Here is a 57,253-nt window from a genome sequence, read left to right on the forward strand (position 1 = left end):
AAGCAATTTAACAGTTTCAACAATTTTATCTACATCGTTTGTGCTTAAAGCAATAGGGAACGCGTCTACGCCTGCAAAGCTTTTGAAAAGGACAGCTTTTCCTTCCATAACAGGAAGCGCAGCTTCAGGGCCGATATTTCCAAGGCCGAGCACAGCTGTACCGTCAGTTACAACTGCTACCATGTTCCCCTTCATTGTATAATCATATACTTTGTTAATGTCTTCATGAATATCCTTGCACGGTTCTGCAACACCTGGGGAATACGCAAGACTTAAATCTTTCGCGTTTCTGACTTCTACTTTCGATTTAGACTCCAGTTTCCCCTGATTGACTTTATGCAGGTGTAATGCTTCTTCTCTTAATGACATTCTCCTAAACACTCCTTATGGATATTTTTGATTCGTATACTGCTGCTTTGATTGCTGCATTCTGCGGAGTTATCTATCTGAATATTTAAACAGGATCACATAATTGCTCCAATTGTATAACAAAAAGTGAATCGTTACCACTGTTTTAAAACGACGTTTTGGTGACCTAACAGCTCTTTTAAGCGATATAACACCTGGTGATCCGCATCGATATGAAACGACTCAGGAAGCTTAATCGTCTGTTTTTGCCTTTCATAATAGAGATAAACACCTGTTTCCCCTTTATGCTCCAGCAAAATGCGCTTAATTTTTGCCAGGATTTCCTGACTGTGTTGACTGCTTTCTATCTTTATATAAACCGATGGCGCTTTTTCGGCATCCATGTTTTCTAACAATTCTGCCCGGGACATAATGAACTGGACCTTGTCCTGTCTTATTTCACATTTACCCGCTGTGAACAAAAGAGCGCCTTCTCTTAAAACGGGAGAAAGCTGTCTGAATTGTTCTGGGAAGACAACAGCTTCCATTTCGCCGGTTTCATCACTTAGCGTTAAAAACGCCATGTTTTGACCTGTTTTCGTCCGAATCGTTTTGATCTTCGACAGCAGGACTCCGAGAGAAAGCTGCCTTTTGACTGCCTGCTGTGCCTCTAGAATGGATGCTGCTCCGTGCGCAGCCAGCTGTTTTCGGAAGGCAGAGAGCGGATGATTTGAAAAATAAATGCCAAGCGTTTCTTTTTCGAACGCAAGCAAATCTACAAGCGGTAGCTCCTCCGTCTCCACATACTTCGGCTTAATCGAAAATGATTCATCTAAAAACAATCCCATTTGGTCATCGTCCGCGGCAAATAGCTCAACATGTTCCAAAGCAACGTCAATGGATGCGAGCAGCGTGGCCCGGTTTTGGCCGAATTCGTCCATCGCACCAGAAAAGATAAGTGCTTCAAGCGTTTTGCGATTTACGCTTTTTGACGGCACGCGAAAGCAGAAATCGAAAAGATCTTCAAATGGTTTCTCTTTTCTTGCTTTATATATATCTTTGACTGCTGAGACGCCTACACTTTTTATCGCGCGGAGGCTGTATCTGACAGATCCGTCTTCAACTGTAAACGGAAAACTGCTTTTGTTCACTGACGGAGGAAGGATACGAATCCCGCTCCCCTTTGCTTCGTAAAGATATTGAGATATTTTATCCTCATTGCCAATGACGCTTGTCAGCAATCCGCACATAAAATATAACGGATAATGAGCTTTCAAATACGCAAGCTGGCACCCGATCATGCTGTATGCCACCGCATGGCTTCGGTTAAAGCCGTAGTTTGCGAATTTGACGATTAAATCGTAGACTTCATTTGCAGTGTCTACAGAATACTCCTTTTTTAAGCACCCTTCAACAAAATGGCTTCGCTCTTTGTCCAGGATTTCTTTTTTCTTTTTGCTGACCGCCCGTCTCAGCAGGTCTGCTTCTCCTAAAGAAAACCCTGCCATCCGGGAAGCAATCATCATAATTTGTTCCTGATACACAATGACGCCATATGTATCTTCCAAGATGCTCCTTACATCTTCATGGGGATATTGAACAGGCGCCCGGCCGTGTTTACGGTCGATAAATAACGGAATATTTTCCATCGGACCAGGCCGGTACAGCGCATTGACCGCCACAATATCCTCGAGGCCTGAAGGTTTAAGCCGCTTCAGGACGCTTCTCATCCCCGACGATTCAAGCTGGAAAATCCCTGTCGTATCCCCTTTTGACAGCAAGGAGAACGTTTTGCCATCCTGGTAGGAAATATTTGAAAGATCTATTTTGATGTTTTCTTCTTTTTCGATCATTGAAGTAATGGACTCGATAAGCGTCAGGTTGCGTAAGCCTAAGAAATCCATTTTTAAAAGACCCAAGTCTTCAAGATGGTCCATCGCGTATTGCGTCAAATATATCCCTTCATGCCCTTCCTGAAGTGGAACAACATCCGTTAACGGTTCTTCACTCAGGACAACACCTGCTGCGTGGGTTGAGGTATGCCTTGGCAGCCCTTCTATTTTTCGGGCAATTGTATAGACTTGCTGAAGCAGGCTTGACTCCCGAAGCCTCTTATCCAGCTGCGGCGATTGCTGTCTCGCTTCCTCCAGCGTCATGCCCGGCCTTGAAGGGATGAGTTTTGCAAGCTGATCTGCTTCCTTAGGGCTGACGCCGAATACTCTGCCGACGTCCCGGAGTGCCGCTTTTGCCGCAAGTGTTCCAAAGGTAATAATCTGTGCGACGTGCATTGCACCGTATTTCTGCTGAACATATTGGATGACTTCATCTCTTCTTGTATCCGGAAAGTCAATATCAATATCCGGCATGCTGATCCGTTCGGGGTTTAAAAATCGTTCAAACAGCAGGTGATGTTTAATCGGGTCAACATCTGTAATATACAGCACATAAGCCACAAGAGAGCCTGCCGCAGATCCCCTTCCCGGTCCTGTAACGATTCCTTTTTCATGGGCGTGTTTCATAAAATCCCATACGATCAGAAAGTAATCGCTGAACTTCATCCGCTTGATGACGTCAAGCTCATATTGAAGACGGCGAAGATATCGTTCATCAGGCGTGCCAAAACGGCTGCGGAGTCCTGCCATACAGATGTCCGTTAAATAAGCATCAGCGGACGTTCCGTCTGGAGTCGGGAAAGATGGGAGACGGGTCTGTCCGAGGCTGACGTCAACCCGGCATTGTTCTGCGATCTCAACAGAAGCTTGCAGTGCTTCGGGATGCTCTCGATAAATGTTTTGCATTTCTTCGAGTGGCTTCAAATCGAGATCAGGCTGATCTCCGGCTGGTTCATCCGTCAGTTTCTCCCCTGCTTTAATCGCTTTCAGACAGCGGTAGGCAGCCTTATCTTCTTTCCTTATGTAATGCACATCGCCAGACGCTGTAACAGGGATACCCGTTTCTTCAGACAGCCGCAGTATCTGGTCAGACAAGGCTTTATTCCCTTTAAAAGGCTGATAGGAGAAATAGAAAGCTCCCTTTCCGAATATGGATTGAAATTCAAGCGCGGCTTGAGCGGCCTGTTCAAACAGCCCTCCTTCAAGAAGCATTTCAATATATCCTTTTTCGCCGGGCGTCATCGCGATAATGCCTTCTCGATAACTGTTAAGCCATTTCGGCTTTAGCCCGCCTTTTGATTTCGATTGCAGGACGCTGCTGATTTTCAGCAGGTTTTGATAGCCTGTATTTGATTTGGCCAGCAGGACGAGCGGATAGGCTTCAAGCTCGTTATCATCAGTAAAAACAGAGGCCGTCAAACCGATTATCGGGTTGATTCCCCTCGCCTTGCATGCTTTATAAAATTGAATAGCTCCGTACATGACATGATCATCTGTCAGCGCCAAAGACGCATATCCGAGCCTGTCAGCTTCTTTGACGAGCTCTTCCACGGACGCGGCGCTGTTTAGCAGGCTGTACCCGCTATGCACTTGCAGGTGAACAAAAGACATGCTATCACCTCTTTCTCCATACGATCCTTTTCTTTCTTCATTATAAGGCGGGTTTTCAAAAGAAACAAATGTTCTTTTTTGACTCATCATCATACTTGTCCTGAAAACTCAATATGATATAAAAGGTGAGGTGATAAAGATGGATCAAGAAGCAGGATTTATGGTGAATTTTATCAATAGCTACTTCATTGCTTTAGGGGTGCTGATCGGGGGCGCACTCATCGGAGGACTCGGAGCATATTTGGCAGGCGAAGCCCCGCTTACGGCCATTACAAAGCTTGCAAACCGGTTAAAAATATGGGCGCTTGTCGCAGCTATCGGGGGCACCTTTGATGCGGTATACAGCTTTGAACGGGGCATTCTTGAAGGCAATACGAGAGATATCTTTAAACAGCTTCTTTTGATTATCTCGGCCATGGGCGGCGCGCAAAGCGGCTGGCTCATTATTTCATGGCTGACCCAGGAGCATCTTTCTTCATGAGGGTCCCACAGCATTACAAAAAACCGGGGTGGCAGCGTTTTTTCGCGGGCATGATGTGCGGAGCCGTAATCAGCTGGTTCTTTTTCCTGTTTACTTACGGAACATTCCAAGAGGAGCAGGTCAGCCTCATCGAAAAACAAAAAGAGCACGTAAAAGATTTAAACAATCAAATTTCGATCTATCAGGAAGACCTCCATAAACTGAATGAAGACAATAAAAGAAAACTGCTGATCCAAAGCGTCAGCGTCAAATTAGTGAATGGGGAAAAATATAAAATATCGCAGCCGGAAGAAACAAAATTCGAGGAGCATGTAAAGGATAATATTTCAGAGGTAATTACAAAAGACATAGAGAGCGTCTATCAAACAAAGGATCTTTTGAAACGGACAATCGAAAATAAAGTCTATATGATTAATGAAAAAAAATACGAGGCAACCGTCAAGGAATTAATTATTTATACGAGACTGACAGTAGAACTTGAAATATCATTCGCCGCGTAATTATGGATTTTTTTCAAATTCTCCAAACTTCTGTCGCTTTTTCCCATTCTTTTTTATAAACTATATGTGAGAGGCTTAATGGCGAAAGGAAGGAGGAAGGGAAATGGAGGTTTACAGTGACCGTCAGTTAGCAAAAGATCAAGCAGCCCGGCTCAGACAAGGTTTTTCTGCATATGCCGAAACACACTCACTCGCTTCCCTCATCAAAAAAGAACTTCAATCTCACAATCTCCAAGTCTACGAGGACCTTACTGATTTCGGCTGCTGGTTCATCCCCGTCACAGATGAACACTAAGAGAGAGGGTCTCCCCTCTACTTGTGTTCTTTACATAATGTTTCCAGATCAGCCAAAATCCGATCAGCTTCATCCCAGCTGTAAATAGAGGCGCCTGAAGCAAACGGATGCCCTCCGCCGTTATATTTCCGGGCAAGTCCGTTAATGACAGGGCCCTTAGAACGGAATCTCACTCTGATTTGATCATCTTCTTCTACGAAAAACACCCAAGCGCGAATACCTGAGATATTTCCAAGCGTACCGACAAGCTGCGACGCTTCAGAAGCCGTTGTGCCGAACTTTTCAAGCGTATCCTTTTTGATGAAAACAGAAGCGGCGCCGTTTTCGGACAATGACACATTTTGAAAGATAAAGCCGTTAAGCTTCACCACATTCAGTTTTGTTTCATACAATTGATTAAACAACTCTGAGGAAGAGAATGGATACTGAATGAGCTCGCCTGCATATTTTAATGTTTTTTCCGTTGTATTCGGAAATAAAAAGCGGCCGGTATCTCCGACAATGCCGGCATAGATCAGCTCTGCCGCTTTCGTATTCAGCTTCCAGCCGTGCTCTTTTCCTTCTAAATACAGCTCGTAAATCATTTCACTTACTGAGCTTGCGCTTGTATCGACCCAGAGAAGGTCACCGTATGGATCTTCGTTCGGATGATGGTCGATTTTCATCAGTTTGGCGCCTGAAGGATAACGCTGATCATCGATTCTTTCCTGATTTGCCGTATCGCAGACAATGACAAGTGCGCCTTCATATGTTTCATTGTCCACCTCATCAAGGGAATATAAGAAAGAGAGGGACGGCTCAGGCGTGCCGACAGCAAAAATATTTTTTTCAGGATATGTTTCCCGCAGGATTTCCGTAAGTCCGCACTGTGATCCGTAGGCATCCGGATCAGGACGCACATGTCTATGTAAGATAATCGTGTCATATAATGATATGGTTCTGATCAGTTCTGTTTTCATTTGATACTCCTTTATTGTTTTTATTCATTAAATCACATTCTCTGCCGACGGAAAAGAAAAATAACGTCAAAACCAAGCCCGTTTTTGTATAGAATGGGTTTGTAAACTTTTACGATGGAGGATTTCATTTATGCTGGTTCTTGTTTTTTTGATTGGGCTTTCAGCCTGCTTTTATGTGTTCTATAAAGTAAAAGGCGTACGGTCAAAGCAATCTTTGGAAAAAGAAATCTGTTCAGCAAAATCAAGCATGGCCTTAGGGTCACTGGTCCTGTTCTACGGGCTTAACCAAATGATATTATTCCATTCAGTATTAACGTTAGTAATCGGCGGTATCTTTATCGTCATAGGAGCAGGAAGCGCTTGGGCAGGTTATAAAGCCTACAGGCATTACTATCCCCTTCACGCCAAAGAAGCTGAAAGAGATCACGCGTAAGGGGCGCCTGAACGTCCCTTAGCTTCTTTCCATCAGCTGAACCATCAGCATCGCTTTCGACACGATATGGCCTTGGCTGTGCACTTCAACTTCCATTTTTCCGAACTTTCTGCCGGCCTCCAAAATGCGCGGTTTGACTTCGATAACCGATTCCATCTGCACAGGCTTCAAAAAGAAAATGGTGATGCTTTCTATTACAAGTTCGCCGCGTTTTTTCGAGCGCAAAAACCGGTTTGCCGCTTGCGTCAAAATGGTTGTAAACACACCATAAGAAATGGTTCCGAGCTGATTTGTCATCTGCGGCGTGACTTCATACTCGTAAACCGTTTGATCCTCTTTATCATTATCCTCATCTTTAAATCCCCTTGAAACGATATCATCAAGCTTCTCCCCGACCTGGGGCTGCTTTTGAATCATTTGAAGGGCTTTTAACACGTCTTGGCGGCTGATCATGCCGATCAGTTTTTGGTGGCCGTCAGTGACGGGAAGCACTTCGATCCCTTCCCATACCATCGTTTGCGCCGCTGAGGCGACAGATGTTTTTCCAATAACCGTAACGGGATTTTTGGTCATGACCTTTTCGATGGGTGCGTTTCGGTCATGGCCGGCAATATCTTTTGATGTCAGGATGCCGTGGATTTTCATCTGATCGTCGACAACAGGGAACCGGCCGTGTCCCGTTTCAAAATTTTTCTCATACCACTTTTCAAGTTTATCCTTAGGCGAAAGATATACCGTACGGTCAGCAGGCGTTAGGATGTCCTCCACCAGGACAATTTCTTTTTTGATCAGCTGGTCATAAATCGCCCGGTTAATCATTGCGGCGACTGTAAACGTGTCATAGCTCGTGGATAAAATCGGCAGCTCAAGCTCATCTGCCAGCTGCACAATGCTGTCATCCGTGTTGAAGCCCCCGGTCACCAATACAGCAGCGCCCGCTTCAAGCGCCTGTCTGTGTGCGTTGATTCTGTTTCCGACAATCAAAAGATTCCCCGCTGCGGTGTAACGCATCATTGCGTCCAGCTCCATCGCGCCGATGACGAATTTATTCAATGTCTTATGGAGTCCGGCCCGGCCTCCGAGCACTTGTCCGTCTATGACATTTACAACCTCTGCATAGGTAAGCTTTTCAATATTCTCTTTTTTCTTTTGCTCAATCCTGATTGTGCCCACACGTTCAATTGTGCTGACAAACCCTTTATTCTCTGCTTCCTTGATCGCTCTGTACGCGGTCCCTTCACTTACTTTCATTTCCTTTGCAATTCTTCGCACAGAAATTTTTTCACCGACAGGCAGTGAATCAATATACGTTAATATTTGTTCATGCTTCGTTGCCAAGCCTTTCACCTCTAAGGACAGTCTTCTGCTTTTATTATAAGGGCTCGGAGGATTTGTACGCAATGAGGCTGGAAAATAAAAAAAGAAGCCTGCCCGGCTTCTTACAGCGTTGGTTTCGTTCCAGTCAAGCGCAAGGACCTCGTGATTCCTTTTACATTATAAGCCGGAAAATCTTTATTTTTCTTTTAAATAGACATCAACCGCTGTCTTAACCCTATTTCGATTCCCTATTTTAGATAAAACGAATAAAACAGCAAACAGCCATATTGCTCCTATCACCGTATAGATCAATGGATAAACAGCTGTGTTTTCGATCCATTCATTTATCAATGTTCTGGCGTTTACTAGAATAATAAATCCTCCTACAAGCACACCCATCAATTGCGGATGAAATTTTTGCACCAGCCATGCTGCGATAGGAGCAGCGATGATTCCGCCCGCCATTAACGAGCCGACCCATAACCAATTGACATCCTCCCATCCTAATGAAATAAGAAAACCGGCAGTTGCAGATACTGCGATGGCAAATTCACTTGTATCTACAGTCCCTACGACTTTCCTCGGGCTTAAGCCTTTACGGGATAATAGAATCGGAGTGGTGACGGGGCCCCAGCCGCCCCCGCCTGTGGCATCTGCAAAACCGGCGATCACTCCTAATGGGATGGATTGTTTTCGGCTTAACGGCACGTGTTTTTTCTCAAGAGCAGGCTTGTATTGAAATAAAAATCTGATCAATACATATCCGCCCAGCAGGAGCAGAAACAAAGAAATATAGGGTTTCGCCACATCTCCAGGTAAACGGCTGAGAAATGCCGCGCCTAAAAAAGCGCCTATTGAACCAGGGATGACAAGCTGATAAACAGTTTGTTTGTCAACATTGCCAAATCTAATATGCGACACTCCCGATGCGGCAGTCGTTACGACTTCCGCTAAATGGACAGAAGCCGAAGCCACAGCAGGTGTGATGCTGAAAGCCAATAGCAAGGAAGTTGAGGTAACCCCATAAGCCATACCTAACGAACCGTCTATTAATTGCGATAACAAGCCTATAAATGCAAAAACGATTAATTTCTTCATCAGAACACCCCATCTATATCAATCAGATATTTTTGACTCTTCATTCCTGCATGGATGAATCTAATAATCTCCTAGCGCTTTCATATAAAAAATAAGAGGCTTTTATAATGGCAGTTTCATCAATTGTAAATGCCGGGTGATGCCAATCATGATCGCCGCCTGTTCCAAAAAACGCAAATGATCCGAGAATATGCTCCAGATAGTAAGCAAAATCTTCTCCGGCAGTTGACGGGTCGGGATCAATGACCTGAAGTCTTGCTTTATGTGCAGCGTCTCGCAACAGCTCAGTTATTGCCTCATCATTACAAAGCGGCGGCGGTCCGGAATGCCACTTCACATTTGCCTTTAACGAGAAAGCAGAAGAAATCTGCTCTGCGACAGCCAAAAAACGCTGCTTTACTTGAGAACGAACCTCCGGATCAAATGTACGAACAGTGCCCTCGATTGCAACAGTATCCGGGATGACATTCCATGTACTGCCGCCGTTGATTTTCCCCACGGTGACAATCGCGCTTTTTAGCGGGTTTATATTTCTGCTTACAATCGTTTGCAGGGCGACGATAAGCTGAGAGGCGCCGACAATGGGATCAAAACCATTATGCGGCAATGCTGCATGAGCACCTTTTCCTTGTATCTCTACTTTAAATCGGTCAACAGCAGCCATAAGCGGCCCTGTTTTTAGCCCTATCGTCCCCACTGGTATATCCGGTTTATTGTGAAGGCCAATCACTGCATCAATACCATCCAACTGGCCGTCCTCTATCACTTTTGCAGCGCCGGCGCCTGATTCCTCTGCCGGCTGAAATAATAAACGAATCTTTCCTTTCAGGCTGTCTTGATTTTCCTTTAATAAAAAGGCCGCACCAAGAAGCGCTGCCGTATGAAAATCATGACCGCACGCATGCATGATTCCTTTATGTTTAGACGCATAAGGCAATCCTGTTTTTTCTTCGATTGGCAAGGCGTCAATATCAGCCCTCAAAGCAATTGACGGGCCTTCTGATTCCCCTGCTATGTCTGCGAATACACCTGTTTTCAGTGAAGTTGGACGAATCTGTATCCCCTTTTCTGCAAGGCATTTTTTTATAAAATCAGTTGTTTTAAACTCTTCTTTCGACAGTTCAGGATATTGGTGCAGGTGCCGGTGAATGCCGATGAGCTGTTTTTCCAGCGTTGAGAGATTCACGGGATTATGCCCCTCTTTCAACTTGAGCATGTCATTTTCATTTTCTGCCTGAAATGGATATGTGCCTTCTATATTTCTCCAATAATCCAAAGACATCTTTCCCGCTCCTTTCCCTATCCCAATATATTTTCTTCAGTTTCTTCAATATAAGCAGCAACAAAGCGGCTCAACTTGTCAGCAAGACCGCCCGCACCAAATTTTATATACTTACTGGAAACTTTTTGATCGCCTTCTTTCAAATAGCTTAAAAAAGATAAAATATAGATACGCCTGTAAGCAATTTGTGTAATTCCGTACTCAAAAAACCAATTGTCTATGACATTGTATACGCCTCGGTTGATGCCATATAGATTGTTACATTTCTTGTAAAAGCAGAGATCCGGAAGATTCAATTCCTGATGGGAAAGCAGGTTTTCTTTTTTGTTTAGTGTTGTAATCCCAATCAGTTCAAAGCGTTTTGCTGCGCATGAAATATCTTTTTTGATTTGCTTTTTTAAAGACTCCAAAGAATCAAACCTTCTTTCTTCTCTAATTTTAAAGAGAATACTGCATTCAACCATTTCTCCGTAGATGTCTTTATGAAAGTCAAACAAAAAAATCTCCAATGTCTTTTTAAGGTGAGAGCCGACCGTTGGTTTCACGCCGATATTCATAACCCCTAAATGAAATTGATGATTGACTGCCGCCAGAACCCCATAAACCCCATCATGCAGCCCATTCAGTTTCGCATCTACATTTGCCGTGGGGAATCCCAGCTTTCTGCCTAATTGTTTTCCTTTCACAACCGTACCCGCAATGATTGTCAAAAAAGTCATCCTCCCCTCTCAGCTTCCGCTTCTGATCAAACGGCATCTAATTTGATGAATGTAACACGGACTGATGCAGGGGAATGCCGAGACCGAGATTTTCCCGCAATGTCCCGCCGCGATAATCTTGACGATAAAGCCCTCTTTCTTGAAGAATCGGAATGACTTTTTCTACAAAAGCATCAAGTGTTCCCGGTATATCCGACCCGATGATAAACCCATCAGCCGCCTCAGCGTTGAACCAGGCCTCAATTAAGGATGCGACATGCTTTGGTGTGCCGATGAATAGAGGCCGCGGAAAAGCCATTTCCTGTGCTACCTCCCGCAATGTCAGATTTCTGGCTTTTGCTTCTCTCTTAATCCGGTCTGTTGTGCTTTGAAACGCATTCTTTCCGACATCGCCAATATCGGGGAACGGTTCATCCAGCGGGTAAACACTCAGATCATAATCATCAAAAAAACGGGCCAAATAGGTAACAGCATTTTCAATCGGAATCAACTCTGCAAATTCACGATACTTCTTTTCTGCCTCTTCTTCCGTATCTGCCACAATCGGACTGATCCCCGGAAAAATCCGCACACTGGAAGGATCACGCCCTTCTGCAGCAGCGCGCCTTTTCACATCCGCATAAAACGCTTTTGTCTCCTCTAATGAATTGGAATGGGTAAAAATCGCATCTGCATTTTTGGCGGCAAACTGCCGTCCTGTTTCTGATGAACCCGCTTGAAACACTACTGGCTCCCCCTGTTTAGAACGCCCGATATTCAAAGGCCCCTCTACTTGAAAATACTTTCCTTTGTGATTCAGGCGATGAAGCTTCGCCGGATCAAAAAATCGCCCTGTTTTTTTATTGTGTGTAAATGCATCATGCTCCCAGGAATTCCACAGCCCGCGCACAACATCCAAATGCTCCTGTGCAATCTCGTAACGCTCGGTGTGTTCTGGCAGGCTGGTCTTACTATGGTTGCGTGCCGCTCCTTCCTGCGGAGAAGTAACCAGATTCCATCCGGCCCTGCCCCCGCTGATATGGTCCAGCGACATCAATTGTCTGGAGATGGTGAATGGCTCAGTAAAAGATGTAGAGAACGTTCCTACTAAACCAATATTTTTCGTGACCGATGCAAGCGCCGATAATATGGTGATGGGCTCAAATCGGTTTAAAAAATGAGGAATTGATTTTTCAGAAATAAATAAGCCATCTGCAATGAAAATAAAACTGAACAAGCCTTTTTCGGCTGTTTGCGCCTTTTGCCTGTAGAATTCAATATTCGTACTCGCCGAGGGATCGATATCGGGATGACGCCAGCCGTCGGTTGTTCCCCCGACACCGTGAATCATGGCTCCAAACTGAATAAAATCTGATCGTGTCATCTTCTTGCCTCCTTTATCTGTGCATAATTGGCAAGTGCAAGCTCAAGGTGTTCAATGCCGATTTCAGTTACCCCTTGATAATGATTGCCGTTACCGATTTCGACCACAGGCACATGGCGTATCCCATATTTCGCCTGTAAAATATCCCGCAGCTCTTCTTTCTCCGAAACATCGATATTTTGGAACGATAATCCTTTTTCATTCAAATAATTCTTGACTTCCTCGCAATATGAGCAGCCTTTTTTACTCCAAACCACAATGTTCACAACATCACTCATGCTTCCGTCCCCCTTAACGTTTTGCAGCTAAAACCGCATCGCTCAGCAGCTGATAAGACAGCTGTTTTTCGCCAGCATTTTTGATCGGTGTAAAAATAACAAAATCATTGATGTCGTATGTGTCTGATAAACGGTTTAATTCTTCTGCCGCTTCTTCCTTCGTTCCGGCAATCACCCCGGTTTTTTGCACGAGGATCTCATACGGCTGGCTGACGTTTTCTAGATAGGCTTCAGCCTGTTCACGGGTGCCGACGTTGACCCTCCGCCCGTCTTGTAAAACCACTTTTATCGATTCACGCGACACAATATGTTTTTCAGCTTCTTCTTTTGTATGTGCTGCAAAAACAGCGGGAGCAAGATGAAATTCGGCCTCAGAGCCTGGCGGCAGATGCGCGTCAAAGGCTCGGCGCGCTTCTTTCAGCACTTCCTCTTCACCGTTAATAAAGTAAGCAAAGACGAAAGAGATTCCCAGTTTTGCAGCTGAAATGGCACTCTCTGCGCTTCCTCCCAGCAGATAAATTCCCGGCTTCTGTTCAACCCGCGGAGCAGGACGCAATGCCGCATAGCGGTGGCTATCAGGAAAATCATCCCGAATGAAATGAGTAAGCTCCTCCAGCTTTTCATCAAACTGGCGCGCCGGTTTTTCATATTCAGCCTGCAGCGCGTCTGTGGACAGCTGAAACCCGCCGGGCGCTTTGCCCACTCCGAGATCTATACGGCCGGGAGCTAACGCCGACAGAAGATGGAACTGCTCCGCCACTTTGTAAGGGCTGTAATGCTGCAGCATCACCCCGCCTGATGCTAACCGAATTTCCTTTGTGCTTGCGGCAAGATAGCCTAAAAGAACCTCAGGCGCAGAGCCTGCGATTTCATCATTGTTGTGATGTTCAGCCACCCAAAAACGATGATACCCACACTCTTCAGCCATCTTTGCCAAGTTCACCGTGTGCTGTAATGTATCGGCTGCTGTCTCCCCTTCACCAATCAAGCTTTGATCTAAAATACTTAAGCGGATCATATCACCGGCTCCTTTATGTGTTCTTTTGGTTCAAATAAATATTCCGGCGAAACGCGGCGGAGAAACTGTCTCGTTCTTTCTTTTTTGGTATGGCGGAAGACTTCTTCCGGAGTTCCTTGTTCAACAATGGCTCCATTATCCATAAAAACAACTTGATCAGAGACCCTTCTTGCAAACTCCATTTCATGTGTAACAACAATCATGGTGGCTCCGGTTTTCACGATATCCAGCATCACTTCAAGGACTTCACCGACCAGCTCCGGGTCAAGCGCAGCCGTCGGCTCATCGAACAGCAGCACATCCGGGTGAATGGCAAGTGCCCTCGCTATCCCGACCCTCTGTTTTTGTCCACCCGATAATTGACTCGGATAAGCGTTCAATTTGTCTTGAAGCCCGACCTTTCTCAGTTCATTTTCAGCTATGGCATACGCGTCTTGTTTTCTCATTTTCCGGGCGATCGTCAAGCCCTCCATGACATTTTCAATCACCGTTTTGTGAGCAAACAGATGATATTGCTGAAATACCATTGCCGTCTGTTTTCTCAGCCAGTGAATGTCTTTTTTGGACGGATAGCTGCAATTAATCACTTTGTCGTGTAAAGAAATGACCCCTTCGTCCGGCCGTTCTAATAAATTCAGGCAGCGTAAAAAGGTGGTTTTCCCTGAACCGCTAGGACCTATAATGGTTACAACTTCTCCCTTGCGTACAGTGAGATTTATCCCTTTTAATACATGGTGAATGCCAAACTGTTTATGGATATTTTTAATCTCAATCATAATGCGCCTCCTTGAAATCTGGCTGCCTTTCTCTCTAATACTCCATTTGCGGTTTCCAAGATTAGAGTCAGCGCCCAATAGATAATCGCCGCTCCGATAAAAGCTTCTAAAAATGCATAATTATCAGAAGCAACGATAGTTGCCGTCCCTGTTATCTCAGGAACAGCCACTATAGCCGCGATAGAGGTTGTATGCAAAAAGCCGATGCCCAAATTTGTGAAGTTCGGGATTGAAACCATCAGCGCCTGCGGCAATATCACACGGCGAAAGGTTTGGCTATTTGTCAGGCCGATTGAATAAGCTGCTTCGACCTGTCCGGTATCCATCGCCAGAATGCCCGACCGGATGATTTCTGTCAGATAAGCTCCGGCAGTTAAAGACAAAGCCATGATGACAAACACAGCGACCGGTATCTGATTGGCGGACCAGCCAAGATGAAAAAAACTGCTGACTTGATCTGCAATCGGCGGTATCCCTAAATAAATCAGCATAATGTGAAGGATTGCAGGTGTACTTCGAAAAAATGACACATAAAACCTTGAGCAAGCCATCAAACCTTTAATACTGAAAATTCTAACAATTATATTTCCAAGAGCCACGAGAAATCCAAACACGATCGGCAAGCCAGCCATTATCAATGTCAGCGGAATGGTCTTTATCATTTCTTTCATGGCGGAAGCGATAAATGGAAAGTCAAATTGCAATCTTCTCCCTCCTCATCCCAAGAAATATGTCAATGTATGTTCATGTCAAAAACGGTAACAAGCCTTGTTTGATTCTTCTTGATTCGGTTTTCGGCCAATCTAAAGAACCATTCGAATAAAACCGCAACGGCATAATAAACAATCGATAGCGCAATGTAAACTTCAAGAGAATGATTGCTTGAGGTGATCAGGGTTTGGCCTCTTCCGGACATATCCATGACACCTATTGAAAAAGCAAGAGACGTATCTTTTAAAGAACTGATCACCATGTTTCCCATATTCGGAAAAGCCTGCACAAGTGCCTGGGGCAGAACGATGCGCCTGAAGGCCTGCCTTCCGCTCAGGCCAATGCTGTACGCCGCTTCCGTTTGGCCTTTATCTACACTCCCCACGCCCGCTCGAATGATTTCAGCGGCTGCCGCTGCATTGCTTAACGCATAAGTTGCGACAGCAGCATAAAACGGGTCCATTTTTGATGTATCAATCCCGATTAGCCCCGTCAGCGCCGGGATTCCATAAAACACGATGAAAAGCTGCACCATAATGGGCGTTCCCCTGAAAAATGAGATATACACTTTTGCCAATTGATTTACAATAGGAGTGTTGTAAATGCGGGGCAGCGCCAGAAAAAGCCCCAATACAAATCCGAAAAGCAATGACAGTGTTAAAATGTATAATGTAACCGGCAAATAACCGGTTAACGTCGGCACAAAATCTGCAATCATGTTGATATCAAAGGCTTTTTCCATCACTGCTCCCTCTCTTTTTACTTAATACTGCTCCTTGGAATAATCGTCTCCAAGCCATTTCAAACTGAGTTTTTTCAGCGTTCCGTCATCAATGAGTTCCTGTAAGGCTTTATCAATATCGTCACTTAACGTTTGTTCATTTTTGTTAAACATAAAATACACTTTGGCATTCGAAAGCACATCACCGACGGTTTTTTCTTTAATAGCGCTCGTTTTGTTTTGAAAGTCTACTGCAAAAGGCGTTGAAATGGTCGCGTCCGCACGCCCTGATTTCAACTGATTCGCGGTCTCATTCGCGCCTTGCCCCTCATAGGCAATCTTAAATGGGCGTCCATTTTCCTCATTCCATTTTTTCAGCACAAGCGCTCCGTTGGAGGTTGCGCTCGTAATCACCCGTTTTCCTTTTAAATCTTCAATCCCTTGAATCGTATTGTTCTCTTGCAGCACGGTAATTTTTAAAGGAAAGTGATTGTAGGCTACCTTGTTAAACAGAAATTTTTTCTCACGCTCTTTGCTTTTCTCCATTTGGTGCGCCACGATATCGACTTTATGCTGTCCGAGGCTGACAAGCAGGTTGGAAAATTCCATCGTTTTAAATGTGAATTTATAATTCGGCAGGCGTTTATCAAGCTCTTTGATCAGTTCGACATCATAACCGGTTAAATCGCCTTTTTCATCGATAAAGCAAATATTCGGAAATTGAGTTCCGGTTCCGACCGTGATCGTTTGCACCTTCTTTTGCTCAGCTCCCGTCGTTTGATTGTCTGCGCCACAAGCCGACAGAACCGTAATAAGTGAAAATAATATTGTTATAAATGCTGCTTTTGTTCTCATCTCATCGCCCCATTTATTTTTCAAAACTTGATTTTGAATAATCTGCACCGAGCCATTTCCGGCTTAGTTTTTTTAACGTTCCGTTTTTCTCCAGCTTTTTAATCGCTTGATCCGTGGCATCCGCCAAGGTTTGGCTGCCTTTATTGAACATAAAGTACACCTCGGTATCTAATAACACGTCACCGACTGTCTTTTGGCGGAAGGCGTGCGTTTTATTCTGAAAATCAACTGCAAACGGTGTTGATATCGTTGCGTCTGCGCGCCCGGTTTCAATTTGATTGGCGGTGTCATTGCTTCCCTGTCCTGCGTATTTCAAATGAATCGGGCTGCCGTGCGTTTTGTTGTAATTCGTTATATAATCGGCCGCATTTGACGTGGCACCGACAATGACTGTTTTTCCGTGTAAGTCTTTTAATGTATGAATCTTGTTATTATCCTCTCTCACCGTGATGTACATCGGCGAGTAGTTATACGGCACTTTATGATATAAAAAACGCTTTTCTCGTTCTTTATTTTTGGCCATGTTGTGCGCGATCACATCAATTTTTTTATTTCCGAGGCTCGTCAGCAGATTTGAGAAATCCATCGTTTTAAATTCAAATGTATATTGCGGTAATTCCTTATCGATGGCTTTCATCACTTCAATGTCATACCCGGTCAAATCGCCTTTTTCATTTAAAAACGCAATATTCGGAAAATCTGTTCCAGTACCGACTATGACTGTTTGAACCTGACGATCTGTTTTATTATTTGTTTCCGAGCCGCACCCGCCAAGTAACGCAACCACCGACAGCAGCAAAACCATTCCCATACGCTTATTCATAGGCTGCCTCACATTATGCCCAGCTTGGCGCACCTAAAAGCGCCGGGTTAAATCGTTCCGGAATCAGAACCTTATGCATCATCACACCTATGTCCCCGTCTTTTTCCTGCTCAAAGTACACTTCATACCCTCTCCTTCTGTACATGTCGGCAAGCCAAGGATGCTTGCGCGCCGAAGTGCCTAGCGTCAGCGCAGGCGCCTTCAGCATATCTCGAAGCACTTTTTCTTCTACGTACGTCAGCAGCTTGCTTCCGGCGCCCTGCCCTTTATATTCCGGAAGCGTCGCAAACCACCAAACAAACGGATATTTTGAAGGAGGGGTCTCACTCTCCCATGGAAACCTGATGGTAATTGTTGAAATTAGCTTCCCATCCCGCTCCAGCACGACCGCTGAATGATTTTCGATATTCTCTGACACCATATGGATGTCAGCTCTCGTGGAAGGCCAATCAATATCAAGCTGCCGAATTGGCTGAAAAGCGCTGTTAACCAATTTCAACAACTCCGGTGCATCTTCAACAGTTGCCAATCGAAAAATATCCTTACTCATTTCTGGCACTCCCCCTCATAAAATATACAATTCCTATTTGTTTACTAAGCTTTTATTGTTTATACTATAAAGCATACTTTTATCTTTGACTAATCAAAAAAAGTAAACCTTCACTTCAGTAATTTTGATGATGAAAAACAGGAGGGAGCACATTGGAGTTTCGCTCAATTAAAACGTTTCATACGATTGTAAAATTCGGAAGCTTCTATAAAGCTGCGGAAATACTAAACTACTCGCAGCCGACGATATCGATGCGTATGAAGCAATTAGAGCAGGATTTAGGCGTACAGTTGTTTGAAAGAGGAAAAAACCTGCAGCTGACAAAAGCGGGGAAACTTTTTTATGAACGAACAGGAGATCTTTTGACTCAATACGAGGCGCTTAAACACAACCTCTCCGACTTAAAGGAAGAAGAGGCAGGCATCATTAACATAGGAGTTTCAGAGCCGACTGCCAGTCTGATATTCCCTGACATTTTAAAGGATTTCTTAAAGGATTACCCAAAGATAACGGTTAATATCAACGTTGATGACGCCAATACCTGCAGTCAAAAGCTCTTAGACGGGACGATTGATTTTGCAGTGTGCGGCGAGCCGGAATTGATTCTCGAAAACTACTATCACCCATTTTTTTATGACACATTAAATGTGCTTGTATCTGATCGCCATCCGCTCGCTGAGAAGAAGGCTGTTCATTTATCTGATTTAGAAGGAGAGTGCTTTATATTTACGCCTGCCAATTGCCCTATTCGCATACAAATTGAACAACACTTACATAGAGAACTCGGCAATCGTTACAGAAAAATGGAGCTCACAAGCAGCATGGCGCATAAATATTACGTGCGGGAAAACATTGGGATTTCAATCTTCACCAGCACTGCACATTCTAAAACGCTTAACGGCACTAAAGTCATCCCCATTCTGAATATGGATATTGCACCTCCTATAGGGCTGTTAACAAATCGAAAAGAAAATCATTTTGACTGCGCCACGAAGGACTTGATTGCCCGGCTGACCAAACGTTTTCATCAGCGCAGCAAAGAATTGGAAGGAAACTCTGATAAAGCCATTACAGGATAACAAGCTGCCACCTGTTTCTCAAAAAATAAAAAACATCTCCTGAACAATCAGGAGATGTTATCACCGTTTAAAGCTCGATCGTCTCACCGACCGCCATGACTTTACCGACTCCGCCCGGCAGGCTGTCAGCGAATGCCTCAGGGTCTTGTTCGATAACCGGGAATGTATTGTAATGAACCGGCACGACCTGTTTTGCCCGCAGCCATTCAGCGGCAAGCTTGGCATCTTCAGGCCCCATCGTAAAGTTATCGCCAATCGGCAAGAAGGCAAGGTCAATATGATTCAATTCGCCAATCAGCTTCATATCAGAGAAAAGAGCCGTATCGCCCGCGTGGAAAATCGTTTTATCTTCTACTGTCAGTAAAATACCGGCTGGCATGCCTGTATAAGTAATCGTCTTGTTTTCCTCATCTGTGATGGCTGATCCGTGAAAGGCCTGTGTGAGCTTCACTTTTCCAAAATCGAACTGGCGGGAGCCGCCGATGTGCATTGGATGAACATTCAAGCCTTTCCAGCCTAGGTACACGGCGAGCTCGTTCGGAGCTACAACCAGCGCGTTGTTTTGCTTGGCGATTTGCTCAGTGTCGCCGACATGATCATTGTGGCCGTGCGTCAATAAGATGACGTCTGCTTTTACATCCTCCGGCTTTACATCTGTTAACGAATTCCCTGTCAAAAACGGATCAAATATAATATGATGGTCCTTCGTTTCCACTGTGATTACAGAATGTCCGTGATATGTCACTTTCATTTCTTTCACCTCGTCACGTTATTTTAATTTTTTAATTTCCCTTTTCAAAAAGCTGAAAAACTTATGTTGTTTGATTCTTATTAATGACATTGAGGCCTCCGGTGGCTTCAATGACAGTCCCTGTCACAAGGTCTGAATTCTCTTCACACAAGAAGGCAATAATCCGGGCGATATCCTCGCCTGTACCGGATCTCCCTATCGGCGTTTTTTCTTTGCCGATCCGCTTTCTGGCTTCCTCTATTGACGCTTCCTTCATGTCCCCGACAATGTCCCCCGGGCAAACCATGTTGGCGGTTATGCCGAATTCGGCTTCTTCAATGGCAATGGTCTTCGTCAAAGAAGCCAAACCCACTTTCGCAGCGCCAAATGCCGATCGGTGAAGCCAGCCGGGTGCGTGCGCCGCTCCTTGAAATCCGTACGTGATGATGCGGCCGAATTGCTGTTTTCTCATAATAGGAATAACCGCTTTGAATAAATGAAAGACGGCGCTTAAATTTCCTTCCAGCATACCGTACCATTCATCATCAGTATAATCGGCTAATTTTTTACGTTCAAATATGTATGGTCCCGCGTTGTTAATCAAAAAGTCGATCCTTCCGAAGCGGTTTAAAGCAGTCTCTGCAATACGCAGCAGATCTTCTTTTTTGGTGACATCTCCTTTTACAAATTGCAGCCGGTCAAGACAATCAGGACAGGCTTCCTTCAGGCGGCTCACAGCCTCCTCATCCTGCCTGTAATTGACTGTTACTGAATACCCCTTTGCAAGCAACGTCTCAGTCACTTTGCGGCCTAAACCCTTCGAACCGGCAGTAATTAAAGCATGTCGCACATGAATACCTCCCAAAGCAACGTCGCCGCTTTCATAAAGTGTTTCTTTTTCTACTTTACTATAAAAGCCCATCAATATCACTTTTTACACTTTGACATACAAAAAAAGCTGCCTGTACAGACAGCTTATTCTGCAGAAGATGAAGACTCCTGATCAGGCATATCGACATAACCGCTTTGATATGCTTCTGAAATGAGCCTTGTTGTCTCCTGGCTTTCTTGTTCATCATAAATATAGCGTTCCGGTTCTTTTTTCATCCTTCTGCCTCCCATCATTATAGAGGTAGGTTGGCTATAATGACGGGATTTTATGAAGGAAATTTTAGCAAACTCCTGCTGCCACGCAAGCTTTCGCTTTTTCAAGCGCCTGCTCCACCTGTTTGAATCCGGTGCCTCCGGCGCTCATTCTTTTTTCAACTGCATGGTAAGAGTTTAACACAGTGTAAATATCTTCTTCGAAGAGCGTGCTCGCCTGCTGAAAATCACCAAACGGCATATCGCTTAAATAGATCCCTTTTTCAATGCATGTGTACACAAGTTTTCCGACCACTTCATGCGCTTCTCTGAACGGCATTCCTTTTTTCGCTAAATAATCGGCCAATTCCGTCGCATTTGAAAAGTCTTGTTTTGTCGCTTGCTTCATGACGTCTTTGTTTACAGTCATTGTTTGGATCATGCCTGTGAAGATTTGCAGGCTGCCCTCAACCGTTTTCACCGTGTCAAACATGCCCTCTTTGTCTTCTTGCAGGTCTTTGTTGTAAGCGAGCGGAAGACCTTTCATGATTGTAAACAGCCCCATCATATCGCCGTATACGCGTCCCGTTTTGCCGCGGATCAGCTCTGCCATATCAGGGTTTTTCTTTTGCGGCATCATGCTGCTTCCCGTTGCATACGTATCGTCAAGCTCGATGAATTTAAACTCCTGAGAGCACCATAGAATGATTTCTTCAGAGAAACGGGATAGGTGCATCATCAGCATACTGCTGTTGCTTAAAAACTCCAAAATGAAATCTCTGTCGCTGACGCCGTCCAGGCTGTTTTCATAAATGGAATCAAAACCGAGCAGTTCTGCTGAATAATCACGGTCGATTGGGAAGGTTGTTCCCGCGAGTGCTCCGCAGCCGAGCGGAGATTTGTTAATCCGCTTCATTGAATCCTGAAAACGCTCCTTGTCGCGCTCCAGCATCCAGAAATACGCAAGCAGATGGTGAGCGAATGAAATCGGCTGGGCACGCTGCAGATGTGTGTAGCCCGGCAGAATCGTTTCGATATTCGCTTCCGCCTTTTCGACCAGCGCGCTTTGGAATGCCTCAATCAGTTCAATGATGTGGCCGACATGATTTTTCAAATATAAATGCATGTCAGTCGCGACCTGGTCATTACGGCTTCTTCCGGTATGCAGCTTGCCGCCGATAGGGCCGATTTCATCAATAAGCATTTTCTCAATGTTCAAATGTATATCCTCATAATCGACTGAGAATTCCAATGCTCCCTCCTCTGCTTTTTTCAGAAGGGTTTTCAGTCCCTCACGGATTTTCAGCTCTTCTTCCGCTGTCAGGATACCGCATTTTTTCAGCATAGCAGCATGTGCGAGAGACCCTGTAATGTCTTCAGTGACTAAATCTTGGTCAAATGATATGGACGCGCCGAACTCGTCGACCCATTTTTCCGGTGTTTTTTGAAATCGGCCTCCCCAAAGCTTCTTCATGCTTTAATCTGCTCCTTCTTTTTCACGATGCTGTTCACTTTTGTCGGAAGTCCCCAAAGCTCGATAAACCCGATTGCCGCATGGTGATCAAACGCATCGTCTTTTGTATACGTTGCAAGTTTTTCATCATATAGAGAGTATTCTGATTTACGTCCCTCTACAATCGCATGGCCTTTAAACAGCTTCACGCGGACAATGCCTGTAACATGTTTTTGCGTTTCTTTTAAGAAAGCGTGCAGCGCGTCTTTTAACGGTGAGAACCATAAGCCGTTGTAAATGATTTCTGACATTTTTTGCTCGATGATCGGTTTAAAGTGAGCCACCTCTTTAACCAGTGTCAAATCTTCTAATTCTTTATGCGCTTTGATTAGTGTCATCGCACCAGGGCATTCGTATACTTCCCGGGATTTAATGCCGACAAGGCGGTTTTCCACGTGGTCGATACGTCCGACACCGTGTGCGCCTGCCATTTCATTCAGCTTCAAAATCAGTTCAGAAAGCGAGTAGGATACGCCGTCAATGGAGACAGGCACACCTTGTTCAAATGCAATTTCAATCACTTCCGGCGTGTTCGGCGTTTTTTCCAGCGGAGCTGTTAAATCGTATGCGCCTTCTGGCGGCGCCGCCCATGGATCTTCTAAAATGCCGCACTCATTTGCGCGTCCCCACAGGTTTTGGTCGATAGAATACGGGCTGTCAAGATTGATCGGAATCGGAATGCCGCGGCTTGCCGCATATTCAATTTCTTCTTCACGTGACCACTGCCATTCGCGAACCGGCGCGATGACTTCAAGGTCAGGGTTTAATGATTTAATAGAGACTTCGAAACGAACCTGGTCATTTCCTTTCCCTGTGCATCCGTGTGCAATCGCCTGTGCATCTTCTTTTTCCGCGATTTCAACCAGTTTTTTTGCAATCAGCGGTCGAGATAATGCCGAAACGAGCGGATATTTTCCTTCATACATCGTGTGGGCCTGCAGAGAGATAAGCGCGTAGTCCTGTGCGAATTCTTCTTTCGCATCGATCACGTAGGAGTTTGTCGCGCCGACTTCCAGCGCTTTCTGCTGAACAAATGCCAAATCTTTGCCTTCACCGACGTCCAGGCAGCATGCGATTACATTATATCCTTGCTCCTGAAGCCATTTTATTGCAACGGAAGTATCAAGACCTCCTGAGTATGCTAATACGACTTTTTTCTGTTCTGACATGATAAAAATCCCCTCTCAACCGTGTTTCTTTTTTGTATAAAAATAAATTATATTTAATAAAAATACATTTTGTATGTATACACTTTAACAAGTACGTTTCGTTTTTTCAAGCCTTTTATAAAAAAAACTTCACCTAAATTTCCAGGTGAAGTTATAGTATTTATTCATTTACTTGTCTTTTCTGATTTCTCTAATTACATGTGCAAGTTCGGGAATAATCAGCTTATTCATTGCCAGCTTTACCGCGCCGCTTGAGCCTGGCGTTGAGAAAACGGCTGTATGCTGGATGACGCCAGCAGTGGCTCTCGACATGATTGCGGCAGATCCGATATCCTCTGTATAACTCAGCATCCTGAATATTTCTCCAAAGCCGGGCAGCTCTTTCGAAAACAGCGGCGTAATGGCTTCAATTGTGACATCCCGATTTGCTATGCCTGTCCCTCCGTTTAAGAGAACCGCGTCTGTCTGTTCATCCATGCAGCCCGCAAGCACAGCCCGCTGCAAAGCATCCTTATCGTCTTTTACAATTTCATATGCAGCAATGTGGTGACCGGCTTCTTCTAAAAACGACATCATCAGCTTGCCGCTTTTATCCGTTTCTTCTGTCCTCGTGTCACTGACTGTAATCACTTTGCACCGAACGATATCGGGAGCTTCCTGTTTATGCTCTTGAACGCTCATTGGCCCACCTCTTTTATTTTTTTCTGTCTGTCACTATCATGCATCAACAAAAAAGCACATTCAAGAGAATGTGCTTTCATGCGATTTATTTTGCTAAACGGACAACGTCGCGCGCAATCATGACTTCTTCATCAGTCGGAATGATCATGACTTTTACTGGAGAATGCGGATAGCTGATGAAAGCTTCCTCGCCGCGCACGTTATTAAGCGCAGGATCCCAGTACACGCCCATGAATTCTAAGCCGCGAAGCACGCGTTCTCTGACTTCCACACTGTTTTCACCGATACCGGCAGTAAAGATGATCGCATCAACACCGCTCATTCTTGCAGCATAAGAACCGATGTATTTGTGGATTCTGCTTGCGAAGACTTCAAGAGCAGTTTCCGCGCGCTCATTTCCTTCTTTCGTTGCTTCAACGATGTCACGAAGATCGCTAGAGAAACCGGAGATGCCGAGCAGGCCGCTTTTTTTGTTTAATGTATTCAGTACTTCGTCAGCTGTCTGGCCTGTTTTCTCCATGATGTATGGGATCAGGGCAGGGTCGATGTTTCCAGAGCGTGTACCCATTGCAACACCTGCAAGCGGCGTAAAGCCCATAGATGTATCAATTGATTTTCCGCCTTCAACAGCAGCAATACTTGCGCCGTTTCCAAGGTGACAGGAAATCAGGCGTAAGTCTTTTAACGGACGGCCGAGAAGCTCTGCCGCGCGCTCAGTCACATATTTATGTGAAGTGCCGTGGAAGCCGTATTTACGGATGCCGAATTTTTCATAGTATTCATACGGCAGGCTGTACAGGTAAGACTGTTCAGGCATTGTTTGGTGGAATGCCGTATCAAAAACAGCAACCGCAGGAACATTTGGAAGCACTTCTTTGAACGCTTTAATTCCAACGATATTTGCCGGGTTGTGAAGCGGTGCCAATTCAGAAATATCTTCAATTTCCTTAATGGTTTCATCAGTCAATAAAACAGAATCGCTGAATTTTTCTCCGCCGTGCACGACGCGGTGGCCAATTCCGTCAATTTCATTCAAATCTTTAATAATGCCGAATTCCGTTAACTTATTCAGCAGCATTTTAACAGCTACCGCATGATCTGGAATATCAGTTACTTCTGTATTTTTTTCGCCGTTTACAGAAATCGTGAATACGCTGTCGGCGATACCAATTCGTTCAACTAAACCCTTCGTTAAAACGGTTTCTGAAGGCATTTCGAAAAGCTGAAATTTCAAAGACGAGCTTCCTGCGTTAATTGCAATAATTTTGGACATGATTGACGCTCCTTTATACTCTGTATCAACAACTTCGTTTTTTCGTACTTTTTCCCGGTGAATCTCATCATCTTCTCCGAAAAATATCTGACTTTTCCATTTAAACATTGTCATGTCGGCATTTCAAGTCAACTTGTGTATTGATAGCGCTTACAAAGAGAAGTCGTTATTTTCAGACATATTACCTATAGATTTCTTATTGGCGAACGCTTACATTTTGCGGTTTACCCTTCTGTATTTTGTGTTTCAAAGACGGATTCAATTCGTCAGCCCGATCGTCAAGTAGCCATAATAAAAACAGCCTAAGCAGCCATCATATGACGGCTGCCTAAGCTGCTATTTACCATCTATTTTTCTTTTTTAAACCACGTATCCATTTGAGCCATTATATCAAGCATCGACTTCTGATTGGAGAAAGACGGAAGATTCGCAAGCAGAATTTGACTTGGCGCTTTCGTCTCCTCTCCTTTTTTCTGAAGCACAAGAATGCTTTTGGCATGAGCCTCGTCTTTAAAAATGGATTTTGGCAGCTGCAACAGGGCGTTAATATGAACCTTATCTTTGAAAAACTGTTTCAGCTTGTCGCTTTGGGAGCTCTCAAACAACTGATTCGGGATCATAAAAAATAAGTAGCCGCCCGGTTTGGTATGCTTGACGCTCTGTTCAATAAACAGATGATGCGCGAAGGAATGGCCTTCGTCCGCTTTGAGCTCAAACGCTTCTGCTCCTTCGTCATTCGGATAATAGCCGACCGGCAGATCGCATATGACCGTGTCAACAGGATCGATAAACAGCGGCTCAAGGCTGTCCTGATGAAAAAGCTCAAGCTCTTTTTTCAGAAGGTTCGCTTGGGCATACGCAATCTTCAGCAGCACGTCATCAATTTCAATGCCATAGCTATTCGCCGTTTTTTCAGATAGCTGGTTCAGCACGGTAAACAGAAGATTTCCCGTTCCCACAGCCGGATCTAGAACCGTCAGTTCCTTTTTGTCCGCCATAAACTTATTCACCAAATAACTGATGAAAAGCCCGATCGTGTCCGGCGTCATTTGTCTGTTCGGATGGGAGATATCTTTCAGCCCTTTCAGGACAGCAAGCTGAAAAGCTTTGCGCACCCACTCGTGCTCATATGTGCCGAATTCCGCTTTTTCAAGCAGCGCCTGAAGCTGTTCGGTTTTCTTATCCGGCAGTTTCAGCTGATCCGCTTTTTCAAGAAAATACATTTCTCCCGCTTCAGCCAACGCCTCTATATATGAAATTTGCAATTCATTCTTTATGATGATCACGGCTTCGTCTAATAGCTCGTACACCGTGCCTACATGGTCTTTTTGCATCTTGTGTTCCTCCTTGCCATAAAAAAAGCTCCGGCGGCAGCCAGGAGCTTTTTTCCCTGCTTACTTCACTAATGCTTTGGCAGCCTCAATTGGCTTTTCATAGTTCGGGTGGTTTGTTGCTTCGCTTACATATTCAGCGTAAACGACTTTTCCGTTCTCATCAAGGACAAATACGGAACGCGCAAGCAGACGAAGTTCTTTAATATACACACCGAACGCTTCGCCGAATGACATATCTCTATGGTCAGACAGCGTTTCCACTTTGTCAATTCCGTTAGCACCGCACCAGCGCGCTTGTGCAAATGGAAGGTCTGCACTGATTGTATAGACGTTGACATCTCCAAGCTTTGCAGCTTCTTCGTTAAAACGGCGTGTTTGTGCATCACAAACACCTGTATCAATTGAAGGGATAACAGAAATAATCGTTACCTTTCCTTTCATATCAGCTAACGATTTTTCTTCAAGGCTGTTAGTCAGCACTGTGAAATCAGGGGCTTGATCTCCTACTTTCACTTCTTGTCCGACAAGTGTAACCGGACCGCCTTTAAATGTAATTTCAGCCATTATAATTCCTCCCTTTTGTATGTATGTCTCTATCATAGTAAAGTTTCCTGCAAACTGCAAAGTTTATGCCAAAAAAAAGTTAACTGCGGCCGGCGCAGTTAACCTTCTTTAATAATTCATATTGTTCATTTGGTTTTGATTTTGGCCCTGGCCTTGGTTCTTGTTATTTTTCTTGAACATTTGCTGGATGCGTTCAAGAGTTTGGGGGGCAGCGTCTAAAATTTTCTCAATCAAATGGGTATTTTCATCTAAATGAAGCATTCTGATGCCGGTCGATCCGACAATTAAAAACGCGATCGGCGTAATGGACACACCGCCCCCGCTTCCGCCTCCGAAAGGAAGTTTTTGTTCTCTTGTCTCATCGTCTTCTGATTTCTTTTCTGCCGGCTTTTGGCCAAACTCGCTTCCGCCTGCGGCGAATCCGAATCCAACTTTAGAAACAGTTAAAATCACGCTTCCATCCGGCGTTTCAACCGGATCTCCGATGATGGTGTTAACATCAATCATTTCCTTCAAGTTTTCCATTGCGGTTTTCATTAAACCTTGGATGGGATGGTCTGCCATTTACGCTTCCTCCTTAAACTGATGAATCATTCTTTGAAGTCATTCGAGACGACGGATTCTTTTTTAATGCGGATAGCTCCCGTCCGTATTTGACGAATTTGAAAGCTGCAAGCATAGCATGTCCAAAGCGAAAAAAGAATATACACTGAAAATGGGTCTTGGAGACAGGGACCTGGAACGACGGAATCACTTCATAGACGGGTTTATTCACAAAGTCCAGATGGTCGTACAGCATCGCAGCGATACCGCCTTTCACACCCCATACAGCACCTGTTAACACACCTGTCACTGCTGCGTCCTGAATTCCGACAACTGTAACCCATTCGAGTTTTGTGATATGCAAATGCGCCAGAATAGAAGCGCCGGTTTTCCTTAAATTAGTAACTTGATGTACAAGCATTTCAATTTTTTTGATAGTTTGCTGCACATCATCAAACGTAATTTTTTTCTTGCTGCTGCTTTTTTTCACTTTAGATGTTGATTTCTGTTTGAGATCGACTGTTCCATCATTTTTGTTCACCTTAATCGCCGGAATTGTTTTTTTAACCCGGATCAGGCCAAACAGCGCTGTGATCTTCAAAGTTATTTTGTCGTTATCATCAGCGTGAAGATACTCTGCAGCGACATAAATTTTCATTCTGAGAAGCAGCACGATACCTATTAGAATAAGAATGGCTGTCAGCACATATACCATACTCTTCACTTCCTCTAGGAGCATTATCGCCAATTCAGAAAAAAATAAACCCGGACGGGGTCCGGGTTTATCAGTTATTTGCGGTATAGTTTTTCATGCACCACAGTCGTATCTGCAATGTAATCATGAATTCCCTGCTTTGTGGGTGAAAAAGCAACGACGATATATAAAATCCAAATCTTATCGATATATCGTCCGACCACTTCACGGAAAATCACTGTGCTCCATGTCAGCTTACGATCCGCCTTCACAGAAACCACTTTGAGGCCGAACACCATTTTTCCAAGCGTCTGCCTGAAGCACTTTGTCATCAGCGCAAAATAGGCAAGATACACAACAAGCGTTGTCACGCTGTAGGCCGAGAAGGTGAACATGCCGGATGTTTTCGGCAGATCCAATACGGTAAAGAGGGGAGAAACAAGTAAATGATTTAATCCCCATACAACAAGCCAATCAAGCAGGAAAGCCCAGAAACGAACCCAAAAGCCCGCATAGGCATGTGTCAGCTGCTCCGCTTCTTGCGGGCCTTTCATGTCATTGCGCTCTAACTCTTCATATGTCGCGTCCATTATTGATCCCTCCTACTTCGCATAGAGATACATCATTCTTGGCGAACCGGATTGTGAAAGAATTTCTCTCATGTTCAGAAAATCGATTTCACTCTTAAACATTTTGTTCGCGCCCATGGTAAACAGTGAGCCTAAACCGAAGCTTTCCTCGTAAGAAATGACAGAGGCGTTTTTCAAATCCTTATGATCCTTTTTCATCGCTGAAATGGTATCGTCATAAAAACCAAGCTCATCAACGAGGTTCAGTTTTTTCGCCTGCCGTCCGTCATACACGCGTCCGTCCGCAATTTTCTTTACCTCTGCTTTCGACATGCCGCGGCCATCAGAAATGACATCAACAAAGCCTTCATACGAATTATCAACCATGGATTGCATGATGTTCTTTTCTTCTTTCGTCATCTCACGGGAAGGAGACATAATGTCCTTATGAGCCCCGCTCTTAATTGTTTCAAAAGAAATGCCGAGGTTATCAGCAAGCTTTGAATAATTGACGCTTTCCATAATGACGCCGAGTGACCCAGTCAGAGTTTCCGGTGTCGCAAAAATTTTATCAGCCGCCGTTGAGATATAATAACCGCCGGATGCTGCCATCGATCCCATCGACACGTAAATCGGTTTTTTCGTTTCTTTCTTGATTTCTTCCAGCTTCTTATGTATTTCAGCACTTTCATATACTCCGCCGCCCGGAGAATTCACCTTCAGAACGATGCCTTTGACTGCCTTGTCATCTTTTGCACGTTCAAGGTTTTTTAAGAACGTTCTGTGGTTATATCCGTCTGAACCGAGCAGACTGCTTGAATCCCCATTATCCTGAATGGTGCCGCTGACCTCCAATACGGCAATTTTACTTGAGAGACTGCCATTTTCCAGCGTCTTTTCCTGCGATTCATCCGTCAGTGATGTGAGATCCGTTTGAGCCCCTTTGACGCTTTCAAAGAAACTCATTGAGATACTGACGATGATAGACACGCCGAAAATCCCCAAGGCAATAACTAATGCGATCCATCTTTTTGCATTCATTTTTTCTCCTCCTTTTTCCCAAACCCTCTCATTATACGATTCAATATGAAAAATGTTTCAATTGATGAGAAAGCTCCGGCTTAACGGGCTGCCGGTAAACGTGGTACACTTATGGCCAAAGGTATTTTATCACAAATACTGGATGGCAGAAAAACTTAAATATGACAGCAAAGGGGAAATGGGATATGACCGATCAACGCCGTAATGTTTATTTTTTTCACAAGCAGGACCAGGAAACAAACGAACAAGTCAGCTCCTTAACGCAATTGGCTGAAGAGTATGGATTTACCGTTGTGAATCAGCACTCAGACGCCAATATTATCGCAAGCATTGGCGGGGACGGCACATTTTTGCAGGCAGTCAGAAAGACGAATTTCCGGGACGACTGCTTGTACGTCGGCATTACCAAAAAGGGGAAAGCTCATTTATATTGCGACTTTCATAGTGATGAGCGCGAAAAAATGGTCGATGCGATGACGTTTGAACAAATTGAAGTCAGAAAATATCCGCTGATTGAAGTGACAGTCGATAACGCCAGCCCTTTTCACTGCTTAAACGAGGTTTCCATCCGTTCAAGCATCATAAAAACCTTTGTGATGGACGTGCTGATCGATGATCTGCACTTTGAAACATTTAGGGGAGACGGAATGATTATCTCAACACCTACAGGCAGCACTGCATATAACAAGTCCGTTGCAGGAGCGGTTGTTGATCCGCTGCTCCCATGTATGCAGGTATCTGAGCTTGCTTCCCTGAACAATAACACCTACCGGACACTCGGCTCGCCATTTGTCCTTAGCTCGGACCGAAAGCTGACCCTTCGAGTGGTGCAAGACGGCAATGAGCACCCGATCATCGGCTTGGACAATGAAGCACTCAGTACGAGAAACGTGAAAACGATCGAAATTAAACTGTCTGATAAGAAAATCAAAACAGTCAAACTAAAGGACAATTCATTTTGGGAGAAAGTGAAGCGTACTTTTTTATAGGAAATGAAAAGGACAGGCAGCTGCCTGTCCTTTTATTATTTCTCATATACAATCTGGCCGTTGATCACGGTTTTTTTAATGTCTAAAAGATGAAGCTGTGCAGGATCAATTGTAAACGGATCATTGCTGAGAACCGTAAAATCCGCGTCATAGCCTTCGGCAATTTTTCCGCGTGTCTTCTCTTTATAAATGATCCCGGCGCTTCCCTCTGTATAGAGCTTAATCGCTTCATACACAGTTAAACATTCGCTTTCATTATAGCTCGGACCGTTTACCTCATGGCTGCTTTTCCGGAGCACCGCGGACTGAATGCCAAGAAGCGGGTCAACTGGCTCAATCGGTGCGTCAGAGCCGCCCGCGCATAAAATGCCTTTAGACATGAGCGTTTTCCACGCAAAGGCTGTGTTCATCCGGTCTTTTCCAAGACGGTCAATGACCCACGGAAAATCACTGGCAACGAAATGAGGCTGAAGATCAAGCGCGATCGGCATGCGTGCTGCTTTTTCGATTAATTCATCATCCAGCACTTGGGCATGAATCAGCCGATCATGCCGACCGTTTCGGGGCGGATGCTTCTCAATTGCATTCAGCACTTTTTCAAAAGCTAAATCGCCGATTGCATGAACGGCAACCTCCATGCCTTTTTCTCTCGCTTTTTGAATGAGCCGGCCAAGGGTTTCATCATCATGAACTTGAACACCATTAGTGGATGGATCGTCCTGATATGTTTCTTTTAATAAAGCCGTTCTTCCGCCAAGCGCTCCGTCAGCAAAGATTTTCATCGCACCGAACTCCACATACGGACCGGATGGCTTCTCCAGCTGCTCCCATCGATCGACTGCTTCGTGATGAACGAGCAAATGACAGCGGAACGGATACTTTCCGCTGGCGGCAGCTTTCCCATAAGCTTTCATCGGCACCGAAGCATCACCATAATAGGACAAGTCTTCCGAATGTCCGCCCGTCAGGCCTTTCGTCCAGCAATCTTCTATCGCAGCCGTAAGCGCCTCATCAACATAGTGCTGGGAGACTGGCGGGACAGCCTTCAGAATCAAATCCTGCGCCTTATCAAACAGAAGCCCGGCCGGCTCGCCATTTGTATCTTTTACGATGACTCCGCCGTCAGGGTCAGGAGTGTTTTGTGAAATCCCTGCCGCTTGAAGCGCAGCAGAATTGACAGCTATCGCATGCCGGCAGATTCGCTTGAGCAAGACGGGCCTGTCGGGAAATAAACGATCAAGATCATGCTTAGTCAAATAGTCCGGTGTCTCAAACTGATTTTCATTCCAGCCCTCTCCAATGAGCCAATCGCCTTCAGGCAGCTGCCGCTCTCTTTCCTTCGCAGCCTGCAAAATAGCTTCCTTCGACGTCAGTGCAGACAGATCGAGCTGAAGCTGTTTCTCCCCGTGGCCGATTAAATGTAAATGGCTGTCGACAAATCCGGGAAACATCACTGCCCCGTCCAGGCTGATTTCTTCTGTTTCCGGAGACCCGTACTTTTTCTTCAGAAGCTCATAGCTGCCGATGCCCTTTATGACACCATCCTCAACATAAACTGCCTCTGTCCGATCGCCTTCTGCGAGCATCGTATAAATGAAACCGCCGTGCCATATCGCCTTCATTCACGTTCACTCTCTTTCTTTTACGCCTTTTTATTGGCTTTGAGCTGTTCTTCACGTTTTCTTAATTCCACTCGTCTGATTTTTGCAGAAGCCGTTTTCGGCAGGCTTTCCACAAATTCTATCTCTCTAGGATATTTGTATGGAGCGGTAATGGTCTTCACATGATTTTGCAGAATTTTGACAAGCTCATCACTGCGTTTTTCGTGATCTTGCAGGACAACGTACGCCTTAACGATGGAGCCTCTGATTTCATCAGGACTTGCGACGACAGCACATTCTTTTACTTCAGGGTGCTTAACGAGCGCGTCTTCCACTTCGAATGGCCCGATCGTGTAGCCGGAGCTGATAATGATATCGTCATTTCGGCTTTCAAACCAAAAGTAACCATCCTCATCTTTTTTTGCTCTGTCTCCTGTTAGGAAATATTCGCCGCGAATTTGTGTTTTCATTCTATCCGGATCTTTATAATATTCTTTAAAGAGCGCCGGCGTGCTGAGGTGAACAGCGATATCTCCAACCTCATCAGGTTTGCAGATTTCACCGTCTTCATTAATGATCTCCACCTGATTTCCCGGTGTCGGTTTTCCCATGCTTCCAGGTTTAATATCCATATCTTTTAAGACACCAACTAAAAGCGTGCTTTCTGTTTGGCCATATCCGTCCCGCACCTTAATGCCGAAGTGCTTTTGAAAAACATCAATGACTTCACGGTTGAGCGGCTCGCCTGCGGAAACGGCGCTGTGCAGGGCAGAAAGATCATAGCGGTCCAAGCCTTCGACCTTCGCCATTAAGCGGTATTCCGTCGGCGTACAGCAGAAGACATTGATTTTGTACCGGTTTAAAAGTTCTAAATATTTTTCTGCTTTGAATCTTCCGTGGTACACAAAACCAGTTGCACCGCTGCCGAGCACCGCTAAAAATGGGCTCCACACCCACTTTTGCCAGCCTGGGGCAGCAGTTGCCCAGACGGTATCCTTTTCAGAAATATCAAGCCAAGCGCCGGCAGATGTTTTTAAATGAGCAAATGCCCAACCATGTGTATGTACAACACCTTTAGGCTGACCTGTTGTTCCGGATGTATAAGATAAGAAAGCCATATCATCTCTTGTTGTGTCTGCTGTTTGGAATTGGCTTCCGTCCGCTTCAATCGATAAGAGATTTTTCCAGCCGGCATCGTTTTCGCCAATAGAGAGCTTAATCAGTTTGTCAGCAGTACTGACATCACGGAAAGCGCCAATAAATGCAGAATAGACGATAGCGCCTTTCACTTCGGCATGTTCAATCCGGTATTCAAGATCTTTCGCACGAAGCATTTCAGAGCATGGAATGACTACCATTCCTGATTTCAGGATAGCCAAATAAACAGCATAGGCTTCAAGCACCCGCGGAACCATTACAATCAGCTTGTCTCCCTTTTTAAATCCAAGGTCAGCCAAAGCCGCTCCGATTTTATTTGTTTCTTCCATCAGCTTTTCATATGACCAAGATTCTTGCTTGCCTGACTCATCCTCCCATAGAAGGGCGGTTTTTTGTCCAGCGGCACTGAACTTTTCCATTTCATTTACTAAATTATATTGCTTAGGGGCAATTAGATCTTCTCGTTTTAACACGAACAACTCCTCACTTTCTCCACCCATTATACATAAATACAGGCTCTTTCCGTAAGGATATGCCTAAAATCAAGCTCTGTAAACATAGGATTTTATAGGCCGCTGGTCCTTTTTTTTATATAAAATGAAAAAGAGTGGGGATAACCCCACTCCTAAGCCATTATGTGAAATTGTAAATTAGAATTGTCCTCCGCCCATGTTTTGTTGAGCAAAAGATACAAGACGTTTTGTGATCTCTCCTCCAACAGAACCGTTAGCGCGAGAAGTTGTGTCTGCTCCAAGGTTTACACCGAATTCAGAAGCGATTTCTAATTTCATTTGGTCGATAGCTTGAGCAGCTCCTGGTACTAAAAGGTTGTTGCTGTTACCTGAGTTATTGTTAGCCATGTGTCTCACCTCCTTGTGAGTATAGAATGTGTTAAAACACATGGCTTCATTCAAAAAAACTTTGGTAATTGTATACAGGAACCGGAGCTGATTAAAAGAGTTCTGTGAATTTATCGTTTGCTTCTTGTTCGCTATACAGCGTCATTGTCTCAATGTTTTCAACCGCTTCTTGAATATACGGCTCAAAATCAACAAAGCTTTCAAAGTGTTCGATTTTTTCTTTTTTAGGACGTGTTTTCGGGCTTGGCGGCGTAAAGATCGTGCAGCAGTCTTCAAACGGCTGAATGCTTGTCTCATATGTGCCGATTTCCCGTGATTTTTCGATGATTTCTGTTTTATCCATACCGACTAACGGACGCAAAATCGGTGTTGTCGTCACCGCATTAATCGCATACATGCTTTCAAGCGTTTGGCTCGCTACCTGACCGAGGCTTTCTCCCGTAATGATGGCAAGCCCGTTTCTCTTTTCTCTGATTCTGTCGGCAATTTGAAGCATGAGGCGGCGGGTTGCCGTCATTGTGTAGTTCTCAGGAATTTGTTTTTGGATGAGCTCTTGCGTTTTTGTAAACGGAACGATATGAAGCGTCATGCTTCCCCCAAAGCGGGACAGGCATTTTGCCAGATCCATTACCTTTTGCTTTGCGCGCTCGCTTGTGTATGGCGGGCTGAAGAAATGAACAGCTTCTACCGACAATCCCCGTTTCATCGCATAAAAACCGGCCACAGGGCTGTCAAAACCGCCGGAAAGCATCAGCATCGCTTTTCCTGCTGAACCAACGGGCAGGCCGCCTGCACCTTTTTCATCGCGAATCGTCAAAAAGGTCGCTTCCTCCCTGATTTCGATTCTGAGCGGGATGTCAGGATTGCGGACATCGACCGTCAAACCTTCTGTATTTCGCAAAATATGGCCGCCGATTTCAGCGTTCATTTGATTTGTATCTAATTCAAATTGTTTATAGGCTCTCTTCGTCGCAACTTTAAACGTATCACCAGGCTGATACTGATCCTCGATCGCCTGCAGAGCAGTTGCCTTAATATCATCAAGGCGGCTGTCACACTTAATCGCCAGGCTGAAGCTTTGAATGCCAAACACCTGCTTTAAATGAGGAAAAAGAGCCTCTGGATCTTCTCCATTTAATGTAATCGTCATGCGGTCCCGATTGGAAAAGTATTTTAAGTTCGGATAGTCTTTCAAAACGAGTCTGACGTTTTGCTTTAAGCGCTCAATAAAGCTTTTTCTGTTTTTGCCTTTTGTCGAAATTTCCCCAAAACGAATTAATATATGATCGTAATTCATGTTCTACCTCATCATTTTCTTTAATTTTTTGATGCCAGGACGCAGCGCGTTCATAAACGGTTCTGCCACATCGCTTGTCTGGCTGTAGTTTAAGCTGATTCTAATGCTGCTTCCGGCAATTTGCTCTCCCTTACCCATCTGTAAGAGAACTTTGCTGGGTTTATGTTCTTTTGCCGAGCAGGCCGATGTTGTTGAGACGAATATATCCTGTTCCTCAAGCATGTGTAAAAGCACCTCTGCTTTAATCCCCGGAACAGAGAAATTAATAATGTGCGGCGCACTATTTAGTTGAGGCGTGTTGACAACGACACCTTCAGTTTCACTCAGCCTCTTCATAAACAATTCCTTTGCGGCAGCCATTGTGTCAAGCCGGTTCTCAAAGTCAGCTGCGGCAAGATTAATGGCTTTGGCAAGTGAAACCGCACCCGCAGTATGTTCCGTTCCGGCCCGTATGCCTTTTTGCTGAGAGCCCCCCGTTATCAGCGGGATAAGGCGTGTACCTTCTTTTACAATTAGCGCTCCTGTCCCCTTCAGCCCGTGAAATTTATGCCCGGAAATTGAACACAGATCAATGCCGGCCTTTTCAATTGCCAATGGCACTTTATAGATGCCCTGCACATAATCGACGTGGAACAAAATGTTCGGGTGCTTCTTCAGCACTTCCCCTGCCGCTTCAATCGGCTGCACGGAACCGACTTCATTGTTCACATGCATCATACTGACAAGCACAGTATCAGGACGGATGGCTTTTTTTAATTCTTCTATTGAAACAAATCCGTCTTCATTAACTGAAAGATAAGTGACGTCAAACCCGAATAGCTCTGTCAGCTGTTCTAACGATTCCGTAACGGATGGATGTTCGATAGAAGTGGCTATGATATGTTTGCCTGTTTTTATTTTTGACAACGCCGCTCCTTTTAAAGCCGCATTGTTGGCTTCTGTGGCGCCTGACGTAAATACAATATCATATTTTTTTAGGCCTAAGGACCTTTTGATTTGATTTTTGGCTGCCTGAAGCAGCTGTTCCGTTTCGGCTCCATATCGGTGCAAAGATGAAGGATTGCCAAAATATCGGCTGCTTGTCTGTTCATACACGTTCAAGACTTCATCGTAAGGCTTCGTCGTTGAACTATTATCTAAATATATCATCTTTTTTACTCCTTTATGAAAGCGGTACAAGGTATGATATTTATGTTACCATAACAAATTTTAATAGAAAATTACGAAAAACTAGTATTGACTTCTAAATTTTTTACCATATAATAAGATTTGTTCGTTTCGTCATATTATCTGACAATTAATTGACAGAATATTTTAACATAATTATTAGGAGGATTTTTTCATGAAACACTCACTGCCTGTCAAAGATACCATTATTATTGGTTTCATGCTATTTGCGTTATTCTTTGGAGCAGGAAATATGATTTATCCGCCGGAACTTGGACAAGCAGCCGGACACAACGTCTGGAAGGCCATCGGCGGATTTTTACTGACTGGGGTAGGCCTGCCGCTTCTCGGTATTATCGCCATCGCATTAACCGGCAAGGACGCTAAAGGACTTGCTGATAAAGCACACCCTGTTTTTGGCACAATCTTTACTGTCGTGCTTTATTTATCAATCGGTCCATTATTTGCTATCCCGAGAACAGGAACTGTTTCATATGAAATCGGCGCTGTTCCGTTTTTGACTGGCGTACCAGAAAGACTTTCTTTATTTGTATTCACACTGATCTTTTTCGGAATTACGTACTATTTAGCGTTAAACCCATCCAAGGTTGTGGACCGGGTCGGAAAAATTCTTACTCCAATCAAATTCACCATTATTTTAGTGATTGTTCTTAAAGCCATTTTCACACCGATGGGCGGATTGGGTGCAGTTACAGAAGCATATAAAGGAACACCGGTATTTAAAGGATTTTTAGAAGGCTACAAAACAATGGACGCACTTGCTTCAATCGTATTTGGTGTTGTTGTTGTAAATGCTGTAAAAAGCAAAGGCGTTACACAGTCTAAAGCTCTTGCCGCTGCATGTATTAAAGCGGGTGTGATTGCCGCTTTAGGACTGACATTCATTTATGTATCCCTTGCATACTTGGGTGCAACAAGCACGAACGCAATCGGTCCTGTTGGCGAAGGAGCTAAAATTTTATCTGCGTCTTCCCATTATTTATTCGGTTCATTAGGAAACATCGTACTCGGTTCAGCGATTACAGTCGCATGTTTAACAACAAGCATCGGCCTTGTCACTTCTTGCGGCCAGTACTTTTCAAAGCTTATCCCGGCATTATCATATAAAATTGTCGTTACGATTGTCACGTTATTCAGCTTGATCATTGCGAATTTCGGACTCGCGCAAATTATCGCGTTTTCTGTTCCTATTTTATCAGCTATCTATCCGCTTGCCATTGTCATTATTGTTCTTTCATTTATTGATAAGCTCTTTAAGGAAAGACGCGAAGTGTACATCGCATGCTTGATCGGTACAGGATTATTCAGTATTTTAGACGGCATCAAAGCAGCCGGCTTTTCACTTGGATCTTTAGATGCGTTTCTAAGTGCGAACCTTCCTCTTTACAGTCTCGGCATCGGCTGGTTGCTTCCAGGAATCACCGGAGCGGTTATCGGCTATGTGCTTACCTTATTTATTGGCCCATCCAAACAGCTTAAAGACATAAATTAATGTCACAGAACGCCTGCGTTATTGCGCAGGCGTTTTATAATGGAAAAAGAGCCCGCTTATTACAATGCGGGCTCTTTTTCATATCGTGATTGATTAAGCGGATATATCAGCTTTGATTTTTGCAACTGCACCTGGCGCAGCTTTCTCTACAGCGGCAGCTGCAATTTCATAAGAATCTTCATAGTCAAAAGCATAAAAACGTCTTTCCGCTTCTTTCAGCTGTTCAGATAAAATATGATTCTGGCTTCTGAACCGGTTTCCGAACTGAATGATTTTTTCAATGAGGATCACCTGCTCGACAAGTTCCTCTGATTCCCGGCTTGCCCTGTTGACAATATCCTCAGCTTGCTTCAAATGGGCTCCGGCTTCTTCCATATTTAAAGGGAGTTCGTTTAATTGATTGACTGTTTCTTGAATGTGATGATGCGCGTTTTCCAGCATCTCTTGAATATGACTCGGAATGCCTGGAATGTTGCTTGTCTTCAGCAGTCTTGCTGTCTCAGAAATTGTTTTTTTCAAATTGCTGAGCGTCTCTCTCGCCTGAAGCTCTTCTTTTCTCAGCGCTTGCAGCTTTTCACGGTATTCGGCATGATCTTTTTTGACTTCTTCAATCTGCTTCTCTATTGAGGCAACCTCTTCTACTAAAAGAGAGTAGGCGACATGCTCTGCATCGAGCTTATCTTTAACGGAGGAGAGCAGCTTGCCAATTTCATCAAGGCGCTTTTCAAAGGCCTGCTGTTTGCCGAGCTCGCCAGCTGTCAGTCTGTAGCTTTCCTTCACCAGCTCAGTTTCCGCCTTTGTACGCTCTTTCTCTTCTTTCAGCTTGTCATAAGCAATGATCAATTCAGGCATTTTGCTAAGCACAGATTGGCCGGCTTCGACTTCACCCTCCAGCTGCTGATAAACAGATTGAATATTTTCGTCTATGAGCTGCAGGATTGCGGACGCTTCATCAATATCCAGCTCAGTCATCAAGACATGTTCCGCCCGTTTCAACTGGTTTGACAGATTTTCTAATTCCTTATCAAGCTGGATATGCTCAAGCTTATACCCTTTCTCTTTCATTTCGCGATAGCCGTCCTTGAGCTTTGCAATCTGGCCGGGCACCGTCTGCTTGCAGTCCGCTAACAGCTTCGGCACGTCATCTATGTATGACTGAAGCCTTTCAAGATTGCGGTCCTGTTCAAGCAGCACTTTTCGTGCGGTAATATAGTTTCCGCCTTCTGTTTCTTCTTCAAATTGTTTGATCCCGCTCCAAATTTCGTCAAGATCCTTTTCAAGGCTGTCATAAAGCTCCCCGTAAAGATGGCTGTAAGCCAGCAGGTTTTTTCGCGATTTTGAATAGCGCTCTCTCACCAGTTCAATCTCTTCACGGCTCTTTTCCTCACTTGTGACAAGGTCGCTGATTTCCCGCAGAATCTTTTCAATGTTCGATTCGGCCGCTGTCAGCAGGTCGTCGATATGAACGAGCACTTGATTGGCTTTTTTAAATCGGTATTTGTCTGCATTTTCCTCGGCATCATAAAGGAGCTCTTCAACTTTCGGCATATGGGCTGTGACAATCTCATCCCATTCTTCACGCCACTTCTCAAAGAACTCTTCTGTCTGACCCGTCATTTTCAAATGTTTGATTTTGGACATTTCTTCCACAATCGACCGGTTCAGAATTTCAATCTTCCACGATTCCAGCCGGTCGATTTCGGCGTAGATTTTTTTCCTGAAAAAGTAGCCTGCCGCAAACAGCGCAAGCAGTACAATTAATAATCCAATGACAAACTCCATAATGAGCCCCCTTGCTGTTAACCTTAATCTGTCAGGGTGTTTTATTTATTCAGAAAGATTTCAGGATATGTATTGAGAAAAACTGTCGTTTTCATTGTTATTATGATACCATGTAACCAACATTTTTTGACCAGAAATCAAAAACTTTTTGTGCAAAATCGGCAGGATTTGACTATTTTTTCACGGGGTGACGCCAATGCAAAAGCGAGACGGACATATTCACACACCATTTTGCCCTCACGGCTCAAATGACACACTCAGACAATATGCAGAAGAAGCCTTAAAGAAAGGCTTTAAATCGATTACTTTTACCGAACATGCCCCATTGCCTTCCTCTTTTACTGATCCGACGCCGCTAAAAGACAGCGCGATGGCGCAAGCCTCTATGGAACGCTATATCGATGAAATTTCCGGATTAAAAAAAGAATATCGCGGACAGCTTACCATACGAACAGGGCTTGAGGTCGATTATATTGCTGAATTTGAAGATGAGATTACATTATTTCTGGACACATACGGGCCATATTTAGATGACAGCATCTTATCCGTTCATTTTTTGCGCGCAGGTTCTTCCTATCTGTGCCTTGATTATGATGAGCACACCTTTCAAGAGCTGATTTCAGCCTGCGGAAGCATTGAAGCTGTATACGAACAGTATTACCGCAGCATCTATTCTTCCATTGTAGCATCTCTCGGCGGCTATAAGCCAAAAAGAGTCGGTCACATCACACTCGTCCAAAAATTCATCAAGCTGTTTCCGTACAGCATGTCTGAACATATTCGCGGACTCGTTTCTCAGTGCCTGCATGCCATTGAAGAAAACGGAATGGAGCTCGACTTCAATACTTCCGGATTAAGAAAAACATACGCAGGCGGCATTTATATCGAGGATTGGATGCTGAATGAAGCGAAGCAAAAGAAGATCCCGCTTGTGTTCGGGTCTGATGCCCATCAAGCGGGAGATGTCGGATACGCATATGAGGCGTTTTTGGAGCAGTGTTAATTGATGAGCGCCACGTCTCCTGTCCGGAAGACGCTTCTGATCCAAATCTTGATTTCTTCAAAATACATTTTATAAAAGTACGGCTCGTGCGGCTGCATGTAGAGCACTTCTGAAATATATTGAGGCTGGAGATAAGGCATCATCAAGAGAGATTTTAATTGGAGAATAAAATGAGGCAGCGGCAGCGTTAAATGTTCACGCTGTTTTTCTCCTTCCTCAATGATCAGCTGGAAGATATACTTTTCCTTCATTAGATATGTCGACATAATTTCTCTGATTAACGTGGAGTCGATCGTGACTTCCCGGTAGACAAAACGAGTTAATTGACGATGATTATGCTGATAGGATAAAATATCGAAAACCAATTGGAGCAGCTGTTCCTGCGTGCTTTGAGAAGAGATATTGCCTGCCGCTGTTTCAAGTGTTTTGTTGTAGCCTTCGTAAAACTCTGAAACTAAGTGTTCCATCAAACCTCCTTTGCCTTTAAAATAGTAGGAGATGTGCGCAACATTTACACCGGCTGACTTTGCGATTTCACGGACAGACGTGCCAGAAAATCCTTTTTGGTTAAAGAGCATGACAGCAGATTCAATAATTTTGTCTTTGGTGCTTACTTTCATTCGGCTCACTCCTTCCTCTTGATACTATTCAAGCAGAAGACCGCTGTTCCTGTAAGAACTTATCGACAAATGCCGGCAGAAAAGCCGGAACTTTGTTTTATATTATAGAAAAAGTGAGGGTTTTCCATGTTCCATGTCGAAAAACAATCTGGAGATAAAGAAAAAGACTATCAGCTTCTGCTAAAACAGCTCGAAGCCATGATCGAAGACGAAACAGATCAAATTGCAAACTATGCAAATGCTTCAGCGCTCCTTTATCATACGTTGCCTGAAGTGAACTGGGCGGGTTTCTATTTTGCCAAAGAAGAGGATGGACAGCTTGTGTTAGGGCCGTTCCAAGGTCTGCCGGCATGTGTTCGGATTCCTTTCGGCAGAGGCGTTTGCGGCACAGCATATGCAAACGGAAAAGTGGAGCGTGTTGAGGACGTTCATGCGTTTCCGGGACACATCGCCTGCGATGCTGCTTCTCAATCAGAAATTGTGCTTCCGATTCATGTAGGCGGAAAAGTTGTCGGCGTCTTGGACATCGACAGTCCAGTAAAAAACCGTTTCGACGAAATTGATGAAAAGTACTTATCACAATTTGCCGAAACGCTTGAAAAAGCGTTAGCACATTAACATAAAAGCCCAAAACTGATATTGTTTTGGGCTTTTTTTATTTTATTGATTCGTGAACCATCATGCGGTTTTTTCCGTTTCGTTTCGCGCTGTAGAGCGCTTCATCAGCCTCATGCACAAGCTCTTTCAGGGACTTTCTTGTTTCTGCCGTCCAGCAGGAAATCCCGCAGGATATGGTCACCTCGGGTTTCGTGTTTTTTCTGACCGCATAAACCAGTCTCTCAGTAATCCGTTTTCCCACCGCAACCGTCACATTCGGCAAATAAATCGCCAGCTCCTCGCCTCCCCAGCGGGCGCCGACATCATGCTTGCGGATGTTGCTTTTAATCACCGAAGCGACTTGAATTAAAATCTCGTCCCCAGTCTGATGTCCGTACGTATCATTTACATTCTTGAAATTATCTATATCAACAAGAATAAAAACACCCTTTTGGTGGATTTTCATGCTGTATTGAATTTTTTCATCTAAATACACCCTTGAATACAGCTCAGTCAGCTGATCTGTTTTCACAAGATGCTCAAGGCGGTCCCGGAGCATTGAGTTGGTTACAGCCAGTGTCGCGTGATGGATCAGCGCCTGAAACAGCTTGTACATTTCAAAAGTAAAAGCGTACATCTCCTGTTTCAATAAAACCGCAAAGCCTAAAAGCCGGTCATTCTCAATCATCGGAACGGCCATCAGCGAGCCGTAGCCGGCCTTCCCGAAAACAGACTGGCCATTTCCGATAAAAACTCCTTTTTCCCCTTCATACAGCTTTTCTTTCAATTCATGATAAAAATCAGATGGCTTCGCTTCTTTGAAAAACGCTGTGCTGCCGGGGAGCAATGTTAGGTTTTCAAAATGGTCTATATGAAAAAAACCGACTTCTTCCGCTTGGAACGATTCTGCCATTCTCACAGCCAGATCATTCATCGTATCGGTCAGCGTCAGCCGCTGATTCAGGCGGCGTGACGTTTCATTGATCAATTCCAAATTTGCGATGCTTGCTTTTGATTGTTCATAGAGCTGGGCATTTTCAAACGCTTTTCCTGCCGCGTTTGCTATCAGCGACATTTCGTCAAGATAGGCGTCAGTAATAAAACTGCCTCCCGTTCCTTCAGCCATCAAAACTCCGTACGTTCCCTGCTGTCCTTTTATCGGAATGTAGGCGGCAGATTCATTTTTCCGCAAAATATCTCCGGTCAAATACACTTTGAGCGCAAAGGAATCGGATTTTTCCCCTTCCATATACAGCTCTTTTGCAGGAACGCCTAAACATTGATCTTGGTCGTGCGATATAAATAAAGAGAACTTAAACAGAGAAAACGTGCGGGTTAAGCTTTCTAAAAGCTGCTTCAGCACCTCTGTCTGATCAAGCAGTGAATGGAACAGCTCAGTCATTTTATATATCTTTTTTTGATAGATCGTTTTGATATAGAGTCTTTCCTGTTTCTTTGACTGGTTTAAAAATGAAGCAACCACGTCCGGAAGCCCTTCAGGAATCTCTCCATCCTGTCTGCATGTAAGGTGAAAGCGCCTGCCAGAGACGTCCTCAATCTTATAAAATGAAGCGTTTATTTTATAAGCGGAAAAACGCACTTCATCATCTGCCACATTTGCCACAGAGTCTGATGGTGACGGTGTAAGCGAAATACAAAGGGATGAAAAATAGGTTTGAATAGCCGAAGTCAGCCATATGAAAGAGTCGGTGAATGTAACTTTTTCAGATTTGGTCAATAAAAAATCGAGCATATGATAATGAAAGGCGGATAATTGATCTTTTGTTTGTTCTACCATGTTTTTATCACCTAAAAGTTTACCACTAATTTTTGTTTATTATATCATAAACGGTGAATCAATAATGGAGGAATGGTTGACTTCAAAACAAATAAATTATATAATGACCTTTGTGTGAAATATTGCAGCCTTTTTGTTCAGCTTCTATGTTTTCATTTTGTTCCTTATCCATAAGGTGTATCGTGTAACTCTCTGCTGCTGGAGCGAGGATACATGAAAACAAAATGTGCATGGTCGAATAGAGCAGACGGTTTTTATTTTCCACAAAAATAAAACCAAAGGAGGAGTCACATTATGGCTCGCTATACAGGTCCATCTTGGAAACTGTCCCGCCGTCTAGGAATCTCTCTTAGCGGTACAGGAAAAGAATTAGAAAAACGCCCTTACGCTCCAGGCCCACACGGTCCAGGACAACGTAAAAAATTATCAGAATACGGTTTGCAATTGCAAGAAAAGCAAAAGCTTCGTCACATGTACGGTGTAAACGAACGCCAATTCCGCACTTTGTTTGACAGAGCTGGCAAACTAGCTGGTAAACATGGTGAAAACTTCATGATTCTTTTAGATTCTCGTCTTGATAACGTTGTGTACAAGCTAGGTTTAGCACGTACTCGCCGTCAAGCTCGCCAATTGGTTAACCACGGTCACATTCTTGTAGACGGAAGCCGCGTTGACATCCCGTCTTACCTAGTGAAACCTGGCCAAACAATCGGTGTTCGCGAAAAATCAAGAAACCTTTCTATCATCAAAGAATCTGTAGAAGTGAACAACTTCGTTCCTGAATACCTTACTTTCGACGCTGAAAAGCTTGAAGGTACTTTCACTCGTCTTCCTGAGCGTTCTGAACTTGCTCCGGAAATTAACGAAGCGCTTATCGTTGAGTTCTACTCTCGTTAATCGTTTAAAAAACCCCTGCCGCTATGCGGTCGGGGTTTTTTTATCGTCTGATTCGTCTTTTGCCTCTTGCCGGCCAACACTTTCCTGCGCCTGCTGCTCCCAATAATCCCGCTGCAGCCTTTCTTTTGCAATCGTGCACATGAGATTCACGGTGAGCGCTCCTTTCTGTTAAAAGGTGATGATTGGTCGTGTTTGCCCTATCTAATATACTCTTTTCCTGTCATTCCTATGCGATAAACAAAAAAAGATCCTTTGCCGTTAGGCAAAGGATCTTTTTTCTTATTTGTACGTCACAAGGAAGTATTTTTTCTTTCCGCGGCGCAGAACAGTAAATTGATCTTCGATGCGGTCTTCAGCCGATAGGATATAATTGATCTCCGTTTGGCGTTCGCCGTTAATGTAAACAGCTCCGTTTTGAATGTCTTCACGCGCTTGGCGTTTTGAAGGAGATAATTTAGATTGCACCAATACATCTACAAGTGAAAGCTCTTGGCTGATGTCAGCTTCCATAGAAGGGACATCTTTAAAGCCCACTTTTACGTCTTGGGCAGAAAGCTCTTTAATATTGCCGCTGAACAATGCTTGGGAAATATTGATGGCTTGCTTCAGCGCCTCGCGTCCATGAACGAGCGCTGTCACTTCTTCTGCCAAGCGTTTTTGCGCTTCACGCTTTTCAGGCGCCGTTTCTGTTTTCTCAGCGTATGCTTCAATTTCCTCTTTTGATAGGAACGTAAAGTATTTTAAGTATTTGACAACGTCACGGTCATCTGTGTTGATCCAGAATTGATAGAACTCATACGGCGATGTTTTTTCCTTATCAAGCCAGATCGCGCCGCCTTCCGTTTTTCCGAACTTCGTGCCGTCTGCTTTTGTGACAAGCGGAATGGTGAGGCCGAACGCTTTTGCTCCTTCTTCTTCTGATTTTCTGATCAGTTCAAGACCCGCTGTGATGTTGCCCCACTGATCACTTCCGCCGATTTGCAGCTTACAGTTTTTCTCTCTGTACAGATTTAAGAAGTCATAAGATTGAAGAATCATGTAGCTGAATTCCGTGTATGAAATGCCGGATTCAATTCTTGAGCTGACCGTGTCTTTTGCCAGCATGTAATTGATGCCGAAGTTTTTACCGACGTCACGAAGGAAGTCGATTACATTCATTTTGCCGATCCAGTCATAGTTGTTCGCGATGACAGCAGGGTTTTCTGCTGCATCAAAATCAAGAAATCTGGACAGCTGGTTTTTGATTTTTTGGGACCATTCGGATACGATGTCAGCAGTGTTTAATGTACGCTCCGCTTTTTTTCCGCTCGGATCGCCGATGAGACCAGTCGCGCCGCCCACAAGTGCAATCGGATGATGCCCCGCAAGCTGAAAACGGCGGAGTGTTAAAATGGGCAGCAGGTGTCCGATATGCAAGCTGTCTGCTGTCGGATCAAAGCCTGAGTACAGGCGGATTTTTTCTTCATTCAGCTGTTTATTTAATCCTTCTTCATCCGTCATTTGCTGAATCAATCCGCGGAAGGATAAGTCTTCAAGTAAGTTTGTCATGAGATATAGCTCCTTTTTTGATTAAAATAAAAAACGCCCCTTCGTTTACACGAAGGGACGATTGATTATCGCGGTACCACCCTACTAATAAGAGAACGCAAAACATTCGTCTTATCACTTTGCCTGATAACGGATCAGGTCCGTTCTTTCACTACTGAAAGCCTGGCTGGCTTTGTTTGCAAAAGCGGTTCATGAGTGTATTCGATATATCCGTCTGTGCTGATTTTCACCGGCCATCAGCTCTCTGGAACGTAAGGATATTCTACTTGTCTCAATCTTTACCTTTTCATATGAAGCTATCTCATTTTTAACATAAATAAAATCCCGTGTCAACGTCGCCTTTTAATCCTCCATCGTTGACAGATCTCCAGCCGGCAGATTAAGCTCCCACGCCTTAAGCACGCGTCTCATGATCTTTCCGCTCCGGGTTTTCGGAAGCTTATCTTTAAATTCAATTTCACGCGGAGCCGCATGGGCTGCAAGACCCTGCTTTACAAATAGGCGGATCTCGTCTTTCAGTTTATCGGACGGCTCAAATCCTTCTCTGAGTGCGATAAAGGCTTTAATGATTTCTCCCCGCACCGGATCGGGCTTTCCGATCACGCCCGCTTCTGCAATGGCCGGATGTTCGACAAGCTTGCTTTCCACTTCAAATGGGCCGACGCGTTCACCGGAGGTCATAATGACATCATCAACTCTGCCTTGGAACCAGAAATATCCCTCATCATCCATGTAAGCAGAATCGCCAGACACATACCAGCCGCCCGGCATGAAATACGATTCGTACTTTTCAGGGTTATTCCAAATGGTATGCATCATGGAAGGCCAGCCCTTTTTAATGGCGAGATTGCCCATTCGATACGGCGGAAGCTCGTTGCCCTGATTGTCAACGATTGCTGCCTCCACACCGGGAATCGGCTTACCCATTGAACCCGGTTTGATATCCATGCAAGGATAGTTGCAGATGAGCTGGCTGCCCGTTTCTGTCATCCACCACGTATCGTGAATTCGTTTGTTAAAGACTTTATGCCCCCATCTGATGACTTCCGGATTTAACGGCTCTCCGACACTGAGCACATGCCGGAGTGAGGTTAGATCATATTTCGCAGCCATCTCATCTCCCGCACCCATCAGCATCCGAAAAGCGGTCGGCGCGCTGTACCAGACATTGACGCCAAGCTGCTCAATCGTTCCATACCAGCTTTCCGGGCTGAAACGTCCGCCGACGATGACATTTGTCGCTCCGTTCAGCCACGGTGCAAAAATGCCGTATACCGTACCTGTCACCCAGCCCGGATCAGCTGTGCACCAGTAAATGTCTTCTTCCTGTAAATCAAGGACCCACTTTCCTGTCTGATATTGCTGAATCATCGCTTCATGGACATGAAGCACACCCTTTGGCGTTCCGGTAGAGCCCGATGTATAGTGAAGCAGATAGCCGTCTTTTTTGTCCATCCATTCGATATCCAGTCTTGTGCTCTCCAGCTTTGCTGCTTCATCATAATTGATGATGTTTGTACCGCTCTCAGCCTCTCCGCCGACTACGAATATATGCTGTAAGTGAGGCAGTTTGTCAGCCGGTATTCTCTCCAGCAGCTCAGGCGTCGTGACAACAACCTTCGCCTCACTGTTTTCAAGCCGGTCCTTCACCGCTCCCTCCATAAATGCTTCGAACAGCGGCCCGGCGATGGCGCCAATTTTGATAGCGCCCAGCATAATAAAATAAAGCTCGGGTGATCTCGGCATAAAAATAAAAACGCGGTCCCCTTTTTCCACATTTCCATACCGTTTCAGCACATTCCCGGCTCTGTTTGATTCTTCCTTCATTTCTTTAAATGTGTATTTTTCATCCCGGTTTGCGTCTTTATAATAAAGCGCTACTTTGTTTTTTCGAAACGATTCGGCATGGCGGTCAATCGCTTCATATGCCGCATTCAATTTCCCTGTCTCATTCCAGGAGAAATGTTTCTCTGCCTCGGCCCAATCAAAATGCCGGTACGTTTCTTCATAGTTTTTTAAATGATAATCCCCTTCCACTGCTGGTAACGCTTTCAAATTCATGCCCAAACATCCCCCTTTGCTGAAGTTGTCACATTTATTATAGTATATATTCATATTCTTCTCAATTTTTAAAATATAAACCATATTGAAAACGCTTTATAATTTGTTATTCTTAAAGAAGGCATGTATTTTTATAAGAATTGATGGGACGGTGGATCAGTGGAACATCATAAAACATACCATTCAGCAAACATCAAAACAGCAACCGGCTCCTTACTGATAGAAGGGCCTGTCTCTCAAGAGGATTTGGCAGGTTATGAGTTTCATAAGGATTTAACCGCATTTCGCCCGCCCCGCGAGCAGCATGGAGCGCTAGTCGACATTGCCGGCCTTCCCGAGGGGCGCATTATCATCGCCAGAGACGGCCGAACCATTGTCGGCTATGTGACGTATTTATATCCTGACCCGCTCGAAAGATGGTCTGAAGGAAATATGGAGGATTTGCTTGAGCTCGGGGCCATCGAGGTGGCGCCGGCCTATCGGGGATGTTCTGTCGGTAAGACGCTTCTGACCGTCAGCATGATGGATGAGCAAATGGAAAACTACATTGTGATGACGACGGAATATTACTGGCATTGGGATTTAAAAGGAATGAAAAAAGATGTGTGGGAATACAGAAAGCTCATGGAGAAGATGATGAACGCAGGCGGATTGGTCTGGTTTGCGACGGATGAGCCAGAGATCAGCTCCCACCCTGCAAACTGTCTGATGGCACGCATCGGAAAAAACGTCAGCCAGGAATCAATTGAACAATTTGACAGGCTCCGTTTTTATCATCGTTTTATGTACTAACTGACACTGACAAAGGGGAAAAAATAATGATTGTTGAGCAAATCATGAAAAGGGATGTCATTACATTAACGAAGACGGATACGCTTGAAACAGCAATATGCAAACTGAAGGAATTCCATATCAGGCATCTGCCTGTTGTAGATGAAGACCGCCATGTGATCGGCATGATTACAGACAGAGACATGAAACAGGCCAGCCCGAGTATTTTTGAAGAAAGCAAACGAAGCCGATTTCTCACACGAAGCGTAGATTCAATTATGAAAAAAGATGTCGTCTGCGCCCACCCGCTTGATTTTGTCGAAGAAATATCTGCCGTGTTCTACGAGCATGGCATCGGCTGTCTTCCAGTGGTACAGCATCAAAAATTAATAGGCATTTTGACAAAAACGGATTTGCTGCGGACATTTGTCAAATTGACAGGCGCTGACCAGCCGGGGTCGCAAATTGAAATAAAAGTAAACGACATCACCAAAAGCCTTGCGCAAATCAGCAGCCTTTGCCAAGACCTTCAAGTAAAAATATTGAGTGTGCTTGTCTATCCGCATGATGATTCCGGTGTGAAAGTGCTTGTCTTCCGTGTAAAAACGATGAATCCGCTGCCGTTTTTGCAGGCATTACAAAGAAATGGTCATCACGTCGTCTGGCCGGCAGAGCAAAGGGATCTGCTATGAGAGACAGCGTATTTATCTATTCTCCATCCTATCAAACCTATATGTTTCATCAGGAACATCCATTTAATCAGCAGCGGGTTCTGTTAACATACGATTTGCTTAAGACGATCAATGCCTTTGATGATGGAGACATTGTCAGTCCAAGACTCGCGGCAGAAGAGGAGCTTGCTCTTGTCCACACAGACGATTACATTCAGGCGGTAAAGCTTGCAGGTGCAGGAAAACTTCCCGCTGAAGAAGGAGAAAGCTACGGGCTCGGCACAGAAGATACACCTGTCTTTGCAGGCATGCATGAAGCTGCATCACTCTTAGTCGGCGGCACCTTAACGGCCGCAGACTGGGTAATGTCGGGACAAGCCCTGCATGCGGCAAACCTTGGAGGAGGCCTTCATCACGGCTTTCGTGGGAGAGCTTCAGGGTTTTGCATATATAATGACAGCGCTGTGGCGATTCAATATATTCAGAAAAAATACAGCGCCAGGGTACTTTATATTGATACCGACGCCCACCACGGGGACGGTGTGCAATTTACGTTTTACGATAACCCTGACGTATGCACGCTGTCTATTCATGAAACAGGAAGGTATTTATTCCCCGGAACCGGCCAAGTCCAGGAAAAAGGCAGTGGAAAAGGATATGGCTATTCTTTTAATATCCCGCTTGACGCTTTTACAGAGGATGACTCTTTTCTTGAGGCTTACCAGACAGCAGCTTCAGAAGTTGCGGCTTATTTTCAGCCGGATGTCATTATCAGCCAAAACGGCGCCGATGCCCATTACTATGACCCGCTGACGCATTTATCTGCGACTATCAACATATACGAAGAAATTCCCCGGCTTGCACACACTTTAGCGCATCAATATTGCGGAGGGAAATGGATTGCAGTCGGGGGCGGCGGATATGATATTTGGCGTGTCGTGCCCCGCGCCTGGGCCAGAATTTGGCTTGAAATGAAGGGAATTGATCCCGGACGCGATATCCCGCCCGAATGGATCGCTAAGTGGCAAAAACAATGCCCTGTTACCCTTCCGTCCAGCTGGAGCGATCCGGACGATTTATATCCTCCAATTCCCCGCAAGCCCGAAATTACAGAAAAAAATGCTCAAACTGTCAGCAAAGCATTATATGCAATACGATCTGAGCAGCAGCAAAGAACAAAGTAAAAAAACGACCTTCACGAAGAGGTCGTTTTTGATTTTTTGATCACAATTTCCACACGCCGGTTTTCCTTCATGTGTTCGTTTGTCTTGTTATCCTTTACAGGCTTTGTATCCGCATAACCGACAGCGATAAAGCGCTTCGATGGAAGATTCTCTTTTGATGTGAAATATTGAATGACTCCGCTCGCCCGTGCTGCTGACAGCTCCCAGTTAGACGGGTATCGGTATGTCGAAATATTTCGGCTGTCTGTATGGCCCTCCACCTGAATGTCATTTGGAATGGTTTGAAGAAGAACGGCAATTTGGTGGAGAAGTGTTTCGGCATTTTTCAGCACCTTTGCCTCACCTGTATCAAACAGCACAGCCTCCTGCAGAACGAGCACGACACCGCGTTCATCCCGTTTGGCTGTGGCCTTCAAATGATTGTCTTTTATATATGTATTTACTTTCTTGAGAAGCTGATCCTGCTGATCCTCTTGCTTCTCCGCATCGGCTGGCGCTGTATCCTTTTTTTCTATGGACGTTTGGTCCGGCTGGAGCCCGCCGCCTTCCTTTTGGATCGAATCGACTGCGGCTTTAAATTTTTGCAGATCGATTTGGGACATCGAAAAAAGTAAAATAAAGAACACAAGGATCAAGGTAATCAGATCTGTAAAGGTGACCATCCAGCTGGATGAAGATTGACTGTTTTTCCCGCTTCCATTCCTTCTTTCAAAACGTTCTCTTCTAAGCTTCATGTACAGATCCCTTTTTTGTTTTTACTTGATTCGGCTGCTTCTGCCATTCTTCCCGGGAGCTGAAAACGACAAGCTGGCTTTCGAGATTGCGAGGGTTTTTACCGGATTGGATTCCGATAATGCCCTCAACCATTACCTGCTTGATGAAGATTTCACTTTCTGTTTTTTCTTCGAGCTTAGCCGCAATCGGGTTGAACACCATGTTTGCCAGCAATGACCCATATAAGGTCGTCAGAAGCGCAACGGCCATATTCGGTCCAAGCATTTGTGGATCATTTAAGTTTTTGAGCATCAGCACGAGCCCGACGAGCGTTCCGATCATGCCCCATGCCGGAGCGAATTCACCCGCTTTTTCAAAAACACGCCGTCCTTTGCGGTGCCGTTCCTCCATTGCTGCGATTTCTGAGTCCATGACGAGCCGAATCGTTTCTTCATCCCAGCCGTCAATTGCTAAAAGCAGCCCTTTTTTCAAAAATGGATCTTTGATCTCCCGAGCCTGATCATCCAATGATAAAAGCCCGTGTTTTCGCGCATGATCAGAAAGAGAGACAAAGGTTTTCACAAGGTCTTTCACATTGTCTTCCTGGCGGATAAATGCCTGCTTTAACACAGACGGCGCTTTTTTCAGCTCTTTCGGCGGAAAACTGATAAAAACAGCGGCGCAAAGCCCCCCTGTTACGATGAAGAAAGAGGTCAGATCAAGAAAAGAGCGGAAACCGCTTACTCCCGATCCTGAAATAATTCCGATCACAATAATAATCGTTCCTAACACAAAACCAACAGGTGTAAGATAATCAAAACGTTTCATCATTTCTCCCCATGAAAAAAGCAAGAATTCACCTTAGAGGTGAAGCTTGCTCTCTTGTTTTTCTTATGACTTGGTTGACTGTCTTAACTCTATACGGTGCGGCAGTTCGACGATATGCTCTTCAACCGGCTCTTTATTCATGAGCTTTGTCAGCAGTCTCATCGCAACGGCGCCAATATCATATGTCGGCTGAACAACTGTTGAAAGCTGCGGACGAACCATGAGGCTTAATCTTGTATTATCAAAGCCGATAATGTCGAGATCCTCAGGAATTGATAAGCCTTGATCCTGAGCGGCATGGATAATGCCGAGTGCCATTTCATCCGTTGCAGAAAGAATGGCTGTCGGTTTTTTGTCCAGGCTCATCAAATGCTGCAGCGCTTCAAGTCCGGAATCATATGTGTAATCCCCTTCAGCGACAAATTGTTCATTAAACGGAAGGTTCGCTTCTTCAAGCGCACGTTTGTAGCCTTGCAGTTTTTTCGAGCGGTTGATCGGTTCTGTCATTGGTCCGGATACGAATGCAATTTCTGTATGTCCTTTATCAACCAAAAGCTTCACTGCATCATAAATCGCCTGTTCGTAATCGATGGCGACTGACGGTGTTTCCCCCTGCTCTTCTACAGAAGCGGCAAGTACAATCGGCACTGGGGAGCGTTTAAATTCCGCAACATGCTCATCCGTAATGTTACCGCCCATAAACACGATGCCGTCCACTTGTTTGCCCAGCATTGTGTTTAACAGGTGCAGCTCTTTCTCCAGGTTTTGGTCAGAGTTGCTCAAAATGATGTTGTATTTATACATTGTCGCGATATCTTCAATTCCGCGTGCAAGCTCTGAATAGAAAATGCTTGAGATATCGGGAATGATGACACCTACAGTTGTTGTTTTTTTGCTTGCCAGTCCTCTTGCCACCGCGTTTGGACGGTAGCCGAGACGGTCAATCGCTTCCAAGACTTTTTTCCGCGTTGTCGGTTTTACATTCGGGTTGCCGTTCACGACACGGGAAACGGTTGCCATGCTTACATTAGCTTCTCTCGCTACGTCGTAGATCGTAATATTGCTCATCCTAAAACCACTCCTTTTACTGGATACACTTATCCTTATCTATAGCATAAACACTTTATGTAGAGAAATGTCATAATGTCCGAATTTATGTCGTTTATGATTTGTAAGCGTAAGTCAGTAGTGTACATTATTTTTCATTATTCATCAAATTTAAATACTTCTCATGAAATTATACACGTTTTTATAGATGATGAAAACGTATACTTGGGTTTTATAACTAAATAAACGAGAAAGCATAAAAAAAGGCCGCAGACGCGGCCTTTTGTATTGTTCAATTAAGCGTTGACTTTCACCATTGGTTTCAATTCATTCAGCCATTTTTCGAATTCAGGAATCGCCATTTGCTGAGCAGAGTCAGAAAGTGCGACTGACGGATCAGGGTGAACCTCAGCCATTACGCCGTCTGCGCCGATCGCTAAAGCAGCTTTAGCTGTCGGAAGCAAGAGGTCACGGCGGCCAGTTGAATGCGTTACATCGACAAAGACAGGCAAATGCGTTTCTTGTTTCAAAATCGGCACAGCAGAAATATCCAGCGTATTTCTCGTTGCTGTTTCGTATGTTCTGATACCCCGCTCACAAAGGATGATTTGGTCGTTTCCTTGTGACATGATGTATTCAGCGGCATTGATGAATTCAGAGATCGTTGCAGCAAGTCCGCGCTTCAGAAGCACTGGCTTTTTCACTGCGCCGGCCGCTTTCAGCAATTCGAAGTTTTGCATGTTGCGTGCTCCGATTTGAATGACATCAATGTAGTCCAGCGCTTCTTCGATATGAGCCGGTGTTACAATTTCACTGATAACTGCCAGATCAAATTCGTCCGCTACACGTTTTAAAATTTGAAGACCTTCAACTCCAAGCCCTTGGAAATCGTATGGGCTCGTACGAGGCTTAAAGGCTCCCCCGCGCAAAATTTTAATTCCTTGTTTTTTCGCAGCTGCAGCCACTTCAGCCACCTGCTCGTAGCTCTCTACTGCGCATGGACCGACGATGAATCTTTGCTGGCCGTCTCCGATTTTTTCACCTTTGATATCAACAATTGTATCTTCAGGTTTTTTCTTGCGGGAGACGAGCAGCGCTTTGCTGTGATCTTCTTCCTGAAGCTCTAAACCGGCTTTGAATATCTCTTTAAAAATGTGCTGGATGGTAGAATTTTCGAACGGCCCGTCATTGTTTTCAATGATGTTGTTTAACATTGTGCGTTCTCTGACAGGGTCAAATCGATTGACACCCTGTGCTTCCTTCGCTTTACCGATCTCTTTTACAACATTTCCGCGTTCGTTGATTAATTTTAGAATTTGTAGATTTAATTCGTCTGCTTTCTGCCTTAAAAGCTCTAATTCTGTGTTGCTCATTTTTTTCATCCTTTCCCTGCACATTCATTTTTTATTTTGTAGTTATCATGCATCTTACTATAAGTAATTCCAAATGGAAATACTGAAATACAAAAAATTTTATAAAAACTCTACTTTATTACCCAAACGCTTTTAAGTGATAAAGTAATCTATGAAGTTATCCTACATGATGTGAGGGCAATGTTCAAGGGTTTTTTCAAAAAAAAAAGCGCCAGATCATATCTGGACGCTTTTTTCTATGACAAATGCTGCTCAATGGCCGCTTCTGTAATTTGTGAATGTGAGGTATGCCATTTCACTTCACCGTTTTGGATGACGAAAACCTGAGGGCTTTCGTGCTTTACACCGTATGTTTCTGCGATGAAATTTGACAGCGGACGGGCATCTTGTACTTGCAGATAGTAAGCCCGCACATCCTCATGCTGATTTGCAAAGGCATCAAACTCATGAAATGCTGCCTGGCTGATCGGGCATGTGATGCTGTGTTTAAAGAAGACGAAAGTGCCTTCCTGTTCTGCAATCCGTTTAAATTCTTCCTCAGATTGAATAAGCTGTTTTGCCATTACTCAAGAACTTCCTTCCCAGCTCAGCGATTGATATGCTCGGCCTGTTTTTGTGCATCTTTCAGTTCGTCTTTTACATCTTCTTTCGTTTGGAGGACTTGATCTTTTGTTTCGTCGGCCGCCTGCATCGCTTCTTCTCTCATATCTTGCATTGCGGTTGATGAATCCGTTTTTGCAGATTTGGAACGGTCTCTTAAATCCTTCACCTTGTTCATGATCTGCCCTGACTGATCCGCTACAAGCTGTGTGATGTTCGATGTTTTGTCTTTAGCGATGCTGACATATTGCGTGCCTTTTTCCTTCGCATCAGCCGTCATTTTGTCAGTTTTGTCCCGCAAAGCAACAGCTTGGCTGCCAAGATCATCACGAAGTTCTTTGCCTGATTTAGGCGCTAGAAAAAGAGCGGTAGTGGCACCGATGATTCCCCCGATTAAAGTTCCGATTAAAAAATCTTTACTATTAATTCCATCTTTGCTCATCATTATTCCTCCTCATAGTGTTTTTTTCTCTTACAGAGCTGATTTTTTCTTTTGCTTCCATTTCGCCCAAATTTCCATCGCTGCTTGGCTCCATGTGACAACTTGATTGATTTTGTCTTGATTTTCTCTTACTGATGCCGATACAGACCCTGCCGCCTGTTTCATGGATGTATTGAACTGCTGTACAGAAGTTCCCACCCCTTGAACAGCATGAACGACCGTGTTCAGCTTTTCGGATTTTTCCTGAATATCTTCAGCCAGGCGGTTGGTCTTATGTAAAAGCTCGGCTGTTTCAGTTGTGATGCCTTTCATTTGTCCCTCCAGCCCTTCGAGAGTGGATGCAACATGCTTTAGTGTCAGCTGCAGTGACTTCAATGTTTTAGACAAGTAGATCACTAATACGAGAAATGCGACTGCGATGAGTGCAAC

Annotated in this window: 59 protein-coding genes, 1 pseudogene and 1 other annotated feature (2 of these 61 cut by a window edge); of the genes and pseudogenes, 13 read left to right on the top strand and 47 right to left on the bottom strand. The window is 44.5% G+C overall.

Annotation, left to right across the window (positions count from 1 at the left end):
- A protein-coding gene (gene ystJ, locus M1M80_RS15125; RefSeq protein ID WP_060399263.1) for an NADP-dependent malic enzyme crosses the window boundary here: on the bottom strand, positions 1-369 show its 5' portion. It extends 864 nt beyond the left edge of the window; only the first 369 of its 1,233 coding nucleotides appear in the window; it begins with the start codon at positions 367-369; its stop codon lies off the left edge, out of view.
- Between the two features lie 134 nt (positions 370-503).
- Positions 504-3,851 (bottom strand): DNA polymerase III subunit alpha, encoded by a 3,348-nt coding sequence (gene dnaE / locus M1M80_RS15130; RefSeq protein WP_060400048.1) that lies wholly within the window; start codon positions 3,849-3,851, stop codon positions 504-506.
- Between the two features lie 139 nt (positions 3,852-3,990).
- Here dnaE and ytrH point away from each other — a divergent pair, with 139 nt between their 5' ends.
- The 3 genes from ytrH (at position 3,991) to M1M80_RS15145 (ending at position 5,127) form a co-directional block, all read left to right on the top strand.
- Complete coding sequence (gene ytrH / locus M1M80_RS15135; protein WP_003223537.1) at positions 3,991-4,332, top strand: sporulation membrane protein YtrH; 342 nt, start codon at positions 3,991-3,993, stop codon at positions 4,330-4,332.
- Positions 4,329-4,832 (top strand): sporulation membrane protein YtrI, encoded by a 504-nt coding sequence (ytrI, locus tag M1M80_RS15140; protein WP_003237800.1) that lies wholly within the window; start codon positions 4,329-4,331, stop codon positions 4,830-4,832. Before ytrH ends, ytrI begins: the two co-directional genes overlap by 4 nt.
- Before the next feature lie 103 nt (positions 4,833-4,935).
- Positions 4,936-5,127 carry a YtzJ family protein gene (locus tag M1M80_RS15145; RefSeq protein ID WP_003223533.1) on the top strand — a complete coding sequence of 64 codons (192 nt, stop codon included), beginning with the start codon at positions 4,936-4,938 and terminating at the stop codon, positions 5,125-5,127.
- Positions 5,128-5,144: 17 nt separating this feature from the next.
- Here M1M80_RS15145 and nrnA read toward each other — a convergent pair whose 3' ends face one another.
- The gene (gene nrnA / locus M1M80_RS15150) at positions 5,145-6,086 is read right to left on the bottom strand and encodes a bifunctional oligoribonuclease/PAP phosphatase NrnA (RefSeq protein WP_003237803.1); all 942 of its coding nucleotides are present in this window, start codon (positions 6,084-6,086) and stop codon (positions 5,145-5,147) included.
- Between the two features lie 130 nt (positions 6,087-6,216).
- Between nrnA and M1M80_RS15155 the strand changes: the two genes are divergently transcribed.
- The gene (locus M1M80_RS15155) at positions 6,217-6,519 is read left to right on the top strand and encodes a YtpI family protein (RefSeq protein WP_003237807.1); all 303 of its coding nucleotides are present in this window, start codon (positions 6,217-6,219) and stop codon (positions 6,517-6,519) included.
- Between the two features lie 18 nt (positions 6,520-6,537).
- Here M1M80_RS15155 and M1M80_RS15160 read toward each other — a convergent pair whose 3' ends face one another.
- The 13 genes and pseudogenes from M1M80_RS15160 to snaA form a co-directional block, all read right to left on the bottom strand.
- Complete coding sequence (locus tag M1M80_RS15160) at positions 6,538-7,857, bottom strand: CBS domain-containing protein (protein ID WP_003237809.1); 1,320 nt, start codon at positions 7,855-7,857, stop codon at positions 6,538-6,540.
- A 174-nt stretch (positions 7,858-8,031) separates the two neighbouring features.
- Complete coding sequence (locus M1M80_RS15165; RefSeq protein ID WP_060399264.1) at positions 8,032-8,934, bottom strand: sulfite exporter TauE/SafE family protein; 903 nt, start codon at positions 8,932-8,934, stop codon at positions 8,032-8,034.
- Between the two features lie 18 nt (positions 8,935-8,952).
- Positions 8,953-10,216: pseudogene (locus tag M1M80_RS15170) on the bottom strand (M20 peptidase aminoacylase family protein).
- Between the two features lie 17 nt (positions 10,217-10,233).
- The gene (gene ribR, locus M1M80_RS15175; RefSeq protein WP_060399266.1) at positions 10,234-10,926 is read right to left on the bottom strand and encodes an RNA-binding riboflavin kinase RibR; all 693 of its coding nucleotides are present in this window, start codon (positions 10,924-10,926) and stop codon (positions 10,234-10,236) included.
- Positions 10,927-10,972: 46 nt separating this feature from the next.
- Positions 10,973-12,298 carry an LLM class flavin-dependent oxidoreductase gene (locus M1M80_RS15180; protein WP_060399267.1) on the bottom strand — a complete coding sequence of 442 codons (1,326 nt, stop codon included), beginning with the start codon at positions 12,296-12,298 and terminating at the stop codon, positions 10,973-10,975.
- Complete coding sequence (locus M1M80_RS15185; RefSeq protein WP_060399268.1) at positions 12,295-12,576, bottom strand: glutaredoxin family protein; 282 nt, start codon at positions 12,574-12,576, stop codon at positions 12,295-12,297. The genes M1M80_RS15180 and M1M80_RS15185 overlap by 4 nt, the downstream gene beginning before the upstream one ends.
- Before the next feature lie 13 nt (positions 12,577-12,589).
- Positions 12,590-13,594, bottom strand: coding sequence for an LLM class flavin-dependent oxidoreductase (locus M1M80_RS15190; RefSeq protein ID WP_060399269.1), 1,005 nt, complete (start codon positions 13,592-13,594; stop codon positions 12,590-12,592).
- Positions 13,591-14,370 carry a sulfur-containing amino-acid ABC transporter ATP-binding protein TcyN gene (tcyN, locus tag M1M80_RS15195; protein WP_060399270.1) on the bottom strand — a complete coding sequence of 260 codons (780 nt, stop codon included), beginning with the start codon at positions 14,368-14,370 and terminating at the stop codon, positions 13,591-13,593. Before tcyN ends, M1M80_RS15190 begins: the two co-directional genes overlap by 4 nt.
- A complete protein-coding gene (locus M1M80_RS15200) occupies positions 14,367-15,074 on the bottom strand; it encodes an amino acid ABC transporter permease (protein ID WP_060399271.1) in 708 nt (235 codons plus the stop codon). Before M1M80_RS15200 ends, tcyN begins: the two co-directional genes overlap by 4 nt.
- Positions 15,075-15,103: 29 nt before the next feature.
- Entirely contained in the window at positions 15,104-15,823 is a 720-nt protein-coding gene (tcyL, locus tag M1M80_RS15205; RefSeq protein WP_060399272.1) for a sulfur-containing amino acid ABC transporter permease TcyL, read from the bottom strand.
- A 21-nt stretch (positions 15,824-15,844) separates the two neighbouring features.
- Positions 15,845-16,657, bottom strand: coding sequence for an amino acid ABC transporter substrate-binding protein (locus tag M1M80_RS15210; RefSeq protein WP_060400049.1), 813 nt, complete (start codon positions 16,655-16,657; stop codon positions 15,845-15,847).
- A 13-nt stretch (positions 16,658-16,670) separates the two neighbouring features.
- Positions 16,671-17,480 (bottom strand): sulfur-containing amino acid ABC transporter substrate-binding protein TcyJ, encoded by an 810-nt coding sequence (tcyJ, locus tag M1M80_RS15215; RefSeq protein ID WP_060399273.1) that lies wholly within the window; start codon positions 17,478-17,480, stop codon positions 16,671-16,673.
- A 13-nt stretch (positions 17,481-17,493) separates the two neighbouring features.
- The gene (gene snaA / locus M1M80_RS15220; protein WP_003237831.1) at positions 17,494-18,030 is read right to left on the bottom strand and encodes an N-acetyltransferase SnaA; all 537 of its coding nucleotides are present in this window, start codon (positions 18,028-18,030) and stop codon (positions 17,494-17,496) included.
- Between the two features lie 152 nt (positions 18,031-18,182).
- On the opposite strand from snaA, the gene M1M80_RS15225 reads away from it, so the two are divergent.
- Positions 18,183-19,109 (top strand): LysR family transcriptional regulator, encoded by a 927-nt coding sequence (locus M1M80_RS15225; RefSeq protein WP_003237833.1) that lies wholly within the window; start codon positions 18,183-18,185, stop codon positions 19,107-19,109.
- A 67-nt stretch (positions 19,110-19,176) separates the two neighbouring features.
- Here the strand turns inward: M1M80_RS15225 and M1M80_RS15230 are convergent, their stop codons facing one another.
- The 13 genes from M1M80_RS15230 to sppA all read right to left on the bottom strand — a co-directional run bounded on the left by M1M80_RS15230 (position 19,177) and on the right by sppA (position 30,303).
- Positions 19,177-19,860, bottom strand: coding sequence for a metal-dependent hydrolase (locus M1M80_RS15230; RefSeq protein ID WP_003237834.1), 684 nt, complete (start codon positions 19,858-19,860; stop codon positions 19,177-19,179).
- 61 nt (positions 19,861-19,921) lie between these two features.
- Positions 19,922-20,689: an SDR family oxidoreductase gene (locus M1M80_RS15235; protein WP_003237838.1), complete on the bottom strand. Its 768-nt coding sequence runs from the start codon at positions 20,687-20,689 to the stop codon at positions 19,922-19,924.
- A 125-nt stretch (positions 20,690-20,814) separates the two neighbouring features.
- Positions 20,815-20,946 carry a hypothetical protein gene (locus M1M80_RS21570; RefSeq protein WP_003237840.1) on the bottom strand — a complete coding sequence of 44 codons (132 nt, stop codon included), beginning with the start codon at positions 20,944-20,946 and terminating at the stop codon, positions 20,815-20,817.
- 64 nt (positions 20,947-21,010) lie between these two features.
- The gene (gene argH / locus M1M80_RS15240) at positions 21,011-22,396 is read right to left on the bottom strand and encodes an argininosuccinate lyase (protein WP_003237842.1); all 1,386 of its coding nucleotides are present in this window, start codon (positions 22,394-22,396) and stop codon (positions 21,011-21,013) included.
- Positions 22,393-23,604 (bottom strand): argininosuccinate synthase, encoded by a 1,212-nt coding sequence (locus M1M80_RS15245; RefSeq protein ID WP_003237844.1) that lies wholly within the window; start codon positions 23,602-23,604, stop codon positions 22,393-22,395. Before M1M80_RS15245 ends, argH begins: the two co-directional genes overlap by 4 nt.
- Before the next feature lie 168 nt (positions 23,605-23,772).
- Entirely contained in the window at positions 23,773-24,285 is a 513-nt protein-coding gene (locus M1M80_RS15250) for a MogA/MoaB family molybdenum cofactor biosynthesis protein (RefSeq protein WP_003237846.1), read from the bottom strand.
- Between the two features lie 85 nt (positions 24,286-24,370).
- Positions 24,371-25,558 (bottom strand): acetate kinase, encoded by a 1,188-nt coding sequence (locus tag M1M80_RS15255; protein ID WP_003223511.1) that lies wholly within the window; start codon positions 25,556-25,558, stop codon positions 24,371-24,373.
- 347 nt (positions 25,559-25,905) lie between these two features.
- Positions 25,906-26,892: a class I SAM-dependent methyltransferase gene (locus tag M1M80_RS15260; protein ID WP_060399274.1), complete on the bottom strand. Its 987-nt coding sequence runs from the start codon at positions 26,890-26,892 to the stop codon at positions 25,906-25,908.
- Between the two features lie 60 nt (positions 26,893-26,952).
- Entirely contained in the window at positions 26,953-27,456 is a 504-nt protein-coding gene (tpx, locus tag M1M80_RS15265; protein ID WP_003223506.1) for a thiol peroxidase, read from the bottom strand.
- 108 nt (positions 27,457-27,564) lie between these two features.
- Positions 27,565-28,020, bottom strand: coding sequence for a GerW family sporulation protein (ytfJ, locus tag M1M80_RS15270; RefSeq protein WP_003237853.1), 456 nt, complete (start codon positions 28,018-28,020; stop codon positions 27,565-27,567).
- Positions 28,021-28,033: 13 nt separating this feature from the next.
- The gene (locus tag M1M80_RS15275; protein ID WP_060399275.1) at positions 28,034-28,714 is read right to left on the bottom strand and encodes a DUF2953 domain-containing protein; all 681 of its coding nucleotides are present in this window, start codon (positions 28,712-28,714) and stop codon (positions 28,034-28,036) included.
- Positions 28,715-28,788: 74 nt separating this feature from the next.
- On the bottom strand, positions 28,789-29,283 hold the full coding sequence (locus M1M80_RS15280; RefSeq protein WP_060399276.1) for an RDD family protein: 495 nt from the start codon (positions 29,281-29,283) through the stop codon (positions 28,789-28,791).
- 12 nt (positions 29,284-29,295) lie between these two features.
- Entirely contained in the window at positions 29,296-30,303 is a 1,008-nt protein-coding gene (sppA, locus tag M1M80_RS15285; RefSeq protein ID WP_060399277.1) for a signal peptide peptidase SppA, read from the bottom strand.
- Positions 30,304-30,488: 185 nt separating this feature from the next.
- Here sppA and M1M80_RS15290 point away from each other — a divergent pair, with 185 nt between their 5' ends.
- Entirely contained in the window at positions 30,489-31,292 is an 804-nt protein-coding gene (locus tag M1M80_RS15290) for an NAD kinase (protein WP_003237863.1), read from the top strand.
- Between the two features lie 35 nt (positions 31,293-31,327).
- Here M1M80_RS15290 and M1M80_RS15295 read toward each other — a convergent pair whose 3' ends face one another.
- The 5 genes from M1M80_RS15295 to M1M80_RS15315 form a co-directional block, all read right to left on the bottom strand.
- Positions 31,328-32,914, bottom strand: coding sequence for an amidohydrolase (locus M1M80_RS15295; protein WP_060399278.1), 1,587 nt, complete (start codon positions 32,912-32,914; stop codon positions 31,328-31,330).
- A gap of 20 nt (positions 32,915-32,934) precedes the next feature.
- Positions 32,935-34,524: an acyl-CoA synthetase MbcS gene (mbcS, locus tag M1M80_RS15300; RefSeq protein WP_060399279.1), complete on the bottom strand. Its 1,590-nt coding sequence runs from the start codon at positions 34,522-34,524 to the stop codon at positions 32,935-32,937.
- Between the two features lie 177 nt (positions 34,525-34,701).
- Positions 34,702-34,911, bottom strand: a complete 210-nt coding sequence (gene sspA / locus M1M80_RS15305) for an alpha type acid-soluble spore protein SspA (RefSeq protein WP_003223491.1) — start codon at positions 34,909-34,911, stop codon at positions 34,702-34,704.
- A 91-nt stretch (positions 34,912-35,002) separates the two neighbouring features.
- Positions 35,003-36,208, bottom strand: a complete 1,206-nt coding sequence (gene thiI, locus M1M80_RS15310; RefSeq protein ID WP_019259184.1) for a tRNA uracil 4-sulfurtransferase ThiI — start codon at positions 36,206-36,208, stop codon at positions 35,003-35,005.
- Positions 36,209-36,211: 3 nt separating this feature from the next.
- On the bottom strand, positions 36,212-37,357 hold the full coding sequence (locus M1M80_RS15315; protein ID WP_060399280.1) for a cysteine desulfurase family protein: 1,146 nt from the start codon (positions 37,355-37,357) through the stop codon (positions 36,212-36,214).
- 193 nt (positions 37,358-37,550) lie between these two features.
- Here M1M80_RS15315 and brnQ point away from each other — a divergent pair, with 193 nt between their 5' ends.
- Positions 37,551-38,888 (top strand): branched-chain amino acid transport system II carrier protein, encoded by a 1,338-nt coding sequence (gene brnQ / locus M1M80_RS15320; protein WP_060399281.1) that lies wholly within the window; start codon positions 37,551-37,553, stop codon positions 38,886-38,888.
- A gap of 93 nt (positions 38,889-38,981) precedes the next feature.
- On the opposite strand, the gene ezrA is transcribed toward brnQ, so the two are convergent.
- Entirely contained in the window at positions 38,982-40,670 is a 1,689-nt protein-coding gene (gene ezrA / locus M1M80_RS15325) for a septation ring formation regulator EzrA (protein WP_060399282.1), read from the bottom strand.
- 196 nt (positions 40,671-40,866) lie between these two features.
- Between ezrA and hisJ the strand changes: the two genes are divergently transcribed.
- On the top strand, positions 40,867-41,673 hold the full coding sequence (hisJ, locus tag M1M80_RS15330) for a histidinol-phosphatase HisJ (protein ID WP_003237875.1): 807 nt from the start codon (positions 40,867-40,869) through the stop codon (positions 41,671-41,673).
- On the opposite strand, the gene refZ is transcribed toward hisJ, so the two are convergent.
- Positions 41,670-42,293 (bottom strand): transcriptional regulator RefZ, encoded by a 624-nt coding sequence (gene refZ / locus M1M80_RS15335; RefSeq protein WP_019259189.1) that lies wholly within the window; start codon positions 42,291-42,293, stop codon positions 41,670-41,672. The genes hisJ and refZ overlap by 4 nt on opposite strands.
- Positions 42,294-42,419: 126 nt before the next feature.
- On the opposite strand from refZ, the gene M1M80_RS15340 reads away from it, so the two are divergent.
- Entirely contained in the window at positions 42,420-42,911 is a 492-nt protein-coding gene (locus M1M80_RS15340) for a GAF domain-containing protein (RefSeq protein ID WP_060399283.1), read from the top strand.
- Between the two features lie 37 nt (positions 42,912-42,948).
- Here M1M80_RS15340 and M1M80_RS15345 read toward each other — a convergent pair whose 3' ends face one another.
- A complete protein-coding gene (locus M1M80_RS15345; RefSeq protein WP_060399284.1) occupies positions 42,949-44,688 on the bottom strand; it encodes a diguanylate cyclase domain-containing protein in 1,740 nt (579 codons plus the stop codon).
- A gap of 294 nt (positions 44,689-44,982) precedes the next feature.
- Here M1M80_RS15345 and rpsD point away from each other — a divergent pair, with 294 nt between their 5' ends.
- Positions 44,983-45,585 (top strand): 30S ribosomal protein S4, encoded by a 603-nt coding sequence (rpsD, locus tag M1M80_RS15350; protein ID WP_003237886.1) that lies wholly within the window; start codon positions 44,983-44,985, stop codon positions 45,583-45,585.
- A gap of 21 nt (positions 45,586-45,606) precedes the next feature.
- Here rpsD and sr7p read toward each other — a convergent pair whose 3' ends face one another.
- The 3 genes from sr7p to acsA form a co-directional block, all read right to left on the bottom strand.
- On the bottom strand, positions 45,607-45,735 hold the full coding sequence (sr7p, locus tag M1M80_RS21575) for a small protein SR7P (protein WP_003237888.1): 129 nt from the start codon (positions 45,733-45,735) through the stop codon (positions 45,607-45,609).
- Between the two features lie 129 nt (positions 45,736-45,864).
- Positions 45,865-47,133, bottom strand: a complete 1,269-nt coding sequence (gene tyrS / locus M1M80_RS15355; RefSeq protein ID WP_003237890.1) for a tyrosine--tRNA ligase — start codon at positions 47,131-47,133, stop codon at positions 45,865-45,867.
- 50 nt (positions 47,134-47,183) lie between these two features.
- Positions 47,184-47,421, bottom strand: a binding site (T-box leader).
- 54 nt (positions 47,422-47,475) lie between these two features.
- Positions 47,476-49,194, bottom strand: coding sequence for an acetate--CoA ligase (gene acsA, locus M1M80_RS15360; RefSeq protein ID WP_060399285.1), 1,719 nt, complete (start codon positions 49,192-49,194; stop codon positions 47,476-47,478).
- Between the two features lie 159 nt (positions 49,195-49,353).
- Between acsA and acuA the strand changes: the two genes are divergently transcribed.
- The 3 genes from acuA to M1M80_RS15375 are packed head-to-tail and all read left to right on the top strand — an operon-like array spanning position 49,354 to position 51,820.
- Positions 49,354-49,986: an acetoin utilization protein acetyltransferase AcuA gene (gene acuA, locus M1M80_RS15365; protein WP_060399286.1), complete on the top strand. Its 633-nt coding sequence runs from the start codon at positions 49,354-49,356 to the stop codon at positions 49,984-49,986.
- A gap of 26 nt (positions 49,987-50,012) precedes the next feature.
- Positions 50,013-50,657, top strand: coding sequence for an acetoin utilization AcuB family protein (locus M1M80_RS15370; RefSeq protein WP_060399287.1), 645 nt, complete (start codon positions 50,013-50,015; stop codon positions 50,655-50,657).
- Positions 50,654-51,820, top strand: a complete 1,167-nt coding sequence (locus tag M1M80_RS15375; RefSeq protein ID WP_060399288.1) for an acetoin utilization protein AcuC — start codon at positions 50,654-50,656, stop codon at positions 51,818-51,820. The genes M1M80_RS15370 and M1M80_RS15375 overlap by 4 nt, the downstream gene beginning before the upstream one ends.
- An 11-nt stretch (positions 51,821-51,831) precedes the next feature.
- On the opposite strand, the gene motS is transcribed toward M1M80_RS15375, so the two are convergent.
- The 7 genes from motS to M1M80_RS15410 all read right to left on the bottom strand — a co-directional run.
- Entirely contained in the window at positions 51,832-52,554 is a 723-nt protein-coding gene (motS, locus tag M1M80_RS15380) for a flagellar motor protein MotS (protein ID WP_060399289.1), read from the bottom strand.
- Entirely contained in the window at positions 52,544-53,362 is an 819-nt protein-coding gene (gene motP / locus M1M80_RS15385; protein ID WP_060400050.1) for a flagellar motor protein MotP, read from the bottom strand. Before motP ends, motS begins: the two co-directional genes overlap by 11 nt.
- A gap of 63 nt (positions 53,363-53,425) precedes the next feature.
- Positions 53,426-54,430, bottom strand: coding sequence for a catabolite control protein A (gene ccpA, locus M1M80_RS15390; protein ID WP_003237907.1), 1,005 nt, complete (start codon positions 54,428-54,430; stop codon positions 53,426-53,428).
- Positions 54,431-54,705: 275 nt separating this feature from the next.
- Complete coding sequence (locus tag M1M80_RS15395; protein ID WP_003223454.1) at positions 54,706-55,782, bottom strand: bifunctional 3-deoxy-7-phosphoheptulonate synthase/chorismate mutase; 1,077 nt, start codon at positions 55,780-55,782, stop codon at positions 54,706-54,708.
- Positions 55,783-56,018: 236 nt separating this feature from the next.
- Positions 56,019-56,345 carry a bacillithiol system redox-active protein YtxJ gene (ytxJ, locus tag M1M80_RS15400; protein ID WP_003237908.1) on the bottom strand — a complete coding sequence of 109 codons (327 nt, stop codon included), beginning with the start codon at positions 56,343-56,345 and terminating at the stop codon, positions 56,019-56,021.
- Between the two features lie 23 nt (positions 56,346-56,368).
- Entirely contained in the window at positions 56,369-56,824 is a 456-nt protein-coding gene (locus tag M1M80_RS15405; protein ID WP_019259197.1) for a YtxH domain-containing protein, read from the bottom strand.
- 30 nt (positions 56,825-56,854) lie between these two features.
- Positions 56,855-57,253: the 3' portion of a DUF948 domain-containing protein gene (locus tag M1M80_RS15410; RefSeq protein ID WP_003237910.1), read on the bottom strand. The gene runs 24 nt beyond the window's last position; 399 of the gene's 423 nt are visible here — the last part of the coding sequence; the start codon falls outside the window, past its right edge; it ends in the stop codon at positions 56,855-56,857.

Origin of the sequence: Bacillus inaquosorum (assembly GCF_023238325.1) — a bacterium.
Lineage (GTDB): Bacteria > Bacillota > Bacilli > Bacillales > Bacillaceae > Bacillus > Bacillus inaquosorum.

What these genes read in the sequence shown, in the direction of transcription:
- dnaE (WP_060400048.1), bottom strand. Translation starts at nt 3,851, where the DNA reads ATGTCTTTTGTTCACCTGCAAGTGCATAGCGGGTACAGCCTGCTAAAC.
- ytrH (WP_003223537.1), top strand. Translation starts at nt 3,991, where the DNA reads ATGGATCAAGAAGCAGGATTTATGGTGAATTTTATCAATAGCTACTTC.
- ytrI (WP_003237800.1), top strand. Translation starts at nt 4,329, where the DNA reads ATGAGGGTCCCACAGCATTACAAAAAACCGGGGTGGCAGCGTTTTTTC.
- M1M80_RS15145 (WP_003223533.1), top strand. Translation starts at nt 4,936, where the DNA reads ATGGAGGTTTACAGTGACCGTCAGTTAGCAAAAGATCAAGCAGCCCGG.
- nrnA (WP_003237803.1), bottom strand. Translation starts at nt 6,086, where the DNA reads ATGAAAACAGAACTGATCAGAACCATATCATTATATGACACGATTATC.
- M1M80_RS15155 (WP_003237807.1), top strand. Translation starts at nt 6,217, where the DNA reads ATGCTGGTTCTTGTTTTTTTGATTGGGCTTTCAGCCTGCTTTTATGTG.
- M1M80_RS15165 (WP_060399264.1), bottom strand. Translation starts at nt 8,934, where the DNA reads ATGAAGAAATTAATCGTTTTTGCATTTATAGGCTTGTTATCGCAATTA.
- M1M80_RS15180 (WP_060399267.1), bottom strand. Translation starts at nt 12,298, where the DNA reads ATGACACGATCAGATTTTATTCAGTTTGGAGCCATGATTCACGGTGTC.
- M1M80_RS15185 (WP_060399268.1), bottom strand. Translation starts at nt 12,576, where the DNA reads ATGAGTGATGTTGTGAACATTGTGGTTTGGAGTAAAAAAGGCTGCTCA.
- M1M80_RS15190 (WP_060399269.1), bottom strand. Translation starts at nt 13,594, where the DNA reads ATGATCCGCTTAAGTATTTTAGATCAAAGCTTGATTGGTGAAGGGGAG.
- tcyN (WP_060399270.1), bottom strand. Translation starts at nt 14,370, where the DNA reads ATGATTGAGATTAAAAATATCCATAAACAGTTTGGCATTCACCATGTA.
- tcyL (WP_060399272.1), bottom strand. Translation starts at nt 15,823, where the DNA reads ATGGAAAAAGCCTTTGATATCAACATGATTGCAGATTTTGTGCCGACG.
- M1M80_RS15210 (WP_060400049.1), bottom strand. Translation starts at nt 16,657, where the DNA reads ATGAGAACAAAAGCAGCATTTATAACAATATTATTTTCACTTATTACG.
- tcyJ (WP_060399273.1), bottom strand. Translation starts at nt 17,480, where the DNA reads ATGAATAAGCGTATGGGAATGGTTTTGCTGCTGTCGGTGGTTGCGTTA.
- snaA (WP_003237831.1), bottom strand. Translation starts at nt 18,030, where the DNA reads ATGAGTAAGGATATTTTTCGATTGGCAACTGTTGAAGATGCACCGGAG.
- M1M80_RS15230 (WP_003237834.1), bottom strand. Translation starts at nt 19,860, where the DNA reads ATGAAAGTGACATATCACGGACATTCTGTAATCACAGTGGAAACGAAG.
- M1M80_RS21570 (WP_003237840.1), bottom strand. Translation starts at nt 20,946, where the DNA reads ATGAAAAAAGAACCGGAACGCTATATTTATGATGAACAAGAAAGCCAG.
- argH (WP_003237842.1), bottom strand. Translation starts at nt 22,396, where the DNA reads ATGAAGAAGCTTTGGGGAGGCCGATTTCAAAAAACACCGGAAAAATGG.
- M1M80_RS15245 (WP_003237844.1), bottom strand. Translation starts at nt 23,604, where the DNA reads ATGTCAGAACAGAAAAAAGTCGTATTAGCATACTCAGGAGGTCTTGAT.
- M1M80_RS15250 (WP_003237846.1), bottom strand. Translation starts at nt 24,285, where the DNA reads ATGAGCGTTCAAGAGCATAAACAGGAAGCTCCCGATATCGTTCGGTGC.
- M1M80_RS15255 (WP_003223511.1), bottom strand. Translation starts at nt 25,558, where the DNA reads ATGTCCAAAATTATTGCAATTAACGCAGGAAGCTCGTCTTTGAAATTT.
- M1M80_RS15260 (WP_060399274.1), bottom strand. Translation starts at nt 26,892, where the DNA reads ATGCAAAAAGACCATGTAGGCACGGTGTACGAGCTATTAGACGAAGCC.
- tpx (WP_003223506.1), bottom strand. Translation starts at nt 27,456, where the DNA reads ATGGCTGAAATTACATTTAAAGGCGGTCCGGTTACACTTGTCGGACAA.
- ytfJ (WP_003237853.1), bottom strand. Translation starts at nt 28,020, where the DNA reads ATGGCAGACCATCCCATCCAAGGTTTAATGAAAACCGCAATGGAAAAC.
- M1M80_RS15275 (WP_060399275.1), bottom strand. Translation starts at nt 28,714, where the DNA reads ATGGTATATGTGCTGACAGCCATTCTTATTCTAATAGGTATCGTGCTG.
- M1M80_RS15280 (WP_060399276.1), bottom strand. Translation starts at nt 29,283, where the DNA reads ATGGACGCGACATATGAAGAGTTAGAGCGCAATGACATGAAAGGCCCG.
- sppA (WP_060399277.1), bottom strand. Translation starts at nt 30,303, where the DNA reads ATGAATGCAAAAAGATGGATCGCATTAGTTATTGCCTTGGGGATTTTC.
- M1M80_RS15290 (WP_003237863.1), top strand. Translation starts at nt 30,489, where the DNA reads ATGACCGATCAACGCCGTAATGTTTATTTTTTTCACAAGCAGGACCAG.
- M1M80_RS15295 (WP_060399278.1), bottom strand. Translation starts at nt 32,914, where the DNA reads ATGAAGGCGATATGGCACGGCGGTTTCATTTATACGATGCTCGCAGAA.
- sspA (WP_003223491.1), bottom strand. Translation starts at nt 34,911, where the DNA reads ATGGCTAACAATAACTCAGGTAACAGCAACAACCTTTTAGTACCAGGA.
- thiI (WP_019259184.1), bottom strand. Translation starts at nt 36,208, where the DNA reads ATGAATTACGATCATATATTAATTCGTTTTGGGGAAATTTCGACAAAA.
- M1M80_RS15315 (WP_060399280.1), bottom strand. Translation starts at nt 37,357, where the DNA reads ATGATATATTTAGATAATAGTTCAACGACGAAGCCTTACGATGAAGTC.
- brnQ (WP_060399281.1), top strand. Translation starts at nt 37,551, where the DNA reads ATGAAACACTCACTGCCTGTCAAAGATACCATTATTATTGGTTTCATG.
- ezrA (WP_060399282.1), bottom strand. Translation starts at nt 40,670, where the DNA reads ATGGAGTTTGTCATTGGATTATTAATTGTACTGCTTGCGCTGTTTGCG.
- hisJ (WP_003237875.1), top strand. Translation starts at nt 40,867, where the DNA reads ATGCAAAAGCGAGACGGACATATTCACACACCATTTTGCCCTCACGGC.
- refZ (WP_019259189.1), bottom strand. Translation starts at nt 42,293, where the DNA reads ATGAAAGTAAGCACCAAAGACAAAATTATTGAATCTGCTGTCATGCTC.
- M1M80_RS15340 (WP_060399283.1), top strand. Translation starts at nt 42,420, where the DNA reads ATGTTCCATGTCGAAAAACAATCTGGAGATAAAGAAAAAGACTATCAG.
- M1M80_RS15345 (WP_060399284.1), bottom strand. Translation starts at nt 44,688, where the DNA reads ATGGTAGAACAAACAAAAGATCAATTATCCGCCTTTCATTATCATATG.
- rpsD (WP_003237886.1), top strand. Translation starts at nt 44,983, where the DNA reads ATGGCTCGCTATACAGGTCCATCTTGGAAACTGTCCCGCCGTCTAGGA.
- tyrS (WP_003237890.1), bottom strand. Translation starts at nt 47,133, where the DNA reads ATGACAAACTTACTTGAAGACTTATCCTTCCGCGGATTGATTCAGCAA.
- acsA (WP_060399285.1), bottom strand. Translation starts at nt 49,194, where the DNA reads ATGAATTTGAAAGCGTTACCAGCAGTGGAAGGGGATTATCATTTAAAA.
- M1M80_RS15370 (WP_060399287.1), top strand. Translation starts at nt 50,013, where the DNA reads ATGATTGTTGAGCAAATCATGAAAAGGGATGTCATTACATTAACGAAG.
- M1M80_RS15375 (WP_060399288.1), top strand. Translation starts at nt 50,654, where the DNA reads ATGAGAGACAGCGTATTTATCTATTCTCCATCCTATCAAACCTATATG.
- motS (WP_060399289.1), bottom strand. Translation starts at nt 52,554, where the DNA reads ATGAAGCTTAGAAGAGAACGTTTTGAAAGAAGGAATGGAAGCGGGAAA.
- motP (WP_060400050.1), bottom strand. Translation starts at nt 53,362, where the DNA reads ATGAAACGTTTTGATTATCTTACACCTGTTGGTTTTGTGTTAGGAACG.
- ccpA (WP_003237907.1), bottom strand. Translation starts at nt 54,430, where the DNA reads ATGAGCAATATTACGATCTACGACGTAGCGAGAGAAGCTAATGTAAGC.
- M1M80_RS15395 (WP_003223454.1), bottom strand. Translation starts at nt 55,782, where the DNA reads ATGAGCAACACAGAATTAGAGCTTTTAAGGCAGAAAGCAGACGAATTA.
- ytxJ (WP_003237908.1), bottom strand. Translation starts at nt 56,345, where the DNA reads ATGGCAAAACAGCTTATTCAATCTGAGGAAGAATTTAAACGGATTGCA.
- M1M80_RS15405 (WP_019259197.1), bottom strand. Translation starts at nt 56,824, where the DNA reads ATGAGCAAAGATGGAATTAATAGTAAAGATTTTTTAATCGGAACTTTA.